Source organism: Stenotrophomonas acidaminiphila (assembly GCA_002951995.1).
In the GTDB taxonomy this organism is placed as follows: domain Bacteria; phylum Pseudomonadota; class Gammaproteobacteria; order Xanthomonadales; family Xanthomonadaceae; genus Stenotrophomonas; species Stenotrophomonas acidaminiphila_A.
In genome coordinates, this window is the sequence record CP019797.1 from 886,558 (window position 1) to 943,132 (window position 56,575).

At 69.2% G+C, this 56,575-nt stretch carries 49 protein-coding genes, 11 tRNA genes and 3 pseudogenes (2 of these 63 running past the window's edge); 45 read left to right on the top strand and 18 right to left on the bottom strand.

All coding sequences use genetic code 11. The features are described from left to right. Both B1L07_03875 and B1L07_03880 read right to left on the bottom strand, forming a co-directional pair. Positions 1-269, bottom strand: partial view of an NADPH-dependent 2,4-dienoyl-CoA reductase gene (locus B1L07_03875; GenBank protein ID AUZ54397.1) — the 5' end (the start) only. 1,762 nt of this gene lie to the left of the window's left edge; 269 of the gene's 2,031 nt are visible here — the first part of the coding sequence; the start codon lies at positions 267-269; its stop codon lies off the left edge, out of view. A 401-nt stretch (positions 270-670) separates the two neighbouring features. Beyond that, positions 671-1,695 (bottom strand): annotated as a pseudogene (locus tag B1L07_03880) (NADPH:quinone reductase). A gap of 384 nt (positions 1,696-2,079) precedes the next feature. Here B1L07_03880 and B1L07_03885 point away from each other — a divergent pair. The 5 genes from B1L07_03885 to B1L07_03905 all read left to right on the top strand — a co-directional run bounded on the left by B1L07_03885 (position 2,080) and on the right by B1L07_03905 (position 5,993). Then, the gene (locus B1L07_03885; protein AUZ54398.1) at positions 2,080-3,189 is read left to right on the top strand and encodes a hypothetical protein; all 1,110 of its coding nucleotides are present in this window, start codon (positions 2,080-2,082) and stop codon (positions 3,187-3,189) included. 188 nt (positions 3,190-3,377) lie between these two features. Next, positions 3,378-3,866, top strand: coding sequence for a hypothetical protein (locus tag B1L07_03890; GenBank protein ID AUZ56443.1), 489 nt, complete (start codon positions 3,378-3,380; stop codon positions 3,864-3,866). A 13-nt stretch (positions 3,867-3,879) separates the two neighbouring features. Next, positions 3,880-4,719: a pseudouridine synthase gene (locus B1L07_03895; GenBank protein ID AUZ54399.1), complete on the top strand. Its 840-nt coding sequence runs from the start codon at positions 3,880-3,882 to the stop codon at positions 4,717-4,719. Between the two features lie 88 nt (positions 4,720-4,807). Continuing rightward, on the top strand, positions 4,808-5,119 hold the full coding sequence (locus tag B1L07_03900; GenBank protein AUZ54400.1) for a hypothetical protein: 312 nt from the start codon (positions 4,808-4,810) through the stop codon (positions 5,117-5,119). A 226-nt stretch (positions 5,120-5,345) separates the two neighbouring features. Beyond that, positions 5,346-5,993, top strand: coding sequence for a hypothetical protein (locus tag B1L07_03905; protein ID AUZ56444.1), 648 nt, complete (start codon positions 5,346-5,348; stop codon positions 5,991-5,993). 45 nt (positions 5,994-6,038) lie between these two features. Here the strand turns inward: B1L07_03905 and B1L07_03910 are convergent, their stop codons facing one another. Beyond that, a complete protein-coding gene (locus tag B1L07_03910) occupies positions 6,039-7,253 on the bottom strand; it encodes a glycine C-acetyltransferase (GenBank protein ID AUZ54401.1) in 1,215 nt (404 codons plus the stop codon). A 161-nt stretch (positions 7,254-7,414) separates the two neighbouring features. Between B1L07_03910 and B1L07_03915 the strand changes: the two genes are divergently transcribed. The 6 genes from B1L07_03915 to B1L07_03940 all read left to right on the top strand — a co-directional run bounded on the left by B1L07_03915 (position 7,415) and on the right by B1L07_03940 (position 13,543). Then, positions 7,415-8,842: a porin gene (locus tag B1L07_03915; GenBank protein AUZ54402.1), complete on the top strand. Its 1,428-nt coding sequence runs from the start codon at positions 7,415-7,417 to the stop codon at positions 8,840-8,842. Between the two features lie 12 nt (positions 8,843-8,854). Beyond that, on the top strand, positions 8,855-9,877 hold the full coding sequence (locus B1L07_03920; protein AUZ54403.1) for a sulfate transporter subunit: 1,023 nt from the start codon (positions 8,855-8,857) through the stop codon (positions 9,875-9,877). 54 nt (positions 9,878-9,931) lie between these two features. Beyond that, positions 9,932-10,735 (top strand): sulfate ABC transporter permease subunit CysT, encoded by an 804-nt coding sequence (locus B1L07_03925; GenBank protein ID AUZ56445.1) that lies wholly within the window; start codon positions 9,932-9,934, stop codon positions 10,733-10,735. 32 nt (positions 10,736-10,767) lie between these two features. Continuing rightward, positions 10,768-11,673 carry a sulfate ABC transporter permease subunit CysW gene (locus B1L07_03930; protein ID AUZ56446.1) on the top strand — a complete coding sequence of 302 codons (906 nt, stop codon included), beginning with the start codon at positions 10,768-10,770 and terminating at the stop codon, positions 11,671-11,673. 9 nt (positions 11,674-11,682) lie between these two features. Further along, positions 11,683-12,726 (top strand): sulfate ABC transporter ATP-binding protein, encoded by a 1,044-nt coding sequence (locus B1L07_03935; GenBank protein ID AUZ54404.1) that lies wholly within the window; start codon positions 11,683-11,685, stop codon positions 12,724-12,726. A gap of 121 nt (positions 12,727-12,847) precedes the next feature. Beyond that, positions 12,848-13,543 carry a hypothetical protein gene (locus B1L07_03940; GenBank protein AUZ54405.1) on the top strand — a complete coding sequence of 232 codons (696 nt, stop codon included), beginning with the start codon at positions 12,848-12,850 and terminating at the stop codon, positions 13,541-13,543. Between the two features lie 86 nt (positions 13,544-13,629). Here the strand turns inward: B1L07_03940 and B1L07_03945 are convergent, their stop codons facing one another. Then, complete coding sequence (locus B1L07_03945) at positions 13,630-14,667, bottom strand: L-threonine 3-dehydrogenase (protein AUZ54406.1); 1,038 nt, start codon at positions 14,665-14,667, stop codon at positions 13,630-13,632. Positions 14,668-14,798: 131 nt separating this feature from the next. Between B1L07_03945 and B1L07_03950 the strand changes: the two genes are divergently transcribed. Beyond that, on the top strand, positions 14,799-16,964 hold the full coding sequence (locus B1L07_03950) for a dipeptidyl-peptidase 7 (protein ID AUZ54407.1): 2,166 nt from the start codon (positions 14,799-14,801) through the stop codon (positions 16,962-16,964). Between the two features lie 462 nt (positions 16,965-17,426). Here the strand turns inward: B1L07_03950 and B1L07_03955 are convergent, their stop codons facing one another. Beyond that, positions 17,427-18,278: a hypothetical protein gene (locus tag B1L07_03955; GenBank protein AUZ54408.1), complete on the bottom strand. Its 852-nt coding sequence runs from the start codon at positions 18,276-18,278 to the stop codon at positions 17,427-17,429. Between the two features lie 230 nt (positions 18,279-18,508). Between B1L07_03955 and B1L07_03960 the strand changes: the two genes are divergently transcribed. From B1L07_03960 to B1L07_03995, 8 genes are all read left to right on the top strand, one after another. After that, positions 18,509-19,153 (top strand): histidine phosphatase family protein, encoded by a 645-nt coding sequence (locus B1L07_03960; GenBank protein ID AUZ54409.1) that lies wholly within the window; start codon positions 18,509-18,511, stop codon positions 19,151-19,153. Beyond that, positions 19,153-19,926 carry a hypothetical protein gene (locus B1L07_03965; protein AUZ54410.1) on the top strand — a complete coding sequence of 258 codons (774 nt, stop codon included), beginning with the start codon at positions 19,153-19,155 and terminating at the stop codon, positions 19,924-19,926. Before B1L07_03960 ends, B1L07_03965 begins: the two co-directional genes overlap by 1 nt. A 95-nt stretch (positions 19,927-20,021) precedes the next feature. Next, a complete protein-coding gene (locus tag B1L07_03970; protein ID AUZ54411.1) occupies positions 20,022-21,308 on the top strand; it encodes a bifunctional tetrahydrofolate synthase/dihydrofolate synthase in 1,287 nt (428 codons plus the stop codon). 128 nt (positions 21,309-21,436) lie between these two features. After that, positions 21,437-22,459: a sporulation protein gene (locus B1L07_03975; protein AUZ54412.1), complete on the top strand. Its 1,023-nt coding sequence runs from the start codon at positions 21,437-21,439 to the stop codon at positions 22,457-22,459. A gap of 36 nt (positions 22,460-22,495) precedes the next feature. Continuing rightward, complete coding sequence (locus B1L07_03980) at positions 22,496-23,227, top strand: hypothetical protein (GenBank protein AUZ54413.1); 732 nt, start codon at positions 22,496-22,498, stop codon at positions 23,225-23,227. Positions 23,228-23,258: 31 nt separating this feature from the next. Further along, a complete protein-coding gene (locus tag B1L07_03985) occupies positions 23,259-24,725 on the top strand; it encodes an amidophosphoribosyltransferase (GenBank protein ID AUZ54414.1) in 1,467 nt (488 codons plus the stop codon). A 33-nt stretch (positions 24,726-24,758) separates the two neighbouring features. Next, a complete protein-coding gene (locus B1L07_03990) occupies positions 24,759-25,571 on the top strand; it encodes a hypothetical protein (GenBank protein AUZ56447.1) in 813 nt (270 codons plus the stop codon). Between the two features lie 100 nt (positions 25,572-25,671). Next, positions 25,672-26,118, top strand: coding sequence for a hypothetical protein (locus B1L07_03995; GenBank protein ID AUZ56448.1), 447 nt, complete (start codon positions 25,672-25,674; stop codon positions 26,116-26,118). Between the two features lie 104 nt (positions 26,119-26,222). On the opposite strand, the gene B1L07_04000 is transcribed toward B1L07_03995, so the two are convergent. From B1L07_04000 to B1L07_04035, 8 genes are all read right to left on the bottom strand, one after another. Beyond that, complete coding sequence (locus B1L07_04000) at positions 26,223-26,966, bottom strand: UDP-2,3-diacylglucosamine diphosphatase (GenBank protein ID AUZ56449.1); 744 nt, start codon at positions 26,964-26,966, stop codon at positions 26,223-26,225. A gap of 98 nt (positions 26,967-27,064) precedes the next feature. Then, positions 27,065-27,604, bottom strand: a complete 540-nt coding sequence (locus B1L07_04005; GenBank protein AUZ54415.1) for a phosphatase PAP2 family protein — start codon at positions 27,602-27,604, stop codon at positions 27,065-27,067. After that, a complete protein-coding gene (locus tag B1L07_04010) occupies positions 27,585-28,721 on the bottom strand; it encodes a glycosyl transferase (protein ID AUZ54416.1) in 1,137 nt (378 codons plus the stop codon). The genes B1L07_04005 and B1L07_04010 overlap by 20 nt, the downstream gene beginning before the upstream one ends. A 172-nt stretch (positions 28,722-28,893) precedes the next feature. Continuing rightward, a complete protein-coding gene (locus tag B1L07_04015; protein ID AUZ54417.1) occupies positions 28,894-30,420 on the bottom strand; it encodes an exopolyphosphatase in 1,527 nt (508 codons plus the stop codon). Positions 30,421-30,577: 157 nt separating this feature from the next. Next, positions 30,578-32,665, bottom strand: a complete 2,088-nt coding sequence (locus tag B1L07_04020; protein AUZ54418.1) for a polyphosphate kinase 1 — start codon at positions 32,663-32,665, stop codon at positions 30,578-30,580. Beyond that, positions 32,662-34,002 carry a phosphate regulon sensor histidine kinase PhoR gene (locus B1L07_04025; GenBank protein AUZ54419.1) on the bottom strand — a complete coding sequence of 447 codons (1,341 nt, stop codon included), beginning with the start codon at positions 34,000-34,002 and terminating at the stop codon, positions 32,662-32,664. Before B1L07_04025 ends, B1L07_04020 begins: the two co-directional genes overlap by 4 nt. Positions 34,003-34,086: 84 nt before the next feature. Next, positions 34,087-34,776, bottom strand: a complete 690-nt coding sequence (locus tag B1L07_04030; protein AUZ54420.1) for a phosphate regulon transcriptional regulatory protein PhoB — start codon at positions 34,774-34,776, stop codon at positions 34,087-34,089. 87 nt (positions 34,777-34,863) lie between these two features. Further along, entirely contained in the window at positions 34,864-36,513 is a 1,650-nt protein-coding gene (locus B1L07_04035) for a peptidase (GenBank protein ID AUZ54421.1), read from the bottom strand. Positions 36,514-36,664: 151 nt separating this feature from the next. Here B1L07_04035 and B1L07_04040 point away from each other — a divergent pair, with 151 nt between their 5' ends. The 3 genes from B1L07_04040 (at position 36,665) to B1L07_04050 (ending at position 38,461) form a co-directional block, all read left to right on the top strand. Further along, positions 36,665-36,940: a glutaredoxin 3 gene (locus B1L07_04040; GenBank protein AUZ54422.1), complete on the top strand. Its 276-nt coding sequence runs from the start codon at positions 36,665-36,667 to the stop codon at positions 36,938-36,940. After that, positions 36,937-37,326, top strand: a complete 390-nt coding sequence (locus B1L07_04045; GenBank protein ID AUZ54423.1) for a carboxymuconolactone decarboxylase family protein — start codon at positions 36,937-36,939, stop codon at positions 37,324-37,326. The genes B1L07_04040 and B1L07_04045 overlap by 4 nt, the downstream gene beginning before the upstream one ends. A gap of 130 nt (positions 37,327-37,456) precedes the next feature. Next, complete coding sequence (locus B1L07_04050) at positions 37,457-38,461, top strand: isocitrate dehydrogenase (protein ID AUZ54424.1); 1,005 nt, start codon at positions 37,457-37,459, stop codon at positions 38,459-38,461. A 149-nt stretch (positions 38,462-38,610) separates the two neighbouring features. Here B1L07_04050 and B1L07_04055 read toward each other — a convergent pair whose 3' ends face one another. Further along, positions 38,611-39,372, bottom strand: coding sequence for a hypothetical protein (locus B1L07_04055; GenBank protein ID AUZ54425.1), 762 nt, complete (start codon positions 39,370-39,372; stop codon positions 38,611-38,613). A gap of 133 nt (positions 39,373-39,505) precedes the next feature. Here B1L07_04055 and B1L07_04060 point away from each other — a divergent pair. The 16 genes from B1L07_04060 to B1L07_04135 all read left to right on the top strand — a co-directional run bounded on the left by B1L07_04060 (position 39,506) and on the right by B1L07_04135 (position 49,732). Then, positions 39,506-39,582: transfer RNA gene (locus B1L07_04060), tRNA-Pro, on the top strand. Positions 39,583-39,626: 44 nt separating this feature from the next. Then, a tRNA-Arg gene (locus B1L07_04065) sits at positions 39,627-39,703 on the top strand. Positions 39,704-39,736: 33 nt separating this feature from the next. Next, positions 39,737-39,812 (top strand) — tRNA-His (locus B1L07_04070). A gap of 81 nt (positions 39,813-39,893) precedes the next feature. Continuing rightward, positions 39,894-39,969: transfer RNA gene (locus B1L07_04075), tRNA-Lys, on the top strand. 111 nt (positions 39,970-40,080) lie between these two features. Then, positions 40,081-40,156 (top strand) — tRNA-Lys (locus B1L07_04080). Positions 40,157-40,341: 185 nt separating this feature from the next. Continuing rightward, positions 40,342-40,426 (top strand) — tRNA-Leu (locus tag B1L07_04085). Positions 40,427-40,594: 168 nt separating this feature from the next. After that, on the top strand, positions 40,595-41,890 hold the full coding sequence (locus tag B1L07_04090; protein ID AUZ54426.1) for a trigger factor: 1,296 nt from the start codon (positions 40,595-40,597) through the stop codon (positions 41,888-41,890). 72 nt (positions 41,891-41,962) lie between these two features. Then, positions 41,963-42,589: an ATP-dependent Clp endopeptidase, proteolytic subunit ClpP gene (locus B1L07_04095; GenBank protein AUZ54427.1), complete on the top strand. Its 627-nt coding sequence runs from the start codon at positions 41,963-41,965 to the stop codon at positions 42,587-42,589. A gap of 126 nt (positions 42,590-42,715) precedes the next feature. Beyond that, a complete protein-coding gene (locus B1L07_04100; GenBank protein ID AUZ54428.1) occupies positions 42,716-43,996 on the top strand; it encodes an ATP-dependent protease ATP-binding subunit ClpX in 1,281 nt (426 codons plus the stop codon). A gap of 145 nt (positions 43,997-44,141) precedes the next feature. Beyond that, positions 44,142-46,598 carry an endopeptidase La gene (locus B1L07_04105; protein AUZ54429.1) on the top strand — a complete coding sequence of 819 codons (2,457 nt, stop codon included), beginning with the start codon at positions 44,142-44,144 and terminating at the stop codon, positions 46,596-46,598. Between the two features lie 204 nt (positions 46,599-46,802). After that, positions 46,803-47,075, top strand: coding sequence for a DNA-binding protein HU (locus B1L07_04110; protein ID AUZ54430.1), 273 nt, complete (start codon positions 46,803-46,805; stop codon positions 47,073-47,075). A 12-nt stretch (positions 47,076-47,087) separates the two neighbouring features. Next, positions 47,088-47,162 (top strand) — tRNA-Val (locus tag B1L07_04115). Between the two features lie 31 nt (positions 47,163-47,193). Beyond that, positions 47,194-47,270 (top strand) — tRNA-Asp (locus tag B1L07_04120). A gap of 82 nt (positions 47,271-47,352) precedes the next feature. Next, positions 47,353-47,429 (top strand) — tRNA-Asp (locus B1L07_04125). Positions 47,430-47,497: 68 nt separating this feature from the next. Continuing rightward, positions 47,498-47,574: transfer RNA gene (locus B1L07_04130), tRNA-Asp, on the top strand. A 187-nt stretch (positions 47,575-47,761) separates the two neighbouring features. Continuing rightward, on the top strand, positions 47,762-49,732 hold the full coding sequence (locus B1L07_04135; protein ID AUZ54431.1) for a peptidylprolyl isomerase: 1,971 nt from the start codon (positions 47,762-47,764) through the stop codon (positions 49,730-49,732). A 111-nt stretch (positions 49,733-49,843) separates the two neighbouring features. On the opposite strand, the gene B1L07_04140 is transcribed toward B1L07_04135, so the two are convergent. Both B1L07_04140 and B1L07_04145 read right to left on the bottom strand, forming a co-directional pair. Then, positions 49,844-51,055: a lytic transglycosylase gene (locus B1L07_04140; protein ID AUZ54432.1), complete on the bottom strand. Its 1,212-nt coding sequence runs from the start codon at positions 51,053-51,055 to the stop codon at positions 49,844-49,846. Then, positions 51,052-51,815 (bottom strand): annotated as a pseudogene (locus B1L07_04145) (hydroxyacylglutathione hydrolase). Before B1L07_04145 ends, B1L07_04140 begins: the two are co-directional and overlap by 4 nt. A gap of 11 nt (positions 51,816-51,826) precedes the next feature. Here B1L07_04145 and B1L07_04150 point away from each other — a divergent pair. From B1L07_04150 to B1L07_04160, 3 genes are read left to right on the top strand one after another with little or no spacing between them, the layout of a single operon-like run. Continuing rightward, a complete protein-coding gene (locus B1L07_04150) occupies positions 51,827-52,480 on the top strand; it encodes a hypothetical protein (GenBank protein ID AUZ54433.1) in 654 nt (217 codons plus the stop codon). A 21-nt stretch (positions 52,481-52,501) separates the two neighbouring features. After that, on the top strand, positions 52,502-52,954 hold the full coding sequence (locus tag B1L07_04155) for a ribonuclease HI (GenBank protein AUZ54434.1): 453 nt from the start codon (positions 52,502-52,504) through the stop codon (positions 52,952-52,954). Positions 52,955-52,962: 8 nt separating this feature from the next. Then, entirely contained in the window at positions 52,963-53,688 is a 726-nt protein-coding gene (locus B1L07_04160) for a DNA polymerase III subunit epsilon (GenBank protein AUZ54435.1), read from the top strand. 37 nt (positions 53,689-53,725) lie between these two features. On the opposite strand, the gene B1L07_04165 is transcribed toward B1L07_04160, so the two are convergent. Then, positions 53,726-54,430, bottom strand: coding sequence for a protein phosphatase (locus tag B1L07_04165; protein ID AUZ54436.1), 705 nt, complete (start codon positions 54,428-54,430; stop codon positions 53,726-53,728). Positions 54,431-54,642: 212 nt separating this feature from the next. On the opposite strand from B1L07_04165, the gene B1L07_04170 reads away from it, so the two are divergent. Both B1L07_04170 and B1L07_04175 read left to right on the top strand, forming a co-directional pair. Continuing rightward, positions 54,643-54,733: transfer RNA gene (locus B1L07_04170), tRNA-Ser, on the top strand. A gap of 99 nt (positions 54,734-54,832) precedes the next feature. After that, positions 54,833-55,231, top strand: coding sequence for a hypothetical protein (locus B1L07_04175; GenBank protein AUZ54437.1), 399 nt, complete (start codon positions 54,833-54,835; stop codon positions 55,229-55,231). A gap of 21 nt (positions 55,232-55,252) precedes the next feature. On the opposite strand, the pseudogene B1L07_04180 reads toward B1L07_04175, so the two are convergent. Then, positions 55,253-56,277: pseudogene (locus B1L07_04180) on the bottom strand (ADP-heptose--LPS heptosyltransferase). Positions 56,278-56,319: 42 nt separating this feature from the next. Between B1L07_04180 and B1L07_04185 the strand changes: the two are divergent. Then, positions 56,320-56,575: the 5' end (the start) of a 3-deoxy-D-manno-octulosonic acid kinase gene (locus tag B1L07_04185; GenBank protein AUZ54438.1), read on the top strand. Its footprint extends 494 nt past the window's final position; only the first 256 of its 750 coding nucleotides appear in the window; the start codon lies at positions 56,320-56,322; its stop codon lies off the right edge, out of view.

The following is a 56,575-nucleotide window of genomic DNA, read 5'->3' on the forward strand; positions in this document are numbered from 1 at the left end:
TGCCGGCCCACTTCCCAGGGCCAGGACAGCTTGCTGCCGAACGGTGCCAGCCAGCCGGCGATGTTCGGCGAGAAGCCGCCGGTGACCAGCAGTGCCGCACCGCCGGCGGCGCGTTCGCCGAAATAGGCCGCCAGCTTGGGGAAGTCGCGGACATGGTCCTCGAGGCCGGTATGCATCGAGCCCATCAGGATGCGGTTGCGCAGCCGGGCGAAGCCCAGGTCCAGTGGCGCGAACAGATGGGGATAAGCGGTGTCGGTGGCTGGCGTCATGATGGATACGCTTGCGTACGGATCACGTCAGCCTGCCCGAAACCCGGTCTGCGGCAAGGGGTGGGCGGGCGTGGCCGGCACGCATGCGATGGCCCCGCAGCTCGGACAGCCCCGCGCAGCCTGGCATCCCCGGGCGGCGGCGGGCGCGCCGCATGACGTGGCACGGGCCCGGGTACGGGCCCTCGGCGCGGGTTGTCGGCGCTCCGTCCACCGGCCGGCGCTATCCGCATGCGTATGCGGACATCAGCCCCACGGTCATCGTGCCTGGCCGCGTATAGCCGTTGTCAGCGGCCACCGACGGGACAGCGGACCGCCGCGACCCCAGCAGAAGCACAGGTGCGGCAGGCACCGCCGCCGGCCACCCGTTGCGCCCACGGCGCGCGCATGCCGCGCGCGGCTGCTCAGTCCCAGCCTTCGAGCACCAGCTTGCCCAGGGTGCTGCCCGACTCCAGCAACCGGTGCGCCTGGCGCAGGTTGGCCGCGTTGACCGCGCCCAGGCGCGCGCTGACGGTGGTGCGCAGTTCGCCGGCGTCGATCAGGCTGGCGGCGCGGGTGAGGATGCGGTGCTGTTCGATCATGTCGGCGGTGCGGAAGCGCGCCCGCGCGAACATGAACTCCCAATGGATGCCGATGCACTTGGCCTTGTACGGGTCGCCGATGCGCAGCTCGCCGGCGGGCTCCACGATCAGCCCGACATGGCCCTGGGGCGCCAGCAGTTCACCGAGCACCTGCCAGTAGCGGTCGGTGTCGGCCAGGTTCAGCGCGGCGTCCACCTGGCTGATGCCCAGCGCCTGCAGCTGCGGCGCCAGTGGCTGGCGATGATCGATGACGTGCTCGGCACCCAGCGCCCGGCACCAGGCGCGGCTTTCCTCGCGCGAGGCGGTCGCCACCACCGTGAATCCGGCATGGCGGCCAAGCTGGATTGCCATCGACCCGACGCCGCCGGCGCCACCGATGATCAACAGGATCCGGCCGACGTTGCGCCGCCCGTCGAGCTGGTAGGGCATGCGCTGGAACAGCAGTTCCCAGGCCGTGAGCGTGGTCAATGGCAGCGCCGCGGCTTCGGCGAAATCCAGCGTGCGCGGCTTGCGCGCGACCAGCCGCTCGTCCACCAGTTGCCGCTGCGCGTTGCAGCCCTGGCGGGTGACATCGCCGGCGTAGTACACCTCGTCGCCCACCGCGAACGCGGTCACCGCGGGGCCGACGGCCAGCACGGTGCCGGCCGCGTCGAAGCCGAGGATGCGCGGCGGCGTTTCCTCGCCCGTGCCCGAACGTCGCAGCTTGGTGTCGACCGGGTTGACCGATACCGCCCGTACTTCCACCAGCAGGTCCTGCCCCTGCGGGGCGGCGGGCGCCGGCAGCTCGACGTCTTCCAGCGCGCGGGGTCCTCGATCGGCAGGTAGCGGCTCAGGCCAACAGCTTTCATGGCGGAAGTTCCGTTCGGTGGGGGGCTGCGGCCATGATACAAAGGGACCGTTCAGGTCAGGACGACGTCATCTGCCGTCGCGGCCGCTGTCCCGCTGCCGGCCCGGCGCGCCTGCGCGCGGTCGTCGGAAACCCCGCAATGCCTGTCCGGGCTTGGATCTTGTGCGTTTTTACCAAGCTGTATAGGGTGAGGCCCGGTGGCCATCCGAAGTCCGGGGGGCCCTGCCATTTGTTACGCAGCTGTTAACGTCATCTTCACAGCCCAGCGCATAATGTGCACCGCGTTGGCGTGCGGAAACGGCCATTTTTCGGACGCGACGAACGAAATCGCTGTGCTGGACATGCCATTACCGGTTTCATACCCCCGAAACAAGGAGTTGTATTCATGAACAAGAAGATCCTTACCGCCGCGCTGCTGGGCGGTCTGGCATTTGCCCAGGCTGCGTCGGCCCAGGAATTCGACGACCGCTGGTATCTGACCGGTTCGGCCGGCTTCAACTTCCAGAACAGCGACCGTGGGACCAACGATGCTCCGTTCGTGACCCTGGGCCTGGGCAAGTTCATCAGCCCGAACTGGTCGCTGGACGGCGAGCTGAACTACCAGAACCCGAACTTCGACAAGAACCAGGACCTGAACTGGTCGCAGTACGGCGCTTCGCTGGACCTGCGTCGCCACTTCATCCAAGACGGCCGCGGCTGGAACCCGTACCTGCTGTTCGGCCTGGGCTACCAGAAGGCTGAGGAAGAGTACGTCGTCAATTCGGTGAACTCGCCGGCGCAGCGCAAGGACGGCAATCTGGCCGCCAAGATCGGTGCCGGTCTGCAGACCACCTTCGACAAGCGCGTCGCCGTGCGTGCCGAAGTCGCCTACCGCGCTGATTTCGACGACCAGAGCGTGAACCCGCGCCTGGCCGGCAAGGACAACGACTGGTTCGGCGACGTGCTGGCTTCGGTCGGCGTCGTGATTCCGCTGGGCCCGGCCCCGGTTGCCGCCGTGGCTCCGCCGCCGCCGGCTCCGGTTGCGCCGAGCTGCGCCGACCTGGACGACGACGGTGACGGCGTCAACAACTGCGACGACAAGTGCCCGAACTCGCAGGCCGGCCAGATCGTGGGTCCGGACGGCTGCCCGGTGCCGGTGTCGATCGACCTGAAGGGCGTGAACTTCGACTTCGACAAGTCGACCCTGCGTCCGGATGCCGTCGCCATCCTGAGCGAGGCCAGCGAGATCCTGAAGCGTTACCCGGAACTGCGCGTTGAAGTCGCCGGTCACACCGACTCGAAGGGTACCGACGCCTACAACCAGAAGCTGTCCGAGCGTCGCGCCAAGGCCGTGTACGACTACCTGACCGGCCACGGCGTTGCCGCTTCGCGTCTGGTGGGCCCGATCGGCTACGGCGAGAGCCGCCCGATTGCGCCGAACACCAACCCGGATGGTTCGGACAACCCGGAAGGTCGCGCCAAGAACCGTCGCACCGAGCTGAACGTCCAGAACTGATCGGACGTATCGGTTGATTCGAAACAGGGCCCGGCGAAAGCCGGGCCTTGTTTTTACGCGTTCCAGGGAATCGGGGCGGATGCCCGCGTGACGCGCACGCACGCCTGCCGCGAACCCGGCAATGAAGGTTGAAAGCCCCGCGGGGCATGCCTACACTCGCGGCGTTCCCTGTACGGATGGAAATACCGATGCTGCGTATCGCACTGGCCGGCGCCCTGGCCCTGGTCCTCGTTCCCGCCGCCCACGCAGCCGTCGATTGCTCGGCCAGTGCCATCGTGCCGCCGCCGTTGCCGGCCACGGTGATCGAGCCGGTCGCCATGGAGCTGTATGCCCGTCCGGGCCAGCTGGGCATGCCCTCGGGCGTGCTGGCGCCCAACGCCAGCGGCGAGCAGTCGCTGGACCGCGTACTGATGCGCCTGCGCGTGGAAAGCTGCAACAACGTCGCCAGCGCGATGCCGGCACGCCCGGCGATCAACCCCAACGACCCGGCGGCCTACAAGCCGCAGACGCAGTACGACAACACGCCGTGGCGGTTCGACATGAGCCAGAACGGCAAGCGCATGACCGCGGACGAGTTCGATGCGTGGATGAAGGCCCGCGGCGTGCGCGTGGTCAAGGCGGCGACGCCGGCGGCCGAAGGCGCGGCCGAAGCCAAGGCGGCGGCCGAGGTCAAGTAAGCCGGGCGCCCGGATGCCGCGCAGGAATTCCCGTGATGCCCGCCCTGCCAGACAGGGCGGGCATTTTGTTGTGCCCTCCGGCACCGCCGCCAGGAACGGGGCGCCCCCGGGCGCGCCACGGCATGGCCTGGCGCGGGTGCTGTCGAAGGCGGGGGTGTGTTCGCGTGCCGAGGCCGCGCGGCGCGTGCTGGCCGGCCGGGTTGGCGTGGACGGCCGGGTCGTGCGCGACCCCGAGTTCCCCGTGGTCCCCGGGCGGCAGCGGGTGACCCTGGACGGCCAGCCCATCGTGGCGGCGCAACGCCTGTACCTGGCCTTGAACAAGCCGCGCGGCCTGGTCACCAGCGTCCGCGACGAGCAGGGCAGGGACACCGTGTACCGTTGTTTCGAGGGCGCGGGCCTGCCGTGGCTGGCACCGGTGGGGCGCCTGGACAAGGCCAGCGAAGGCCTGCTGTTCTTCAGCAACGACCCGGAATGGGCCGCCCGGCTGACCGACCCGGCGACCGGTCCGTTGAAAACCTATCGCGTGCAGGTCGATGGCGTGCCTGATGCGGCGCAGCTGGCGCGCATGCGTGCTGGCATCGACGATGCGGGTGAACACCTGGCCGCGCATTCGGTCGTGCTGCTGCGCCAGGGCGAGCGCAACGCGTGGCTGGAGATCGTGCTGGACGAGGGCCGCAACCGGCACATCCGGCGCCTGCTGCAGGCATTGGGGTTCGATGTGTTGCGCCTGGTGCGGGTGGCGATCGGGCCGGTCCGGCTGGGCGAACTGGCCAAGGGGCAGTGGCGCGTGCTGGAGGAGGCGGAACTGGAGCAGTTGCTGCCGCATTCAGTCCAGGCGCCCGCCAGTTCATGAAATTCTTCATGTATTTCATGCAAATAGCTTGATTTCCTAAAGTGCATGGTTAGGCTGTAGGCCTGTTCTCCAGCGAGGTCGCGCAACCATGTCAGCTTTCAACCGCATCGCGGTGTCGTCACTTGGAGCGGCCGCAGCCGTGGTTCTGGCCGGTTGTGCGTCGTCGGGCAAGCCGGTGGCGGCAGCGCCCGCGGAAAAGCCGGTCACGGTGACGGTGGAAGCGCCGATGGCGGAGAAGGACGCACTGGGCAACTACCGCTTCCTGATGCAGCAGGCGGGCAAGAACATGAGCGCCGACCAGTTCGATGCCTGGATGAAGGCCAACGGCATCCGCGTCGCCCGTGGGGGCGCGGCGGCCAAGCCCGAGGCGGCGCCAGCCGCGCCGGCAGCGAAGCGGTAGCGCGGCGGCCGCCACGGTCTGCCGCCAATGTCTTAAAAGAAGGTAATTCCCCTAGGTTCTGGACCAGCTTAGGCTGGTTCTCATGCGCAAATGCACTGTCTGTGGACGTGCCCGGTTCTGGGCCTTGGCCGACGGCCGGTACAAGTGCCGGTCCTGCGGTTGCCGTCAGCGAGACGCGCTGGCAGCGTGGGATAGCCTGTGGCTCAGCGATGCCCAGAAGCGCCAGTTGATCGAGCGCTTCATGCTTGGTGTGCCGGTCTATCGGCAGCGTTTCCGGCCAGTCTGCGGGGCCAACACGGCCGAGAAGATGTACCGGCTACTGCGGGCCTGTTGTGCACATGCCGAGCAGTGGCGAGAGCCATTCACCGGCGCCTTGGAATGCGACGAAACCACCTTCGGAGGTGCTCGCCACGGCCCGCGCGGCTGGGGCGCCCTGGCCAAGGTGATCGTGTTCGGGATCATCAAGCGCAACGGTCAGGTCAAGGCGATGCCGATCGCCACCCATGATCGTAAGGCGGTCATGCAGCAGATCGACGCTCACACCCGCGAGGGCTCGCTCTACTACACCGACCAGTGGCAGGCCTACGCCACCCTGAAACTGCGCGGAGACCATGTGGTCATCCGCAAGGAGAAGGGGCGACCGGTCGGGCGTGACCATATCAACGGCATTGAGGGCTTCTGGAGCTACGCCAAGAACTGGCTGTATCCGTACCGTGGCGTGCCCAGCAAATACTTCCACCTCTATCTGGGCGAGGTTTGCTACCGCTTCAATCACCGCAACGAAGACCTGCAAACCCTGCTATACAAGCTTCTACGCGAAATCCCAATCACAAAACTCTCCCCACTTTGGGTCCAAAAGTGGGGAATTACCTAAAAGAAAACAGGCGCCCTGGGGCGCCTGTTCTCATTGGGGGCCCGCTCAGCCCTTGATGACGCCCAGTTCCCGGCCGATGCGGGTGAAGGCGTCGATGGCGCGGTCCAGGTGCTCGCGGCTGTGCGCGGCGCTCATCTGCGTGCGGATGCGCGCCTGGCCCTTGGGCACCACCGGGAAGAAGAAGCCGATCGCATAGATGCCTTCTTCCAGCAGGCGCTCGGCGAACTTCTGCGCCAGCGGTGCGTCGTACAGCATCACCGGGCTGATCGGGTGCACGCCGGGCTTCACGTCGAAGCCGGCGGCGCTCATCTTCTCGCGGAAGTAGGCGGTGTTTTCGGCCAGCCTGCGGCGCAGGTCGTCGGCCTTGTCGAGCATGTCGAAGGCCTTGATGCCGGCGGCGACCACGTGCGGTGGCAGCGAGTTGGAGAACAGGTACGGGCGCGAGCGCTGGCGCAGCAGCTCGATCACTTCGGCGCTGGCGCAGGTGAAGCCGCCCAGCGCGCCGCCCATGGCCTTGCCCAGGGTGCCGGTGATGATGTCGATCTTGTCGAGCACGCCCTTGACCTCGGCCGAGCCGCGGCCAGTGGCGCCGAGGAAGCCGGTGGCATGGCATTCGTCGATGTGCACCAGTGCGTTGTACTTCTTGGCCAGCGCGGTGATCTCGTCCAGCGGGGCGATGAAGCCGTCCATCGAGAACACGCCGTCGGTGGTGATCAGCTTGGTCCTGCAGCCGGCGGCATCGGCGGCCTGCAGCTGCGCTTCCAGGTCGGCCATGTCGCAGTTGGCGTAGCGGAAGCGCCTGGCCTTGCACAGGCGCACGCCGTCGATGATCGAGGCGTGGTTGAGCGCATCGGAGATGATCGCGTCGTTCTCGCCCAGCAGCGGCTCGAACAGGCCGCCGTTGGCGTCGAAGCAGGCGGCATAGAGGATGGTGTCGTCCTTGCCGAAGAACTCGGCGATCTGCTTTTCCAGCTGCTTGTGCAGGTCCTGGGTGCCGCAGATGAAGCGCACCGAGGCCATGCCGAAGCCGTGGCTGTCCAGCGCGTCCTTGGCGGCCTGGATCAGCGCCGGGTGGTCGGCCAGGCCCAGGTAGTTGTTGGCGCAGAAGTTCAGCACGCTGCGGCCATCGTCCAGGGTGATCTCGGCCGACTGCGGGCTGGTGATGATGCGTTCGGACTTGAACAACCCCTGCGCGCGGATGGCGTCCAGTTCCTCGGCGTAGTGCCGGGTGAGCGGGGAAGTGTGCGCGTTGGCGGTCATGGCAGGGTTTTGCGGTGGAGGGAGTGACGATTCTAGCGGCCTGGCGTTGCCGCCGCCGGTTTCATGGGGAATGGCTATAAGCGCCACGGCCGAAGTCATTTCTCCGTGTGCGTGTGCGCCCGCAGCATCGACGCTCCACCCCTGCCTTCCAGGAGCCACCGATGACCGCCCCCTTGTTCCCGTCCACCGCGCCGACCAGGAAGCTGTTGTCCCTCAGCCTGGCCGTGGCGCTGTGCGGGGTGGCGGCATCGGCGCAGGCGCAGCAGCCCACCGTGGAACAACTGCAGCAGCGCCTGGAGCGGCTGGAACGCCTGGCCGGCGTGTCCGGCGTGGCAGCCGTCGAAGGTGTCGACCTGGCCGGGCTGGACCAGCGCCTGCGCATCCTCGAGCGCCGCCTGGAGCTGCAGGAGGAAGAGCGGGTGGCCGCCGCCCGGGCCGCGCCGCAGATCACCGTCGACCCGAAGGGCGCCGCGTTCCGGTCCGGCGACGGCAACTACGAGCTCAAGCTGCGCGGCCTGCTGCAGGGCGACGCGCGCGTGTTCGTCGGCGATGGCAACCAGAACGACAGCTTCCTGCTGCGCACCGCCCGGCCCACGCTGGAAGGCTCGCTGGGCAAGCGGGTCGCCTACCGCTTCACCCCGGAGTTCGCCGGCGACAGCGCGACCATCGTCGATGCCTATGTCGACCTGCGCTTCAATCCGGCCCATGTGCTGCGCGTGGGCAAGTTCACCTCGCCGGTGGGACTGGAGCGCCTGCAGTCCTCGGCGGCCCTGGTGGACGTCGAGCGCGCGCTGCCCAGCGAGCTTGCGCCGAACCGCGACTTGGGCGTGCAGCTGCAGGGCGAGCTGGCCGCGGGCAGGTTCAGCTACGCGCTGGGCGTGTTCAACGGCGCGGTCGATGGCCGCGACGCGACGAGCAGCAACCCCGACGATGATTTCGAGATCGCCGGCCGCGTGTTCTTCGAGCCGCTCAAGGGCAGCGACAGCGCATGGGCGGGGCTGGGCGTCGGCCTGGGCGCGAGTGCCGGGCAGAAACATGGCGTTGGCAGCAGCTTCCTGCCGCGCTACCGCACCCCGGGCCAGGCGACCTTCTTCAGCTACCGCAGCACGGTGGCCGCCGACGGCGACACGCTGCGCTGGTCGCCGCAGGGCTGGTTCTACCGCAACGGCTTCGGCCTGCAGGCCGAGTACATCGTTTCGCGCCAGGAAGTGGCCCGCGACGCACGTCGCACCGCCCTGGAACACCGCGCCTGGCAGGCGACGGCCAGCTACGTCCTGACCGGCGAGGACGCCGGCTACCGCGGGGTGACGCCGGCGCGCCCGTTCGGCGTCAACGGTGGGCGCGGGGCATTCGAGCTCACTGCGCGCTACGGCGAACTGCAAGCCGACGGGGCGGCGTTCCCGTTCTACGCCGATCCGGCCGCCTCGGCTGCGCGCATCCGGTCGTGGACGGTGGGCGCGAACTGGTACCTCACCGCGAACCTCAGGCTCGCCACCAACTACCTGCACAGCCGCTTCGGTGCCGTTGCCGGCGCCCAGAGGCTGGCCGACGAAAAAGCCGTTTTCTCGCGCCTGCAAGTTTCCTTCTGACGGAGAGCCCTCGTGAAGCAGTCCTTCCTTCCCCGTATCGGCGCGGCCGCGGTGGCTTTCGCGCTGGCCTTCGCGTCCGGCGCCGTGCTTGCCCGCGACGTGCAGCTGCTCAATGTCTCCTACGACCCCACCCGCGAGCTGTACCGCGACTTCAACGCCGCGTTCGCCAGGCACTGGAAGGAAACCAGGGGCGACAACGTCAGCATCGAAACCTCGCATGGTGGTTCGGGCAAGCAGGCGCGCGCGGTGATCGATGGCATCGAGGCCGACGTGGTGACGCTGGCGCTGGCCTACGACGTGGATGCGATCGCGCAGAAGTCGCGGCTGCTGCCGGCCAACTGGCAGTCGCGGCTGCCGGACAACAGCGCGCCGTACACCTCGACCATCGTGTTCCTGGTGCGCAAGGGCAACCCCAAGGCGATCCGCGACTGGCCGGACCTGCTGCGCGCCGGGGTTTCGGTGGTGACGCCCAATCCCAAGACGTCCGGCGGCGCGCGCTGGAACTACCTGGCCGCCTGGGCGTACGCCGAGCACATTTTCAACGGCGACCGCGCACGCATCCTCAACTACATGCGCGCGCTGTTCCGCAACGTGCCGGTGCTGGATACCGGCGCGCGTGGCGCCACCACCACCTTCGTGCAGCGCGGCATCGGCGATGTGCTGCTGGCCTGGGAGAACGAGGCATTCCTGGCGCAGGAAGAGCTGGGCCCGGACAAGTTCGAGATCGTGGTGCCGCGGCAGTCGATCCTGGCCGAGCCCCCGGTGGCGCTGGTGGACCGCAACGTCGACCGGCATGGCACCCGCGAGGTGGCGCAGGCCTACCTGAACTACCTGTACTCGCCCGAAGGGCAGCGCATCGCCGCCCGCCACTATTACCGCCCGCGCAATCCGCAGTACGCCGATCCGGCCGACATCGCGCGGTTCCCGCAGGTGCGGCTGGTCACCCTCCGCGAGGTGTTCGGTTCCTGGGAAAAGGCGCAGGCCGAGCACTTCGCCGACGGCGGCCTGTTCGACCAGATCCAGGCGGGCAAGTAAGCGGTGGCCGCGAACGCCGCCGCACTGGCGCCGCCACGGCGCCCCCCGCGGGTGCTGCCCGGGTTTGGCCTGGGCATGGGCATCACCCTGTTCTGGCTGGGGCTGATCGTGCTGGTCCCGCTGGCCGGGGTGTTCCTGCGCGCCGCCGGGCTGGGCGTGGACGGCATCTGGCGGATATGGAGCGAGCCGCGCGTGCTGTCGGCGCTGCGCCTGAGCTTCGGCACCGCCTTCGCCGCGGCCGCGTTCAACACGCTGATGGGCACCTGGGTGGCCTGGGTGTTCGTGCGCTACCGCTTCCCGGGCCGGCGCCTGTTCGATGCCTTGATCGACCTGCCGTTCGCGCTGCCCACCGCGGTGGCCGGCATCGCGCTCACCGCGCTGTACGGCGGACAGGGCTGGGTCGGGCGCTGGCTGGAGCCGCTCGGCCTGAAGATCGCCTACACGCCGCTGGGCATCGTGGTCGCCCTGGTGTTCGTCGGCCTGCCGTTCGTGGTGCGCATTGTGCAGCCGGTGCTGGCCGAAGCCGAGCCTGAACTCGAGGAAGCGGCGGCAACCCTGGGCGCCAGCCGCTGGCAGACCCTGGCGCGGGTGGTCGTGCCGGCGCTGTGGCCGGCGATGCTGACCGGCTTTGCGCTGGCGTTCGCGCGCGGGGTGGGCGAGTACGGCTCGGTGATCTTCATCGCCGGCAACCTGCCCAACGCCACCGAGATCGCACCGCTGCTGATCACCATCCGCCTGGAGGAATTCGACTACGCCGGCGCCACCGCCATCGCCGCGGCGATGCTGCTGCTGTCCTTCGCGCTGCTGCTGCTGGTCAACCTCGTGCAGGGCCGCCTGCAGCGCCGGGGCGCCCGGTGAACGAATGGGTGTCGCCGCTGCCGGTGCAGGCCATGCATGAAGCCACGGCGCCCGCGCCGCGCCGGGTCACCACCGAGCCGGGCTGGGTGCAGGCGTTGCTGGTGCTCGGCGCGCTCGGGTTCCTGCTGTCGTTCCTGCTGTTGCCGCTGCTGCTGGTGTTCGCCGAAGCACTGCGCGGCGGCATGCAGGCGGCGTGGAGCGCGGTGAGCGACGCCGACGCACTGTCGGCGGTGCGGCTGACGTTGCTGGTCACCGCGATCGTGATCCCGCTCAATCTCGTGTTCGGCGTGGCCGCGGCCTGGGTGGTGAGCAAGCACCGCTTCCCCGGCAAGCGCTGGCTGGTGACCCTGATCGACCTGCCGTTCTCGGTGTCGCCGGTGGTCGCCGGACTGGTGTTCGTCCTGCTGTTCGGCCGCAATGGCTGGCTGTGGCCGCTGATCGAGGACGGGCTGCGCCTGCACCTGCCGGTGGTGGGCGAGGTGCTGCTGCAGCTGCCGCGCATCGTCTTCGCGATCCCCGGCATCGTGCTGGCGACCACCTTCGTCACCTTCCCGTTCATCGCCCGCGAACTGATGCCGCTCATGGAGCAGCAGGGCAGCGACGAGGAACTGGCCGCGCTCACCCTGGGGGCCAATGCCTGGCAGATGTTCTGGAAGGTGACCCTGCCCAACATCCGCTGGGGCCTGCTGTACGGGGTATTGCTGTGCAGTGCGCGGGCGATGGGCGAGTTCGGCGCGGTGTCGGTGGTGTCCGGGCACATCCGCGGGCGCACCAACACGCTGCCGCTGCACGTGGAGATCCTCTACAACGAATACGCCTACAGCGCCGCGTTCGCCTGCGCCTCGCTGCTGGCCGCCAGCGCACTGCTGACGCTGGCGCTGAAGACTTTCCTGGAATGGCGCCACGGCCAGTCGCTGGCCGCCGCGCATCGCCACTGAGGTGAATCGATGAACATCCGCATACAGCAACTGGGCAAGCGTTTTGGTGCCTTCGCCGCGCTCGACGGCGTCAACCTCGATATCCGCAGCGGCGAACTGCTGGCGCTGCTCGGGCCCTCCGGTTCGGGCAAGACCACCCTGCTGCGCGCGCTCGCCGGGCTGGAACATCCGGACCAGGGGCGGATCCTGTTCGAGGGCGAGGACGCCACCGCGCTGAGCGTGCAGGCGCGCCGTGCCGGCTTCGTGTTCCAGCACTACGCGCTGTTCCGGCACATGGACGTGCGCGCCAACATCGCTTTCGGCCTGGAAGTACGACGCGGCGCGCGGCGCTGGCCGAAGGCGCGCATCGACGCCCGCGTCGACGAACTTCTGGCGCTGGTGCAGCTCGAGGGCCTGGGCGGGCGCTATCCGACCCAGCTGTCCGGCGGCCAGCGCCAGCGCGTGGCGCTGGCGCGTGCGCTGGCGATCGAGCCGCGTGTGCTGCTGCTGGACGAGCCGTTCGGGGCGCTGGACGCGCAGGTGCGCCGTGACCTGCGCCGCTGGCTGCGCGAGCTGCACGACCGCACCGGACTGACCACGGTGTTCGTCACCCATGACCAGGAAGAAGCGCTGGAACTGGCCGACCGGGTGGCGATCCTCCACCATGGCCGCATCGAACAGGTCGGCAGCCCGGGCGAGGTCTACGACCGGCCGCAGTCGCCGTTCGTGTACGGCTTCGTCGGCGAAGCCAACCGCCTGCCGGCGCGCACCGACGGCGAGGCGCTGGAGGTGGCGGGCGCGCGCTGGCCGCGGCCGGCCAGCCTGCCCGAGGCCGCCGCGCTGGAGGTGTACGTGCGCCCGGAGGACATGCGTGTCGGCGATGCCGGCGACTGGACGGGGACCGTGCTGTCGGTGCAGCGCAGTGGCGCCCGGGCGCGGTTGCGCGCGCGGCTGCGCACGGCCGCGGTGGACGTGGAGGTCGAACTGCCGCCGGACGCGCCGGCGTACGCCGCCGGGCAGGTGGTCGCGCTGGCGGCGCGGCGCCACGGGGTGTTCGCGGCGGACGCGGGGTAGGGCGCCGCGCGTTGGCGGGCGCGGGGTGGTGGCGCGACGAAACGCTGGCGTCCGGGATCATTTTGGTTAAGAATTTGTAAATTGTGCGCCGCCGCGGCGCCCACCCCACCCGGAGACCCGCATGATCCCCTGCAAGCGTGTTGCAGCCGTTGCCTGTGCTGCCCTGCTGTCCCTGCCGTTCACTGCCTCTGCCGAAGACGCCTCGCCCCTGAGCTGGGAAGTCGCCGCGGTGTCGGATTACCTGTTCCGCGGCGTCTCGCAGACCGACGAGAAGCCGACCGTGCAGGGCAGCGTCACCTGGACCACGTCCAGCGGCCTGTATGTCGGCAGCTTTGCCTCGGGCGTGGATTTCGGCGAGGGCAGCCCCGACGTCGAGGTGGACTACTTCGTCGGCTACGGCTTCGACGTCAGCGACGCGGTCAACGTCGACCTGATGCTCAACCGCTACACCTACCCGGGTGCCAGCGAGATGGCCTACAACGAGCTGGTCACCACCACCACCATCGCCGAGCACTGGAAGGTCAACGTCAGCTACACCAACGACGTGTGGGGCAGCAGCACCACCGGCTGGTATTACGGCCTCGGCGGCGAGTGGGCGCTGCCCAACGATTTCAGCCTCAACGCCAACGTCGGCCGCAGCGTGTTCAACGACAGCGACGTGGCCCAGGACTACACCGACTGGGGCGTGGGCGTGGGCCGCAGCTTCGGCATCGCCAATGTCTCGCTGGGCTACTACGGCACCGACGGCAAGGGCCGCGACAACTTCGGCAAGCTGGCCGACAACCGCGTGGTGCTGGCGGTCAAGATCGCGCGCTGAGCACAGCGGCGCGAGCAAAGAGAAAGGCGCCGCAAGGCGCCTTTCTCGTTCCTGCGCGGCTGCCGGGCGGGCCCGGCAGCCGCGTCTCAGTTCCAGCTAAGCACGACCTTGCCGGCCTTGCCCTGTTCCATCAGCTCGAAGCCTTCCTGGAAGCGGTCCACCGGCAGTTGGTGGGTGAGCACCTTGCCCAGCGGGAAGCCGGACAGCACCAGCTGGGTCATCTTGTACCAGGTCTCGTACATCTTGCGGCCGTAGATGCCTTGCACGGTCAGGCCCTTGAAGATGATCTTGTCCCAGTCGCAGCCGGCGCCCTTGGGCATGATGCCGAGCATGGCGATCTTGCCGCCGTGGTACATGCAGTCGAGCATGTCGTTGAACGCGCGCGGGTTGCCGCTCATCTCCAGGCCCACGTCGAAGCCTTCCATGTGCAGGTCGGCCATCACGTCCTTCAGCGACTGGTTGGCGACGTTGACCACGCGGGTGGCGCCCATGTCGGCGGCCAGCTTCAGGCGGAAATCGTTGACGTCGGTGACCACCACGTTGCGCGCGCCGATGTGCTTGCAGATGCCGGCGGCGATGATGCCGATCGGGCCGGCGCCGGTGATCAGCACGTCCTCGCCGATCACGTCGAACTCCAGCGCGCAGTGCGCGGCGTTGCCGTAGGGGTCGAAGAACGCGGCCAGTTCGGACGGGATCTGATCCGGGATCGGCCACAGGTTGCTGGCCGGCATCACCATGTATTCGGCGAAGGCGCCGTTGACGTTGACGCCGATGCCCACGGTGTTGGGGCACAGGTGCGGGCGGCCGCCGCGGCAGTTGCGGCAGTGGCCGCAGACGATGTGGCCTTCGGCCGACACCCGCTGGCCGATCTCGTAGCCGGTGACGCCGGGACCGATCGCGGCGATGCGGCCGACGAACTCGTGGCCGATGGTCAGGCCCGGCTTGATGGTGCGCTGGCTCCACTCGTCCCACAGGTAGATGTGCAGGTCGGTGCCGCAGATGGCGGTCTTCTCCAGCTTGATCAGCACCTCGTTGGGGCCGGGCACCGGCACCGGCACCTCTTCCATCCAGATGCCCTTGGTGGCCTCGCGCTTGACCAGCGCGCGCATCGTGTTCTGTGTCATTGCCGGGAAACCGCAGTGGGAAAGAGTGCCGATTATATGCGTGCGGCCGCCGCCCTCCGTAGCGGGAGGCGGCGCTACGGCAACGGTTTCACCCGCTACAATCGGGCTTTCCATTCTTCGGGGTCCGCTTCATGCGTCTGAATCTTCTCGCTTTTTCCGTGGTGGTCGGGCTTGGCCTGGCGCAGGCGGCCAGTGCCGCCGAAGGCATGTGGGTGCCGCAGCAGCTGCCGCAGATCGCCGGGCCGCTGATGAAGGCCGGGCTGAAGCTGGACCCGCTGCAGCTGAGCAACCTGACCGGCGACCCGATGGGCGCGGTGGTGGCGCTGGGCGGCTGCACCGCCAGCTTCGTCTCGCCGCAGGGCCTGGTGGCGACCAACCACCACTGCGCCTACGGCTCCATCCAGCTCAACTCCACCGCCGAGAAGAACCTGATCAAGGACGGCTTCAGCGCGGCCGCGTTCAAGGATGAGCTGAGCGCCGGCCCCAACGCGCGCATCTACGTGCTGGACGACATCACCGACGTCACCGCCCAGGCCAGGGCCGCCATTGCCGGCGCCGGCAACGACCCGCTCAAGCGCACCGAAGCGCTGGAGGCGCTGGAGAAGAAGCTGGTGGCCGAGTGCGAGGCCGACGACAGCTACAGCTGCACGCTGTACAGCTTCTCCGGCGGCAACACCTACCGGCTGTTCAAGAACCTGGAGATCAAGGACGTGCGCCTGGCGTACGCGCCCCCGGGCAGCGTGGGCAAGTTCGGCGGCGACGTCGACAACTGGATGTGGCCGCGCCACACCGGCGATTTCGCGTTCTACCGCGCCTACGTGGGCAAGGACGGCAAGCCGGCCGCGTTCTCGGCCGACAACGTGCCGTACCAGCCCAAGCACTGGCTGAAGCTGGCCAACCAGCCGCTGGGCGAGCGCGATTTCGTGATGGTGGCCGGCTACCCGGGCCGCACCGACCGCTATGCGCTGGTCAGCGAGTTCGAGAACACCGCCAACTGGACCTACCCGACCATCGCCAAGGCGTACAAGGACCAGATCGCGCTGGTCGAAGCCGCCAGCAAGGACAACAAGGACATCGCGGTGAAGTACGCCGCCAGCATGGCCGGCTGGAACAACACCAGCAAGAACTACGACGGCCAGCTGGACGGCTTCAAGCGCAACAACGTGCTGGCGCACAAGCAGAAGGAAGAGGCCGCGGTGCTGGAATGGCTGCGCGCGCAGGGCGCCGCCGGCAAGCCGGCGCTCGATGCGTATGCGCAGCTGCAGGCGCTGGGCACCCAGGCGCGCAGCACCCAGCAGCGTGACGTCACCCTGGCCATGTTCAACCGCACCGGCACCCTGGGCACCGCGGTGCGCCTGTACCGGCTGGCGATCGAGAAGGCCAAGCCGGACGCACAGCGCGAAGAGGGCTACCAGGAACGCGATCTGCCGGCCATCGAGGGCGGCCTGAAGCAGATGGACCGCCGCTACGTGGCGGCGATGGACCGGCAGTTCCAGCAGTACTGGCTGCAGCGCTACGTGGCGCTGCCGGCCGACCAGCGCGTGCCGGCCTTCGACACCTGGCTGGGCGGCAGCGATGCCGCCGCCGTGGACGCCGCGCTGGCCCGCCTGGACGGCTCGCGCCTGGGCGACCTGGCCGAGCGCATCAAGTGGTTCAACGCCGACAAGGCCGCGTTCGAGGCCAGCACCGATCCGGCCATCCAGTACGCGGTGGCGGTGATGCCGGCGCTGCTGCAGATCGAGCACCAGAACAAGGTCAAGCGCGGTGAGGAGCTGGTGGCGCGTCCGCTGTTCCTGCAGGCCATCGCCGACTACAAGAAGAGCCAGGGCGGGTTCGTCTACCCCGATGCCAACCTGTCGCTGCGCATCACCTTCGGCAACGTGAAGGGCTACACCGGCCTGGACGGCAAGGTGCAGCAGCCGTTCACCACCATCGAAGGCGTCGCCGCCAAGGAAACCGGCGTCGATCCGTTCGACTCGCCGAAGGCGCTGCTCGATGCGGTCAAGGCCAAGCGCTACGGCGGCCTGGAAGACAAGCGCCTGGGCAGCGTGCCGGTGGACTTCCTGTCCGACCTGGACATCACCGGCGGCAACTCCGGTTCGCCGGTGCTGGACGCGCATGGCCGCCTGGTCGGGCTGGCGTTCGACGGCATCTGGGAATCGGTGGCCAGCAACTGGGTGTTCGACCCGGTGATGACCCGCATGATCTCGGTGGACCAGCGCTACATGCGCTGGATCATGCAGGAAGTGGCGCCGGCGCCGCAGCTGCTGAAGGAGCTGGAAGCGGCCTCGAAGTAAGCCGCGTTCCGCGTTTGATCGAAGACCCCGGGCGGGAAACCGCCCGGGGTTTTCTTTGCCGCCATCCGCGGCGACTCCCGGCCCCTCGACGGGCCCTTGGGATGGCGGTCATGCGGGGCAAGCCCCGCATCTACGGGCGATATTGCGAAGGCCGTCCAGTCCGGTCGGCACCGTCGCCGCAGCCGCGCAGGCAATCCTTCGGCGGCACGTGGGGGTGGGGCTTGCCCCACACCGGACTTCCACGGTGGTCGTGCGGGGCGAGTCCCGCCTCCCCGCGGGATGTTGCGAGGGCGGTTCCGGCAGCTCGGCACCGTCGCCGCAACCGCGCAGGCAATCCTTCGGCGGCGCATGGGGGTGGGGCTTGCCCCACACCGGACTTCCAACGCGGTCATGCGGGGCGAGCCCCGCATCCCCGGGTGTGTTGCGGGAGCGTACCGAGCCACAGCCGCAGCCACAGCCGCTTCAGCGGTACGGCCCCGGTCCGCGCCAGACCAGCTCGCCGCGCCGGTACACGTACATCACCGTGACCACCTGGCGCGCGTCGCCGATGGACTGCAGTTCCGGTGCGTCGGGCGGCAGCAGGCGGCATTTGCTGGAGCCGCGCCTGAGCGCGACTTCGGCCGGGCAGACCATCAGGTAGGTGGTGCCGGGCAGGGGGATGGAGAGCTCCTTCATGCCCTGTTCCATCCACGTGCGCAGCCGCGTTTCGCCCAGCAGGTCATAGATGATCTGGTAGCCGCCCACTTCCATGGCCGGCTCGCCGGCGGCCACGTCGTTGCGGTAGCCATTGCGGTTGACCGGCCCGGAAGCGCGGCCATCGTCGGGCGAGGTTTCCCGGGGCAGCCAGCCCGGCGGGCGCCCGGTCCAGGCCTGCGACCGGCGCTGCATGCCCTCGGGCGGGCTGGCGGCCGATGCCGGTGCCGGCTCCGGCGCCGGCGGTTCGTCGCTGCGGGTCTGCGCCGGGGCCGGTTCGGCCGGGGGTTCGATGTAGCGGGCTTCCGGTACCGGCTTGCGGGCGTCGGCCTGGCGGCGGGCGGTGGGCCTGGCCGGCTTCTTGCGCGCGTCGTCCTGCTTCGGCCCCGGCGGCTGGCGGGCAGGGGTCGGGGAGGGCGGTGCCTCGCCGACGAAATCCACCTTGACCCGGCCGCCGCCGGCGGTGCCCTGCGGCGTGGTCACCACCGGCGGCGTGGAATGCAGCAGGAGCAGCAGCACCAGCAGGTGCAGCAGTGCGCTGACGAAGGCGGCGGCCCACGGCTGCACGCGTTCGTTCCAGCGCACCGCGGGCGGTGGCGGGGTAAACGAAGCGCTGCTCATGCCACCGTGCGGGCGTGGGAGCTGCTGGCCCTCATGTGGACGTGACACCGTGCAGCGGATCGGGGGCCGTCATGGTAACGCCTGCGGGCCGCCCGCAGACACGCGGGGCGGCGCCTGTCCGGCCGGCGGCCAAGCGTTCGCCGGGGATTTCGTATCGCAGGCAACCGACGCCTGCGGCACCACGGCGACAGGCTATGATGCGGGCCCCCTCGCCATGGACTCCCAACTGCATGCGCATCCTGCTTGCCCGCCACGGCGAAACGCCGTGGAACGCCGAAGGCCGCTACCAGGGCCAGATCGACATCCCGCTTTCGCCGGTAGGCGAGGCGCAGGCCAGGGCACTGGGCGAGCGCCTGCAGTCGATCGAGATCACCCGCGCGGTGGCGTCGCCGCTGTCGCGCGCGCAGAGCACCGCGCGGGCCGCGCTGGGCAGCGCCCGTGCCTCGATGCTGCAGACCGATGCGGACCTGCAGGAAATCGCCCATGGCGAATGGGAGGGCCTGCTGGCCAGCGAGATCAACGACAAGGACCCGGCGCGCCTGCGCGCCTGGCGCGAGGAGCCCGATACCGTGCTGATGCCCGGTGGCGAATCGCTGCGCCAGGTGCTGGACCGCAGTTGGCGTGGCCTGGCGCGCGCCGCCGAGGGCCTGGGCGCGGATGACACCCTGCTGGTGGTCGCGCACGACGCGGTCAACCGCGTGATCCTGTGCAAGGTGCTGGGCCTGCCGATCGGCAAGCTGTGGACCTTCCGCCAGGCACCGACCACGCTGAATCTGCTGGAAGGGCCGGACGTGGAGCACCTGGAAGTGGTGCGCCTGAACGATTGCGCGCACCACACCCCGTTCTTCGGCGAGGCCAAGCACCGGGCGTTGTGATGGCGCGCCTGCGGGTACCGCCCTGCTGGCTGGCCGCGGCCCTGCTGGCGTTGTCGTCGTTGCCGGCACTGGCGCAACCGGCCGAGGGCTGCCCGCCGTATACAGCGGCGGCCAACCGCGCGCCGCACTACCCGCCGCCGGAACTGTGGCGACTGCTCGGCTACGTGATCAACGTGATCATCGATACCGATGCCTGCGGGCGGGTAGACGCCGCACGGGTCGAACAGGGTTCCGGCGTGGCGGTACTGGACGCGGCGGCGCTGGCGGCGGCCCGTGCCTGGACCGTGCCGCCGGAATACCGGGGCCAGCCGCGCTACCGTCTGCCGTTCGCGTTCGAACCGCTGCCCGAGGAAATCCCGGCGCAGGCTGGCAGGCGCCTGCGCGACCCGTTCTTCGACGAGCGCCGCAGCGGCCGCGTGCCGATGCCTGCACTGGATGCCGACGGCACGCTGCCGGGCTACATCGCCGATCCGTACCCGATCGGTTTCCTGGCGATTCCCGAGGCGGTCGCCACGATCGGCCCGCTGGCGCTGTTCCGCCGCTACGGCGGGCAGGCCAACTTCTGGCTGCACGACGAAGAAGGCCTGAGCCTGTTCCAGCTGGAAGGCGCGATGATGGTGCGCAACCGCCTGGTCAGCGATGGCCGCCACCGGTTCGTGGTCACCAGCGTGCTGTGTGGCAGCGACCTGGATGCCTGCCGCCAGTCGCTGGCCACGCTGCGCGCCAGCCGTGGCCGGCAGCGGCCACAGGCGGTCGCAGTGGCCACGCCCTAGGCGCGACGGCCGGGCGCGCCGTGGCGCGGCTGTATCATGTGCGCCCCATCCGCGCCGCCGCACCGTGCGCCGGCGCGTGCCACCGAGAATCCCGCATGTCCTCCGCACGTCCCGCCACGCTCGAACAGTGGCTCGCCCATATCGACCGACAGCACCCGCAGCCCATCGCGATGGGGCTGGAACGGGTGCGCGAGGTGGCCGCGCGCATGGGCCTGCAGCGGCCGGCGCAGCGCTGCATCGTGGTCGGCGGCACCAACGGCAAGGGCTCGACGGTGGCCTTCATCGAGGCCATCGCCCGCGCCGCCGGCTGGACGGTGGGTGCCTACACCTCGCCGCACCTGCTGGCCTACAACGAGCGCGTGCGCATCGACGGCGCCGACGTCGACGACGCCACCCTGGTGGCCGGCTTCAACGCCGTGGAGGATGCGCGGGGCGACACCGCGCTGACCTACTTCGAGTACGGCACGCTGTGCGCGTTGTGGGCGTTCGCGCGCGCCGGGCTGGACCTGGCGGTGCTGGAAGTGGGGCTGGGCGGGCGCCTGGACGCGGTCAACATCGTCGATGCCGACGTGGCGGTGATCACCACAGTGGACATCGACCATGCCGACTGGCTGGGCAACGACCGCGAGGCCATCGGCGCCGAGAAGGCCGGCATCATCCGCGGCTGGAAGCCGCTGATCCTGGGCGAGATCGACCCACCGTCCAGCGTGCTGCGCCGTGCCTACGTGCTGGGCGCCAACGCGATCCGGTTCGGCAGCGACTTCTTCGCCGAGGCGGTGGACGCCGACACCTGGCGCTGGCGCGATGTCTCCTTCCGCATCGAACTGCCGCAGCCGGCGTTGTGGGCGCCGGTGCAGCGGGCCAATGCGGCCGCCGCCATCGCCGCGCTGCGCGCGCTGGATCGCCCGGTGCCGCGCGCCGCCTGGGCGCGCGGCGTGGCCGCGGCGCAGGTCGCCGGGCGCCTGCAGCGCTTCGAGTGCGATGGCGTGGAAGTGCTGGTCGATGTCGGCCACAACCCGCAGGCCGCCGCCGCCCTCGGCACCGCGCTGCAGGCACGCCCGGCCAGCGGACGCACCCTGGCGGTATACGCGGCGCTGGCCGACAAGGACGCCGCGGGCGTGGTCGCCGCGCTGCAGGCGCGCATCGACCGCTGGTACCTGGCCGGACTGGAGGGCACCCGCGGCCAGGGTGCCGCGCAACTGCGCGAGCGCCTGGCCGGCACCGCCGCGGCCGGCGCCGCCACCTTCGCGGACGTCGGCCAGGCGCTGGCCGCGGCGCTGGAACAGGCCCGCCGTGGCGACCGGGTGCTGGTGTTCGGGTCGTTCCACACCGTGGCAGAAGCGTTGCCACGGCTGCAGGCAGGCGTCGCGCGCGCGCCGTGACATCCACCGCCCAGCCGCTGCCCGTGCGCTGACGCGCACTGCGCTCCGTTCAGCTGGCGCGGCCGTGGCCGTCGCCGGCCGCGCATATAATCGCCGGACATTCCGCCCTGCCGCCCATACGCCTTGCCGTGGATACTCCCCTGAAACAGCGATTGATTGGCGCCATCGTGCTGGTGGCCCTGGCCGTGATCTTCCTGCCCATGCTGGTCAAGGGCCCGGCACCGGACAGCGGCGTGCAGGACGTCCCGCTGCGCGCCCCCGATGCGCCGGCCGACGGCCAGTTCGAAACCCGCGAGCTGCCGCTGGTCGCGCCGAGCGCCGCTGGCGCCACCGGCATGCCCGCCGCGCAACCGGTCGCCGAGGCCGCGTCCCCGGCGGCGGACCCCGCCGGCGGCGCGCTGCCGCCGAGCGTGGCGGCCGGCAATTACGCGGTGAACTTCGGTGCCTACGCCACCGAAGCCGATGCCGATGCGGTGATCGCCCACCTGAAAAAATCCAACCTGCCGGGCTTCCGCCAGCAGGACACCATCAACGGGCGCCCGGCCTGGCGGGTGCGCATCGGCCCGTATGCCGACCGCGCGCAGGCCGAGCTGGTCCGGCTGGAGGCGGGCAAGGTCCGCGGCGACGTGAACGCGCAGGTGGTGGTGCTCGACGCCGACAAGGAGCCCGCGGCGCCAGCCGTCGCCCCGGCTACCCCGGCTGCGGCTCCGGCCGCGGTTGCGGCTGCCCCGGCGGTGCGGTCCGAGGCCCTGCCTGCCGAGCCCGCCAGGCCGGCGGCCGCCGCGCCGCGGCTCGATCCCCGCAACGAACCCAGGCCCGACGCCTCCAAGCCCGCTGCGCCCAAGCCTGAAGCGCCCAAGCCCGTCGCGCCGAAGCCGGCCGCCACTGCCACTCCCACCGCGCCGGCCGCGAGCAGCGTCGGCTTCGCCGTGCAGCTGGGTGCGTTCGGCAAGCCGGCCGACGCCAATGCGTTGCGCGACAAGGTGCGCGCCGCCGGCTTCAGCGCCTTCGTCGAACAGGTGCGCACCGACAACGGCGTGCTCAACCGCGTCCGCGTCGGCCCGGTGGCCAACCGGGCCGAGGCCGAACAGCTCAAGGCGCAGGTCGCGGCCAAGGTCGGCATCGCCGGCATGGTCCGCCCGCACCCCTGATGCGGCGAGCGGCCTGATGCCCGGTCGGGGCAACCGGTGATCGACCTGCTGCTGCTGGGGTTGATCGTGGTATCGGCCCTGTTCGGGCTGATGCGCGGCCTGCTGGCCACCGTGTTCGGCGTGCTCGGCTGGCTGCTGGCCGGCTGGGCCGCGTTCCGTTTCGGCCATGACGCCAGCGTGCTGCTCAGCGGCGGCGCGACGCCGACCCCGGGCCAATATGCCGCCGGCTACGCCATTGCCTTCTTCGGCGTACTGCTGGCCGTTTCGGCCATCGGCCTGCTGCTGCGCGGGGTGGTCGATTCCACCGTGCTGCTCAAGGCCCCGGACCGCCTGTTCGGTTTCGGCCTGGGGCTGGTGCGCGGGGTGCTGCTGGCGGTGCTGGCGGTGCTGGTGCTGGGCTTCACCCCCGTGGCCGACGGCGAGCCCTGGCGGCGTTCGCAGCTGGCGTCGTGGCTGCACCCGCCGGCCGACTGGCTGCGCGCGCGGCTGCCGGAACTGCCGGCCGTGCCGGAGCATCCGCTGCTGGACTTGGGCAAGGCGGTGCTGGCAGGCGATAATGCCGGACTCAGCGAACATGAAGCGGGCAGCGGACTGCCGCAAGCGATGCCGGAACGGGCGGATGACGCCCGGCCGGCCGCGACCGGAGGCAGCCGCCAGGACCCGGCGAAGGCGTGGCCTTCCAACATCGATCCGGCGCAGGTGCGCCCGGATCACCCCGGTCCGGCGCGGGCCGGGCCATCGGGCCAGGCACGGCCCCCTTCACGTTAACCGGGCCACGGCCCAGCGGAGATCGCGCAACATGTGTGGCATCGTCGGAATCGTCGGCAACCAGAACGTCGCCGGGCAGCTCTATGACGGCCTGACCGTCCTCCAGCACCGCGGCCAGGATGCGGCCGGCATCGCCACCGCGCACGGCACCCGGCTGCGGGTGGAAAAGGGCAACGGGCTGGTGCGCGACGTGTTCGACGAGCGGCGCATGGCGCTGCTGCGGGGCCGCATCGGCATCGCCCACGTGCGCTACCCGACCGCCGGCTCGGAAGGCACCGACGAGGCGCAGCCGTTCTACGTCAACTCGCCGTACGGCATCGCCCTGGCGCACAACGGCAACCTGATCAACACCGAGGCGCTGCGCCAGCAGGTGTTCGAGGCCGACCGCCGCAACATCAACACCGACTCGGACAGCGAAGTGCTGCTGAACGTGTTCGCCTACGAGCTGGACGCGCAGCGCATGCTCACCCCGGAGGCGGCGATCCGCGCCGTGGCCGGCGTGCACCGCCGCTGCAAGGGCGGCTATGCGGTGGTCAGCGTGGTGCTGGGCCTGGGCCTGGTGGCGTTCCGCGACCCGCACGGTATCCGCCCGCTGGTGCTGGGCAAGCGCAGCCATGCCGAGGGCGAGGAGTACATCGTTGCCTCCGAATCGGTGGCGCTGGACGTGCTCGGCTTCGAGCGCGTGCGCGACGTCGCCCCGGGCGAGGCGGTGGTGATCACCGAGCGCGGCGAACTGTTCGCCGAGGTCTGCGCCACCACCACCCAGCAGACGCCCTGCATCTTCGAGTACGTGTACTTCGCGCGCCCGGACTCGATGATCGACAACGTCTCGGTGCACAAGGCGCGCATGCGCATGGGCCAGAAGCTGGGCGAAAAGATCCTGCGCCTGCGCCCGGACCACGACATCGACACCATCATCCCGATCCCGGACACCTCGCGCGACGCGGCGCTGGAAATCTCCAACGTGCTTGGCGTGAAGTACCGCGAGGGCTTCGTCAAGAACCGCTACGTCGGCCGCACCTTCATCATGCCGGGGCAGGGCGAGCGGGTGAAGTCGGTGCGCCGCAAGCTCAACCCGATCCACCTGGAGTTCCGCAACCGCGTGGTGCTGCTGGTGGACGACTCGATCGTGCGCGGCACCACCAGCCAGCAGATCGTGCAGATGGCGCGCGACGCCGGCGCGCGCAAGGTGTACCTGGCCAGCGCCGCGCCGCCGGTGCGCCACCCCAACATCTACGGCATCGACATGCCGGCCGCCGAGGAACTGGTGGCGCACGAGCGCAGCGTCGAGGACATCGAGAAGCACCTGGGCTGCGACTGGCTGGTCTACCAGGACCTCGAGGACCTGGAAGCGGCGGTGCGCGAGGGCAATCCGGAGCTGAAGGCGTTCGATTCGTCCTGCTTCAACGGCCACTACGTCACCGGCATCGAGCCGGGTTACTTCGAGCGCATCCAGCAGCTGCGCTCGGACGAAGCCAAGAACAAGCGCCGCGCCTGAGCCATGCAGGCGGCGGCCGCGCAAGCCGGCGGCATGCCGGCGGTGGATGACCTGCTGCACGCCGCGCAGCTGTGCCTGGCCGAGGCCGATCCGCTGCGCAAGGTGGCGCTGACCCGGCACTGCGCCAGCTTGTTCCGCGCCGGTACGCTGAAGCTGCCGGCGGACGCGCCCGGGCCGGCGCCGATCCGCATGCCCGGCCGCCCCGCGCGCCTGGTGCTGGTGCACCCGCGCGATCTGCCGCGTCGCGGCTTCGGCAGCGTGGAGGGGCGTGCGGCCTTCATCCATGCCATCGCCCATATCGAACTCAATGCCATCGACCTGGCGTGGGATGCGGTGTACCGCTTCCGTGGCCTGCCGGGCAGTTTCCATGCCGATTGGGTGAGCTGCGCCGACGACGAAGCGCGCCACTTCCTGCTGCTGCGCGAGCGACTGCTGGCGCATGGCCACGACTACGCCGACTTCCCCGCGCACAACGGCCTGTGGGAAATGTGCGAGAAAACCGCGCATGACGGACTGGCGCGCATGGCGCTGGTGCCGCGCGTACTGGAAGCGCGCGGGCTGGACGTGACCCCGGCGATGATCACCCGGCTGCGCTCGCTCGGCGACGACGCCACCGCCGACGTGCTGGAAGTGATCCTGCGCGAGGAAGTAGCGCATGTCGCCGCCGGTTCGCGCTGGTACCGCTGGTACTGCGCGCGTTCCGGGGTGGAACCGCGCGCGCGGTTCAAGCAGCTGCTGCACGAATACGCCGGCGGTTACCTGCACGGCCCATTCAATCTCGAAGCCCGGCTGCTGGCCGGCTTCGATGCCGACGAGCTTGCGGACCTGGTCGAACAGGCCGGGTGACGCAATCGCGCGGCCGGTTTCCGCGGCCGCGTGGATCGCATTGCGTTTACCTGATGCATGCGACGATACCGCTCACTTGTCGCCCCCCATGGAGCCGCGCATGCCTGTATTCCGCCCCCTGTTGCTGGCGTTGCCGATGACCCTGTTGTCGGCCTGCAGCCCCGCCGTCCCCGACGCCGGTGCGCCCGCGCACGAAGCGGCCGCCACGCGGGGTGAGCCGGATGCGGCGGCGTTCCCGGCCAGCCTGCAGGCGGCCGGCGTCGAGCCGTTCTGGAGCGTGAAGGTGGAGGGCGAAGCGTTGACCTACACCACGCCGGAAACGATGGACGCGCCGCGCCGGCTGCAGGCCACGCGCCGCCTCGATGCCGATGGCCTGCACCTGGCGGGCGAGGACAGTGGCGTGCCGTTCCGGCTGGACGTGCGCCGCGCGCCCTGTTCGGACGGCATGTCCGACATGGCGTATCCGTTCAGCGTGTCGTGGCGGCTGGATGGCAAAACGCAGCAAGGCTGTGCGTTCGACCCCGCGTCGCCGCCCGCGCCCCGGTAAGCGTGCTGCCGTTTCGGGGCCAGCTCCGTTGCCACGACGCGCCTCTTCTGGTTCGCAGGGGCCGCCGACGGTAGTACTTTCCAGTGGCCGGACCCGGTATTGAGCTACGCGGTCAGTGCCTGCAGCCGGTAGCCGCTGGCATCCACCTGCAGCACCGAGCCCTGCTCGTACCAGTCGCCGAGCACGATGCGGGTACAGGTGGCATCGTCCACCTGCACGCTGTGCACGGCCGGACGATGGGTGTGGCCATGGATCATCGTGTCCACGCCGTAACGGCGGAACGTGGCGGCGACTTCGCCCGGTGCCACGTCGGTGACGGTCTCGAACTGCGCGCGGTCGCCTTGCTTCATTTCCGACTGGCGCGCCTGGCTGGCGGCGCGTGCCTTCTGCGCGAAGGCGACGCGTGCTTCCAGCGGTTGCGCCAGGAACTGGGCGATGAACGCCGGGTCGCGGGTCTGCGCGCGGAACGCCTGGTAGGCGGTGTCGTCGGTACACAGCAGGTCGCCGTGCTGCAGCAGCACCGGCCGGCCGTATAGCGTAACCACGCACGGGTCGGGCAGGATGCGCATGCCGGCGCGGCGGGCATAGTCCGCGCCGACCAGGAAGTCACGGTTGCCACGGATGAAGAACACCGGCACCCCGGCGTCGGCCAGTTCGCGCAGTGCGGTGGCGACCGCATCGGCGGCAGCGGAAGGGGTGTCGTCGCCGATCCAGGCCTCGAACAGGTCACCGAGGATGTACAGCGCCTCGGCCTGGCGCGCCTGGCCGTGCAGGAACTCCAGGAACAATGCGGTGATCGCCGGACGGCTCGGGTCCAGGTGCAGGTCGGAAATGAACAGCGTGGTCATGGCCGCCATTGTAGGGCAACGCGGGTGCGCTCCCGATGGCTCCGCGGCGGCCGGTGGGCGCCGCGGCGCGGGCACGGCGGCTGGCCGGCGGCCGCCGCTCAGAACGGCAGCGGCATCAGCTGCAGCGACGCGCCGCCCAGCAGCAGGGCGATGCCGGTGGCGGCCAGCACGTCGCTGGGGTAATGCAGGCCGAGCACGACCCGCGACAGCGCCACCCCGGCGGTGAACGGCAGCAGCAACGGCGCCAGCCACGGGTAGTAGGCCAGCGCGACCACGCTGAACGACACCGCGTGCAGGGTATGCCCGGAGGGAAAGCTGTACTCGTCCAGCGGCGCCACCCAGGCGCGGATGCGCAGGTCGGCCGCGAACGGGCGCGGGCGGCGGGTCCAGCGTTTGAGGACCTTGTAGAGGGTGAGCGCGACCACGCCGGTGGCGGCCATGTGCGCGGATGCGCGCAGGCCGTCCGTGCCGTCGGCCAGTACCAGTGCGCCCATCAGCACGTACCAGAACACGCCATCACCCAGGCGGCTGATGATCGCGAACAGGGTGCGGATGCGGCGATGGCGGCAGTAGTGGTTGGCGCGCCGGCACCAGCGGGTTTCGCGGGCGAGCAGGCCGTCAGGCGGCAGCAAGGGCATGGGCACGTCTCCGTTGCGACAGTTCGTGCAGCAATGCCTCGAATTCGGCGACCACGTGGTCCGGGTGCAGCCGCTGCATCGCCCGGCTGGCGTTGCCGCCGAGCGACGCGCGCAGGGCCGGGTCGCCGGCCAGGTTCAGCGCGGCGTTGATGAAGCTGTCGTCGTTGTCCACGGCCACGCCGCTGTACCCGCTCTGCAGATGTTCGCGCGCGGCGCCATAGTCGAAGGCGACCGTGGCCACGCCGCTGGCCATGGCCTCCAGGGTCACGTTGCCGAAGGTCTCGCTGCGGCTCGGGAACAGGAACAGGTCGCCGCTGGCGAAGTGGCGGGCAAGCGCCTGGCCACGCTGGATCCCGCAGAAGATGAAATCGGGGTTCTCCTGGGCGATGCGCTCGCGCAGCGGCCCGTCGCCCACCCAGACGAAGCGCGCATCCGGGCGCAGCCGCTGGATCCGGCGGAACGCCTGGATCGCCAGGCCGAGGTTCTTCTCCGCGGCGATGCGGCCGACGTGGATCACCGCCAGCCCGCGCGCATCCAGCCCCCACGCCTGGCGCAGCGCGGTGTCGCGCTGCTGCGGCGAGAACTGCGACGCGTCCACCGCACGCGCCAGCAGCCGTGGGTGATGGAAGCCGTGGCCCTGCAGGAAGTCCTGCAGTTCGCGGGTGGGGACCAGGGTGGCATCGGCCTGGTTGTGGAAGCGGCGCATCCAGCCCAGGGCAACGGGCTGCAGCCAGGCCGCGCCGTAGTCGGGCAGATACGTGTCGAAGCGGGTATGCAGGCCGGTGGCGACCGGGATGCCGAGCCGCCGCGCGGCGCGCAGCGCCGACCAGCCCAGCGGGCCCTCGGTGGCGATGTAGACCGCGTCCGGCCGTTGCCGGAGCCAGTGCCGGGCCAGCAGGCGCGGCACCGGCAGCCCGAAGCGCAGGCCGGGGTAGCGCGGCAGCGCCAGGCCGCGCACCAGCAGCTCATGCGCCTGCGCCAGGTCCTGCGCCTGGCGCGGACGCACGACGTCGACGTCGTTGCCGCGGGCGCGCAGGCCGCGCTCCAGGCCCTGTACGGTCAGGGCGACGCCGTTGACCTCCGGCGGATAGGTCTCGGTGACGATGGCGTAGCGCATGGCTCCTCCCGTTTGCCGCAGCATGGGCAAAAGGGGTGGCAGCGATATGACCGGCGTGCGTCGCTGGCATGACAGCGCCCGGGGCAGCGGCGCCGTGCCGCGCCCCTGCATGCCCCGTGCGCGATCGCCGGCAAAGCCCCATGCGGGGCGGGCCCGGCATGCACCAGGGGATTCAGGCGACGAACGGCCGGAACGAGATGCCCAGCCCGGCCATCCCTTCGGCCTCGCCGACCAGGTCGGCGCGCAGCAGCGGGCGGGCGTCGATGAAGGCCTTGTCCAGGACCAGCGACAGGGTGTTGCCGTCCACGCTCAGGTCGAGCGTCGGAATCGGATCGTCCTCGTGCGAGCGGTGCAGCAGCACCGCCAGCCGCAGCAGCGCGGCGGTGCGGCGGGCCGGCAGCAGCAGGCGGTCGGGCAGGGCGTCGAAAGCGGTCTTGGGCACGCCGCGGCGGTGGGTGCGGATCAGCGCCGCCAGCATCTGCTGCTCCTGGCGCGAGAAGCCGGCGATGTCCGAGTGCTCGATCACGTAGCTGCCGTGGGTGTGGTAGCCGCTGTGGGCGATCATCAGCCCCAGTTCGTGCAGGCGCGCGGCCCAGCCCAGCATGCGGGCGTCGTCCGAGTCCAGCTTCCAGCTTTCGGCGACCTGTTCGAACAGGCGCTGGGCGGTCGCTTCCACGCGCAGCGCCTGGGCGGCATCGATGTCGTAGCGGCGGGTCAGCGCCGCCACCGATTCGTCGCGCGGGTCGTTGTCGCTGGCGCGGCCCATGATGTCGTAGAGGATGCCCTCGCGCATCGCCGCCTTGCTGACCAGCAGCTTCTGCAGGCCCAGCGACTGAAAGGCGGCCTCGAGCACCAGCACGCCGCCGGCGATGATCGGCCGCCGCTCGCTGGACAGGGTGGGCAGGTTGATGTCGTCGATGTGCCGCGCGCGCAGCAGCTCGTCGCGCAGCTGCGGCAGGGCCTGGGCGGTGATCGCGCCCTTGCTCAGTTTCATCGCCGCGCAGATCTCGCTGATCGCCTTGTGGGTGCCGGACGAACCCAGCGCCTCGTCCCAGCCCAGCGCCCGGTACTTGGCGGCGAACGGCTGGAACTCGGCGCTGATCTCGGTCAGTGCGTCCTTCCAGCGCTTCTTGCTCAGCTTGCCGCCGGGGAAGAAGCGCCGGGTGCTGGCGATGCAGCCGGCCTGCAGGCTTTCGCGTTCCAGCGGCTGCATGCCGCTGCCGATGATGAATTCGGTGGAGCCGCCGCCGATGTCGATCACCAGCCGCCGCTGGCCCGGCTTGGGCGGCTGCGCATGGGCCACGCCCAGGTAGATCAGGCGCGCCTCTTCGCGGCCGTTGACCACTTCGATGGCGTGGCCCAGCGCGGTCTCGGCCGGCATCAGGAACGACAGCGGCGAGCGCAGCTGGCGCACGGTGTTGGTGGCCAGCGCGCGCACCCGGTACGGCGGGATGTTGCGGATGCGCTGGCCGAAACGGGCCAGGCATTCGAGCGCGCGTTGCCGCGCCTCGGCCGACAATCCCCCCTTGCCGTCGAGGCCGTCGGCCATGCGCACGGTCTCGCGCAGGCGGTCGACCACCCGCAGCTGGCCGAGCAGGTAGCGGGCGATGACCATGTGGAAACTGTTGGAGCCCAGGTCGATGGCGGCCAGCAGGTCGCCGTCCTGCAGCGGGGGAAAGGTCGGGGAGGACTGGGGCATGGCGGAATGGTAGTGGATGGCCGGGGGCGCGTGTCACCCCGTGCGCGAAACCGTGAACCGGCGCCACGGCCGCACCGGCAGGCCCGCCGCGCACGGCGGGCTGCCCGGCGCACGGCCGGGCCCACGCGGGCGGCCATGCGCGGTCGCGGCGGCAGCGTTACAGCGCTTCCAGCAATGCCTGCTGCGCCGAGTGCGGCGGCTGTCCGGGCTGCGGCACGCACTTGCGGTAGCGGCCGTCGGCCTGCAGTTCCCAGGCGTTGAGGTTGTCGTCCAGGTAGTTCTGCAGCACCTCGCGGTAGATCCGCCGGGCCAGGTCGCTGTCCAGGATCGGGAAGCAGGTCTCCACGCGCCGCAGCAGGTTGCGCTCCAGCCAGTCGGCGCTGGCGCAGTACAGCTCGGGCGCGCCGTTGTTGCCGAACCAGTAGACGCGGCTGTGCTCCAGGAAGCGGCCGACGATCGAGCGCACCCGGATGTTGTCGGAGACGCCCTCCACGCCGGGGCGCAGGGTGCAGGCACCGCGCACGATCAGGTCGATCTGCACGCCGGCCTGCGACGCCGCGTACAGGGCGCGGATCACCTGCGGCTCGTTGAGCGCGTTCATCTTGGCGATGATCCGCCCCGGCTTGCCGTCCAGCGCCAGCCGGGTCTCGCGCTCGATCCGCTGCAGCAGGCCAGCGTGCAGGGTGAACGGCGACTGCAGCAGGCATTCCAGCTTCATCTTCGAGGCCAGCCCGGACAGCTGCTGGAACAGCTGGTGCACGTCGTTGCCGATGTCCGGATCGGCGGTGATCAGGCTCAGGTCGGTGTAGGCGCGCGCGGTGCCGCTGTGGTAGTTGCCGGTGCCCAGGTGCACGTAGCGGCGCAGCTTGCGCCCTTCGCGGCGCACGATCAGCAGCATCTTGGCGTGGGTCTTGTAGCCGACCACGCCGTAGACCACCTGCACGCCGGCGTCCTGCAGGCGATCGGCCAGGCCGAGGTTGGCCTCTTCGTCGAAACGCGCGCGCAGCTCGACCACCACGGTCACGTCCTTGCCGTTGCGCGCGGCCTGGATCAGCGCCTCGACGATCCCCGAATCCTTGCCGGTGCGGTACAGGGTCTGCTTGATCGCCAGCACGTTGGGGTCCACCGCGGCTTCGCGGATCAACTCCAGCACGGTGCTGAACGAGTCGAACGGGTGGTGCAGCAGCACGTCCTCGCGCGCCACCGCCTCGAAGATGCCCTCGGACGTCTTGAGCACGCGCGGCGTCATCGGAGGGTACTTCAGCTCCGGCCGCTGCACCAGGTCGTAGACCTGGATGACGCGGTTGAGGTTGACCGAGCCGTCGATGCGGTAGGCGGCGTTCTCGGACAGGCCGAAGTTCTGCAGCAGGGTCTGCACGATCGGCCGCGGGCAGTCATGGGCGATCTCCAGCCGCACCGCCGGCCGGTAGCCGCGGTCGACCAGCTCGTCGCGCAGCGCCAGCGCCAGGTTCTCCACTTCCTCCTCGTCCACCACCAGCTCGGAGTTGCGGGTGACCCGGAACTGGTAGGCGCCGCGCACGTCCATGCCCGGGAACAGTTCGTTGACGAAGGTGGACAGCACCGCCGAGAGCAGCACGAAGTTCTGGTTGCCGCCCAGCGACTTGGGCAGCTGGATGATGCGTGGCAGCGAGCGCGGCGCGCGCACCAGCGCCAGGTGGCCGGCGCGGCCGAAGGCGTCGGTGCCCTTGAGCACGACGACGATGTTCAGCGATTTGTTGAGGATTTTCGGGAACGGATGCGACGGATCCAGCCCCAACGGCGAGAGCACCGGCATGATCTCGTTGCGGAAGTAGGCACGCAGCCAGCGGCGCTGGCGCGCGGTCCAGGTCGACGGCGAGAGGATGCCGATACCCGCGTCCTGCAGCGCCGGGCGCAGCACCTCGTTCCAGCAGCGGTACTGCTGTTCCACCAGTTCGGCGGCGCGGTCGTGGATGGCGCTCAGGATTTCCTGCGGGCTCATCCCGTCCGGCGCCGGCGGCAGGCCGAACTCCTGCGCGTGGCGCACCGCCGCGGCACGGATCTCGAAGAACTCGTCCAGGTTGGTGCAGGAAATGCACAGGAAGCGCAGCCGCTCCAGCAATGGCACCTGTTCGTCCATGGCCTGGGCCAGCACCCGGAAGTTGAAGTCCAGCTGCGACAGCTCGCGGTTGATGTACAGCGCCGGGTCGCGCAGCGGGTCATTGCCCGGGGCCGCGGCAACGGGGGACGGGACGGGAGCGTTCATGCCGGGGAGTCTTCCGTGGACGGTGGCGAGGGGAGGGTGGTGCGCGGGCGGACGTGTCCGGCGTCGAAATGGCAGGCGAAGGTACTGCCCTGGCCGACTTCGCTGCGGATCTCCAGGCGCGCCTGGTGCAGGCCGAGGATGTGCTTGACGATGGACAGGCCCAGGCCGGTGCCGCCGCTCTCGCGCGAACGGCTGCTGGACACGCGGTAGAAGCGTTCGGTCAGGCGCGGCAGGTGGTTGGCCGGGATGCCGTAGCCGGTGTCGGTCACCGCCAGCACCGCGCCGTCGCCCTCGCGGGCGAAGGTCAGGGTGATGCGGCCGCCGGCCGGGGTGTAGCGCACCGCGTTGGTGACGAGGTTGGAGAACGCGCTGTGCAGCTCCTTGTTGGAGCCGGCCAGGTCGACCCCGGCGCTGTCCTCGATGGTGATCGTGTGGCGGCCCTGGCTGTGGGCCTCGGCTTCGCGCCGCAGCGAGGCAAGCATCGAGGTCATCGCCACGGTTTCCAGCTCGGCCTGCTGCTGCGATTCCAGCCGCGACAGGGTGAGCAGGTCTTCCACCAGCTGCGCCATGCGCTGGGACTGCTTGCGCATCTCCGCCAGCATCGGCCCGGTGTCGGGGAAATCCTCCGGGTCCATCATGTCCAGGTAACCGTGCACCACCGTCAGCGGCGTGCGCAGCTCGTGCGAGACGTTGGCGACGAAGTCGCGGCGCACCTGTTCCAGGTGCAGCAGCTTGGTCACGTCGCGCGCCACCAGCAGCCAGTGGTGGTCCGAATACGGAATCAGCCGCAGGTGCAGGCGGATGCCCGGATCGACCGGCGAATTGGCGTCCAGGATGGGTTCGGCGTTGCGCCCGCCGGCCAGCCAGTGCGCCAGCGGCAGCGGCTGCAGGCGCTCCACCAGCGGCGCGTCCATGTCGGCCGGATGCTGCAGGCCCAGCAGCGCGGTGGCCGCCTCGTTGAACCACTGCACGCGCTGGGTGTTGCGGTCCACCACCACCACCGCGTCGGGCAGCGCCGCGGCGGCGGCGCGGTAGCTGCGCAGCATGTCGATCAGGCGCCGCTTGCGCACGCGCATTTCCTGCTGGTTGCGGTACAGCAGGCGGTCAAGCTCATTCCATACGCCGGTGCCGCGGGCGGTTTCCCAGCGCTGGCGCGCGGTCAGGCGCAGCAGCACCTGGCGCAACCGCCAGTAATGCCAGGCGAGGATCCCGAGCGCGGCCAGCGCCAGCACCCACGCGGGATGCCCGAGCAGGGCGCCGATCAGCAGGGCCGACAACAGCAGCGCGGCCAGGGTGGCCAGCGTCTTCAACCAGGCGGATCGGAATTGGCGGGGCATTGCGCTCTCGGGTGATGCGGGTGGAACCTTGGGCACTGCGACCGGTTATAGCAGGAAGCGCGGGCGCCGGCCGCGGCGCCGCGCTCAGACCGAGGCGGAGAAGCGGTAGCCGGCACCGCGCACGGTCTGCACCATGTTCTCGGCGCCGAACGGTTCCAGGGTCTTGCGCAGGCGGCGGATGTGCACGTCGATGGTGCGCTCTTCCACGTAGACGCTGCCGCCCCACACGTGGTCCAGCAACTGCGAGCGGGTGTAGACGCGCTCGGGATGGGTCATGAAGAAATGCAGCAGGCGGTACTCGGTGGGGCCGATCGAGACCGGCGCGTCGCCGGCGAACACCCGGTGCGCGGCGCCGTCGATGCGGATCGGGCCGATCGCCACGCTGCCGTCCTCGTCGTCGTCGCGGGTGCGGCGCATCACCGCGCGGATGCGCGCCAGCAGCTCGCGCGCCGAGAACGGCTTGACCACGTAATCGTCCACACCGGCCTCCAGCCCGCCGACACGGTCGTTTTCCTCGCCACGCGCGGTAAGCATGATGATCGGCACGTCGCGGGTCAGTGCCTCCTTGCGCCAGCGGCGGGCCAGCTCCAGGCCACTGGTGCCGGGCAGCATCCAGTCCAGCAGGATCATGTCGGGCACGCGGTCGGCGATGGCGGTCTGCGCCTCCAGCGCGTCCCCGGCATGCACCGGCTCGTATTCCCCCTTGCGCAGCGCGAACGCGACCATGTCGCGGATCGCCGGTTCGTCATCGACGATAAGGATGCGTTTCTGCACGTCTTGCCTACCATGAAGCCCATCGGACCGGATGTGCCCAGTAGACTACGGTTTGATGACCGGTTTGTGACAGCGCCGGCCGGGGCGTCAGCGGCGCTGCATGTCCGGGTCGCGCATGCCCAGCCGGCGCATTTCCAGCACGGTGGGCATGATCGCCTCGATCCGCGCGTCCACCCGGGCGCGGCTGACATAGTCCAGGCCGGGCTGCTTGAGCAGTGCCTGGAACTGCAGCAGGGCCTGTTCCGGGCGCCCGTTCAGGTAGGCGGCCTCGGCATAGGCTTCGCTGGCGCGGGCATTGTCGCCGGCCAGCTCGCAGGCGCGGGCGAACGTGCGTTGGAACACCGGGTCGTCGCCGGCGCGGGCCAACAGCGGGCGCAGCATGGCCTGGGCGCGCTTGCCGGCCTCCATGCCGCCCTGCTCGTTGAGCACCTGGGCGTAGGTCAGCGCCACCGGCCGGCTCTGCGGCAGCTTCTGCAGCAAGGCCTCGAAGCGGCGGTTGGCATCGGCGTGGCGGCCGTTGCGCGACTCGGCCTCGCCCAGCGCCAGGTTCACCCACAGGTTGTCGGGGTGCTCGGACTGCAGTTGCTGCAGCTCCTGCAGGGCCTGCTGCAGCGCGCCGGTGCCATCGCGCAGCTGGGCGATGGCCACGCCATAGCGCTGCGCGTCGCTCAGCCCGTCCTTCTGGCTGCGGCGCAGGTCCTGGTACTCGCGCACCAGCTCGGATGGGGTCGGGGCGCTGAGCACGCGCAGGCGTTCGCGGGCCCAGTCGAACTGGCCGCTGGCGCCGCGCGGCAGCCCGATCGACGGCAGCGACAGCTGTATCGACCCCGGCAGCAGCGGGTTGCCGCTGGCCTTGGCGGGGTCCGGGACCGGGTCGGCCGGGTTCACCCGTTCCTGGCGCACCCCGTCGGGGGTGGAGGTGGTCAGCAGCACCGTGTCCTTCTTCATCTGCTCGGCGCGGGCCTTGGCTTCGCTGATGCGGGTGATGGTCACCGGGTGGGTGCGCAGGAAGTCGGGCGTCGAGTAGCCGCCCTCGTTGCCGCGCATGGCCGCGGACATCCGCTCGAAGAAGCCGGCCATCGCATCGACGTCGTAGCCGCTGCGCGCCAGCGTGCGGATGCCGAGCCGGTCGGCCTCCGATTCGTTGGAGCGGGTGAAGTTGATCTGCAGCTGCTGCATCAGGCCCATGCCCGAGCTGATCGCGGCCATCGTCGCGTCGCCGGAGGAGTTGCCGCCGGCCTGCTGCGCCGCGATCACCGCCGCGAGCATGCCCAGCAGGATCGGGATCTGGTCGCGCTGCGCCTTTTCGACGCTGCGCAGCACGTGCTGCTGGGTGACGTGCGAGATCTCGTGCGACAGCACCGCGGCCACTTCGTCCTCGCGCTCGGCGGTCAGCACCAGGCCGGCATTCATGCCGATGTAGCCGCCGAGGGTGGCAAAGGCGTTGATCTGCCGGTCCTTGAGCATGAAGAAGGTGAACTTCTGCTGCGGCTGGGCGCTGTTGGAGCCGAGCCGGGTGCCCATGGCCTGCAGCCAGTCGTCGACCAGCGGGTCATCCACCAGGTAACCGTAATTGCGCAGTTCGCGCAGCATCATGCCGCCGTACTCGGCCTGCCGCGCCGGGGTGAGCAGTTCGCCGGCGGACGAGCCGATGTCCGGCAGCTTGCTGTCCTGGGCCCGGGACAGGGGCGTGGCCAGGGCCAGGGTGACGGCGGTGGCGAGCAGCAGGGTTCGCAAGCGTGGGGCTCCGGGGCGACTGGGCCGAGAATGACGGGGAAGCGGGGCACGGGTGTGAAGCACAGGTTAACCCGCAGTGTTCCAGCGTTGGACGGTGTGATCCGGCGCGCCGCTACCATATAGGGACAACATTTACCGCGCGGAGTTTCCCGTGAGCAGCCAGACCCCCGAGATCACCATCTACTCCACCGCCGTGTGCCCGTACTGCGTGGCCGCCAAGAATTTCCTCAAGAGCAAGGGCCGCACCTGGAACGAGGTGCGCATCGACCTGGACCCGGCCGAGCGCGAGAAGATGATGGCATTGACCCGCCGTACCAGCGTGCCGCAGATCTTCGTCGGCGAGGTCCATGTGGGTGGCTATGACGACATGATGGCGCTGCACCGTGCCGGCCGGCTCGAGCCGCTGCTGGCGGGGGAGGGCGCATGAGCGGCGCCGACAAGGACCGCGTGGCCGAATTCACCGCGTTCCGCCAGCGCATGAACCAGCGCATCCTGGCCGAGCCCAACCAGGTGGTGCGGCGCTTCTTCGCGCTGGACACGCAGACCTACCAGGCCGGCGCGCTGGACGTGAAGACCAAGGAACTGCTGGGTCTGGTGGCCTCGCTGGTGCTGCGCTGCGACGACTGCATCAGCTACCACGTGGCCCAGTGCAAGGACGCCGGGGTCAGCCGCGAGGAGTTCTTCGAGACCTTCTCGGTGGGCCTGGTGGTCGGCGGCTCCATCGTGATCCCGCACCTGCGGCGCGCGGTGGACTTCCTGGACCAGCTGGAGTCCGGGGCCGCGGAGGCGCCGGCCGGGCACGACCACGGCTGAACCTGCGACCTTGGTCCAGTTGGGGCGGGGCGGGCGGATCAGGCATAATTGACAGTTGAAACTTTTGGATGCGCCTGATCCCGGGCTGCCGGCCGGCGCACGCTCCCCCTCCCAGTTCGGAACCCAAATCATGACGCAGACAATCACCGTCATCCGCGGCGATGGCATCGGCCCGGAAATCATGGACGCCACCCTGTTCGTGCTCGACAAGCTCGGCGCGGGGCTGTCCTACGAGTTCGCCGATGCCGGCCTGGCCGCGCTGGAAAAGCACGGTGAGCTGATCCCGGCCAGCACGCTGGAATCGATCAAGAAGAACAAGGTCGCGCTGAAGAGCCCGCTGACCACCCCGGTCGGCGGTGGCTTCAGCTCGATCAACGTGGCCCTGCGCCGCCAGTTCGACCTGTACGCGAACGTGCGCCCGGCGATCTCGTTCCCGAACACCAAGTCGCGCTACGAGAACGTCGACCTGATCACCGTGCGCGAGAACACCGAAGGCGCCTACCTGTCCGAAGGCCAGGAAGTCTCGGCTGACGGCGAGACCGCGTTCTCCGGCACCCGCATCACCCGCAAGGGTTCCGAGCGCATCGTGCGCTACGCCTTCGAGCTGGCCCGCAGCACCGGCCGCAAGAAGGTCACCGCCGTGCACAAGGCCAACATCATCAAGTCGACCTCGGGCCTGTTCCTGAACGTCGCCCGCGAAGTGGCCGCGAAGTACCCGGAAATCGAGTTCCAGGAAATGATCGTGGACAACGCCTGCATGCAGCTGGTGATGCGTCCCGAGCAGTTCGACGTAATCGTCACCACCAACCTGTTCGGCGACATCATCTCCGACCTGTGCGCCGGCCTGGTCGGCGGCCTGGGCCTGGCCCCGGGCGCCAACATCGGCGAGACCGCGGCCATTTTCGAGGCCGTGCACGGCACCGCGCCGGACATCGCCGGCAAGGGCATCGCCAACCCGTGCGCGCTGCTGCTGGGCGCCGCGCAGATGCTGGACCACGTCGGCCAGCCGCAGAACGCCGAGCGCCTGCGCAAGGCCATCGTCGCCACCATGGAAGCCAGGGATTCGCTGACCGGCGACCTCGGCGGCACCGGCGGCACCATGGACTTCGCCCGGGCCATCGCCAGCCGGCTGTAAGGCGCGCGCGGTTGTGGATGGAAAGAAGGGCGCCGCTGGCGCCCTTCTTCGTTCATCGGCTGCCATGCCCGCCGCGAGCGCGCTGGCCTGGCGGGCGGTTGATCGGCCGGCGGCGGCGTTGCTGCCGGCCGCGTGCGGTGGCGGTGCGGTCAGTTGCGCGACTGCAGCTTGGACAGCAGGCGCAGGAACTCGATGTACAGCCACACCAGCGTCACCATCAGCCCGAACGCGCCGTACCACTCCATGTACTTCGGTGCGCCGGCTTCCACGCCGCTTTCGATGAAGTCGAAATCCAGCACCAGGTTCAGGGCGGCGATCACCACCACGAACAGGCTGAAGCCGATGCCGATCAGGCCGGACTGGTGGATGTAGGGGATCTGGATGTTGAACAGGCCCAGTACGATCGTGGCCAGGTACACCAGGGCGATGCCGCCGGTGGCCGCGACCACGCCGAGCTTGAAGTTCTCGGTGGCCTTGATCAGCCCGTTGCGGTAGGCGAACAGCAGCGCAAACAGGGTGCCGAAGGTCAGCAGGACCGCCTGGAACACGATGCCCTGGAAGCGTGCCTCGTAGAGTGCCGAAATGGTGCCCAGGAACAGGCCCTCCGCCAGCGCATAGAGCGGCGCGCTGACCGGTGCCCACTGCTTCTTGAAGATGGTGACCATGGCCAGCACGAAGCCGCCGATCAGGCCGCCCCACAGGTACAGGCGCGCGCCGCTGGCGAGCTCGCCGGTATCGGTCAGCGCCTGGTTCCAGGCGAAGGCCGCGGTGATCACCGCCAGCAGCAACAGCAGGCCGGTCTTGTTGACGGTGCCGTTGAGGGTCATCGCCCCGGCGCCGCGCGCGACCACCGCGCCGCTGCCGGGGTCGAGGAAGGTGGAATCGGAGAGGGCTGGGTTGCCGCTGCGCACGTGGGGCTCCTGGGGCGTGTATGGATGCCGGCAGCATAACCAACTGCCGCCGCGATGAAATCCGCCGTTGACAGGCCGCTCCGTACTCCCGACAATAGCCGACCTTTCGGGGGAACCTCGGGAGATTCACCGCCGGGGTATAGCGCAGTCTGGTAGCGCGCCTGCTTTGGGAGCAGGATGTCGGGGGTTCGAATCCCTCTACCCCGACCATCCGACGCGACCAGCGCGTGTTGGAGTGCGACGATCCGGTCAGAGCGCCCGTAGCTCAACTGGATAGAGCACCGGCCTTCTAAGCCGGCGGTTACAGGTTCGATTCCTGTCGGGCGCGCCAATCGGCGCAAGCGGTGGGTTGTAGTTTTCAGTGGTGGCTGTAGCTCAGTTGGTTAGAGTACTGGATTGTGATTCCAGTGGTCGGGGTTCGAATCCCCTCAGCCACCCCATTGAACAGAAAGATGCCGGAACATGCGTTCCGGGGTTGAAGGAACTGAAGGGTGCAGGTATCATTTGCCCCCTGATTTTCAGGGCCGTTAGCTCAGTTGGTAGAGCAGTTGACTCTTAATCAATTGGTCCAAGGTTCGAATCCTTGACGGCCCACCAACACAGACAGCCACCTGGCACAGCCCGGTGGCTGTTTTCCTCCAGAGTGGGGATCCTGCATTTTGCCGCAGGAACCAGGTGTCGCAGGCGACTGCGCACACCCATGTTTCAGGGCTGTTAGCTCAGTTGGTAGAGCAGTTGACTCTTAATCAATAGGTCCAAGGTTCGAATCCTTGACAGCCCACCAGACAAGGGCACCCGCTCCGGCGGGTGCCCTTTTCTCTGCCTGGTGGCAGGCATGGCCGGAGCGTGCCGGTGTCCCCGGCTGGCCGATGCCGCGGATGCCGGTGGCGGGTGGCGCGATCGCATGCCGCGGAAGGCGCGCCTCCGGCGTTCTTTTTGCCCGCAGGTCTGCAACAATGCCGGCCGGACGCGAAAGTGGCGGAATTGGTAGACGCCCTGGATTTAGGTTCCAGTGCCGCAAGGCGTGGGGGTTCGAGTCCCCCCTTTCGCACCATCCGTGTGTCGGCCGGATGTTCCCCGGGCGCGCCTGTCCGGGGGCAGGCTGGAAGCGCCAGCCGGAATCGGCGAAACTACAGGGCTGCGGCGGAATCATGTCCGTCGGAAACCGTTCATCTTCCACATCGTACCGGGGGCCAGGGCGCCACCGGTGGCAGGAGTCCACATGCAAGCTTCGATCGAATCCACCGGCAACCTGGAACGCCGCCTGACCTTCTCCCTGCCGGAGGAGCGCCTGCAGAGCCACATCAGTGGCCGGCTCGGCGAGATCGCGCGCACCGTGCGCATCAAGGGCTTCCGTCCGGGCAAGGTGCCGGCCAAGGTGGTCGAGCAGCGTTTTGGCCAGCAGGTGCGCGCCGAAGCGATGGACGGCCTGCTGCGCGAGACCTTCGACGCCGCGCTGCGCGAGCATGAGCTGCGCATTGCCGGCACCCCGCGCATCGACAAGGCCGGCGAGGGCGAGTTCGATTTCGTGGCCACCGTCGAGCTGGTGCCGGACTTCGGCGATGTCGACGTGACCAAGCTGACCGTGGTGCGCCACAGCGCCGAAGTCACCGACGCCGACATCGACCAGATGATCGAGAACCTGCGCCAGCAGCGCCGCACCTGGAAGGCGGTCGCGCGTGGCGCGCAGGAAGGCGACCTGGTCGCGCTGGAAACCTGGTCGCAGGCCGGTGACGAACGCCTGCCGGCCGAAGGCGCCGAGCAGGGCACCATCATCATCGGCCAGGGCATGATGTTCGAGCAGATCGAGCAGGGTCTGGTCGGCCTGGCCAAGGGCGAGGAAAAGACCCTGGACGTCGCGTTCCCGGCCGACTGGCGCGTTCCGGCGCTGGCCGGCAAGAACGTCAAGGTCACGGTCAAGGCCACCGAGGTGTCCGAGCCGGTGGTGCCGGAGGTCGATGCGGCCTTCATCAAGAGCTTCGGCGTGAAGAACGGTGAGCTGGCGCAGTTCCGCGCCGACATCCGCGCCAACCTGGAGCGCGAGCTCAAGGGCGCGCTGATGAACCGCCTGCGCCGCGAAGTGGGCGAGCAGCTGATCGCCGCCTACGCCTCGGTCGAGCTGCCGCCGCGCCTGGTCGAGAACGAAGCCCGCGCCATGCTGGCCCAGCAGATCGACGCCATCCGCCGCCAGGGCGGCAACCCGGGCCAGGTGCCGGCCGACGCCCACGAGGGCTTCAAGGACGCCGCCTCCAAGCGCGTGCTGGTCGGCCTGCTGGTCGGCGAAGTCGCACGCCGCAACGACCTGCGCCTGGACCCGAAGCGCCTGAATGAAACCATGCGCCTGATCGCCTCGACCTACGAAGAGCCCGAGCAGGTCATTGAGATGTACCGCAACGACCCCCAGCTGATGAGTGGCCTGCAGAACCGCGTGATGGAAGAGCAGGTCATCGACTGGATCGCCGAGCGTGCCCAGCACACCGAGCAGGTGCTGACGTTCCAGGAAGCGATCCGCCCGTAAGGCGGTCGCTCCACCCGCCCCGCGCCCCGGCGCGGGGTGATGTTTCCCCGTCAAGATTAGGTGCCCCACGTAATGGACAACCGAGCCAAAGCCCTGAACCTGGTTCCCATGGTGGTCGAACAGACCAGCCGCGGCGAGCGCGCCTATGACATCTATTCGCGCCTGCTGAAGGAGCGCCTGATCTTCCTGGTCGGCCCGATCGACGACCACATGGCGAACCTGGTGGTGGCGCAGCTGCTGTTCCTGGAAGCGGAGAACCCGGAAAAGGACATCAGCATCTACATCAACTCGCCCGGTGGCGTGGTCACCGCCGGCATGGCGATCTACGACACCATGCAGTACATCAAGCCGGACGTGAGCACCATCTGCGTCGGCCAGGCCGCCTCGATGGGCGCGCTGCTGCTGGCGGCGGGCGCGCCCGGCAAGCGCTTCGCGCTGCCCAATTCGCGGGTGATGATCCACCAGCCGCTGGGCGGCTTCCAGGGCCAGGCCACCGACATCGACATCCACGCCCGCGAGATCCTGACCCTGCGCGCGCGCCTGAACGAGGTGCTGGCCAAGCACACCGGGCAGTCGCTGGAGACCATCGCGCGCGACACCGAGCGCGACAACTTCAAGAGCGCCGCCGATGCCCAGGCCTATGGTCTGGTGGACCAGGTCCTGGAGCGGCGTCCCGACGAGTCGATCCAGCCGGCGTGACCGGCGCAAGTAGCCGAAAACACGGCGTTTTCTGCAGGGTCGGAAGTGGACTGGCGTCCATCCGGCCCTGTGCTATTCTCGAAATCGAACCCCCTGTTCACGGGGGAGCAACTGGGTAAGCGAAGCATGAGCGAAGACCGGCAAGGTCGTTCCGGAGACAGCGGCAAGATCCTTTACTGCTCGTTCTGCGGCAAGAGTCAGCATGAAGTACGCAAGCTGATCGCGGGTCCGAGCGTGTTCATCTGCGATGAATGCGTGGAGCTGTGCAACGACATCATCCGCGAGGAACTTGAGGAAAAGGCGCAGTCGGCGCGCAGTTCGCTGCCCAAGCCGCGCGAGATCCTCGAGGTCCTGGACCAGTACGTGATCGGCCAGAACCGCGCCAAGCGCACGCTGGCGGTGGCCGTGTACAACCATTACAAGCGCATCGAGAGCCGTCAGAAGAGCGACGACGTCGAGCTGTCCAAGTCCAACATCCTGCTGGTCGGCCCGACCGGCTCGGGCAAGACCCTGCTGGCCGAGACGCTGGCGCGGCTGCTCAACGTGCCGTTCACCATGGCCGATGCGACCACGCTCACCGAAGCCGGCTATGTCGGCGAGGACGTGGAGAACATCATCCAGAAGCTGCTGCAGAAGTGCGACTACGACGTCGAGAAGGCGCAGCAGGGCATCGTCTACATCGACGAGATCGACAAGATCTCGCGCAAGAGCGAGAACCCGTCGATCACCCGCGACGTGTCCGGCGAAGGCGTGCAGCAGGCCCTGCTGAAGCTGATCGAAGGCACCGTGGCCAGCGTGCCGCCGCAGGGCGGGCGCAAGCACCCGCAGCAGGAATTCCTGCAGGTGGACACCAAGAACATCCTGTTCATCTGCGGCGGCGCGTTCGCCGGGCTGGACAAGGTGATCCAGCAGCGCTCCAGCGAGGCCGGCGGCATCGGCTTCGGTGCCAAGGTCAAGAGCAGCGAGCGCAAGCAGGAAGTGGGCAAGGTGCTGGCCGAGGTCGAGCCCGAGGACCTGATCAAGTTCGGCCTGATCCCCGAGTTCGTCGGCCGCCTGCCGGTGGTGGCGACCCTGGAGGAGCTGGACGAAGCGGCGCTGGTCAGGATCCTGACCGAACCGAAGAACGCCATCACCAAGCAGTTCAAGAAGCTGTTCGAGATGGAGAACGTCGAGCTTGAGTTCCGTCCGGACGCGCTTTCGGCCATCGCCAAGAAGGCGCTCAAGCGCAAGACCGGCGCGCGCGGCCTGCGCACCATCGTCGAGTCGGTGCTGCTGGACACCATGTACGACCTGCCGTCGCAGGAGAACGTGAGCAAGGTGGTGGTGGACGAATCGGTCATCGAGCACAAGTCCGAGCCGTACGTGATCTACCAGACGCCGCCGGCCAAGGCCGCGTCCGGTGACTGAATAGGCTGTTCGAGCCTCCTGTCCGGGCGGGATGAAGCCCGGTTCAGGTGCTTCCCCGACGCCACTTGCATCACCCCGCCGATGGCCCCATAACGGGGCCATCGGCTTTTTTCATGGCCACCCCCGAATCCAAGTGGAGCCCCCCATGGCCCAGTCCCAAACCGAAGTCCTCGACCTGCCGGTCCTGCCGCTGCGCGACGTGGTGGTGTTCCCGCACATGGTCATCCCGCTGTTCGTCGGGCGCGACAAGTCCATGCAGGCGCTGGAGCGGGCGATGGAAGCGGACAAGCGCATCCTGCTGGTCGCGCAGAAGTCGGCCGAGACCGACGACCCCACCGCCGCCGACCTGTACACCGTCGGTACCCTGGCGCAGGTGCTGCAACTGCTGAAGCTGCCCGACGGCACCATCAAGGTGCTGGTCGAGGGCCTGGCGCGGGTCGCCGTGGACAGGATCCGCGAGCAGGATGGCGCGCTGCAGGGCGCCGGCACCGAGCTGGAATCGGACGAAGCGCGCGAGCCGCGTGAGATCGAGGCGATCGCGCGTTCGCTGATGTCGCTGTTCGAGCAGTACGTCAAGACCAACCGCAAGCTGCCGCCGGAGCTGCTGCAGACCCTGAACGGCATCGAGGAGCCGTCGCGCCTGGCCGACACCATCGCCGCCCACATCGGCGTGCGCCTGGCCGACAAGCAGAAGCTGCTGGAGACGCTGCAGGTCGGCGACCGGCTGGAAATGCTGGTCGGCCTGGTCGACGGCGAGATCGACGTGCAGCAGCTGGAGAAGCGCATCCGCGGGCGGGTCAAGTCGCAGATGGAGAAGAGCCAGCGCGAGTACTACCTCAACGAGCAGATGAAGGCCATCCAGAAGGAGCTGGGCGACTTGGACGACGCGCCGGGCGAACTGGACGAACTGGCGCGCAAGATCGCCGAGGCCGGCATGCCCAAGGCGGTCGAGACCAAGGCGAAGAACGAGCTCAACAAGCTCAAGCAGATGTCGCCGATGTCGGCCGAGGCCGCGGTCGTGCGCAACTACCTGGAGTGGCTGCTGGGCGTGCCGTGGAAGAAGCGCACCAAGGTGCGCAAGGACCTCAAGGTCGCCCAGGACACGCTCGACGCCGATCATTACGGCCTGGACAAGGTCAAGGACCGCATCCTCGAATACCTGGCGGTGCAGTCGCGGGTGAAGCAGATGAAGGGCCCGATCCTGTGCTTGGTCGGGCCGCCGGGCGTGGGCAAGACCTCGCTGGGCCAGTCCATCGCCAAGGCCACCAACCGCAAGTTCGTGCGCATGAGCCTGGGCGGCGTGCGCGACGAGGCCGAGATCCGCGGCCATCGCCGCACCTACGTCGGCTCGATGCCGGGCCGCATCGTGCAGAACCTCAACAAGGTCGGCAGCAAGAATCCGCTGTTCGTGCTCGACGAGATCGACAAGATGTCGATGGACTTCCGCGGCGACCCGTCCTCGGCGCTGCTGGAAGTGCTCGACCCGGAGCAGAACAACGCGTTCAACGACCACTACCTTGAAGTGGACCTGGACCTGTCCGAAGTGATGTTCGTGGCGACCTCCAACTCGCTCAACATCCCCGGCCCGCTGCTGGACCGCATGGAAGTGATCCGCATCCCGGGCTATACCGAGGACGAGAAGCTCAACATCGCCACCCGCTACCTGGTGCCCAAGCAGCTCAAGGCCAATGGCCTGCAGCCGGAGGAGCTGGCCATCGAGGAGGGCGCGATCCGCGACATCGTGCGCTACTACACGCGCGAGTCCGGCGTGCGCAACCTCGAGCGCGAAATCGCCAAGATCTGCCGCAAGGTGGTCAAGGAGATCGCGCTCGCCGGCCCGCAGCCGGCCAGGAAGGCGGCCAGGAAGGCCACGAAGAAGCCCAAGGCGCTGGTGGTGGTCGATGCCGCCAACCTGGACAGGTATCTGGGCGTGCGCCGCTTCGACTTCGGCCGTGCCGAGGAAGAGAACGAAGTGGGCCTGGTGACCGGCCTGGCCTGGACCGAGGTCGGCGGCGACCTGCTGCAGATCGAATCGACGCTGATCCCGGGCAAGGGCGCGGTGACGCTGACCGGCCAGCTGGGCAACGTGATGAAGGAATCGGCGACGGCGGCGCTGTCGGTGGTACGCGCCCGCGCGCAGGCGCTGGGCATCGACGTGGACTTCCTGCAGAAGCACGACGTGCACCTGCACGTGCCCGATGGCGCCACCCCCAAGGATGGCCCCAGTGCCGGCATCGCCATGGTCACCTCGCTGGTGTCGACCCTGACCCGGGTACCGGTCAAGGCCGATGTCGCCATGACCGGCGAGATCACCCTGCGTGGTCGCGTCACCGCCATCGGCGGTCTGAAGGAGAAGCTGCTGGCCGCGCTGCGCGGTGGCATCCGCACCGTGATCATCCCGGAGGAGAACCGCAAGGACCTGGCCGACATCCCGGCCAACGTCACCCGCGACCTGGACATCATCCCGGTGAAGTGGATCGATGAGGTGCTGGACATCGCGCTGGAGGCGCCGCTGGCACCAAAGAAGGCGCGCAAGAACGGCCAGCGGGTGGCGGTGCGGGGGCGGGCGAAGGCAGCTCCGACCGCGCGCGTCAAGCACTGATGATGAACGCAAAATCCCTTGAAACCCGCGTCGTTATTGGCTTTTCGGCTTGCGTGGGTAGGGGGCGCTGGTATAAAAGTGCGACTCACGCGCCCGCTCGATGAGCGGGCGACGTGTTTGCAGGATCTTACGGCCGCCGCCACTGCGATGGCGACGACCCATCCAATCTATTCCGCGGATTGCCGCATAGGGAGTTATTACATAATGAACAAGACCGAATTGATCGACGGCGTTGCCGCTGCTGCTGACCTCTCCAAGGCCGAAGCCGGCCGTGCGGTCGATGCCGTCGTCGCCGAGATCACCAAGGCGCTGAAGAAGGGCGATGCCGTGACGCTGGTGGGTTTCGGTACCTTCCAGGTCCGCGAGCGCGCCGAGCGCACCGGTCGCAACCCGAAGACCGGCGACACCATCAAGATCGCCGCTTCGAAAAATCCTGCCTTCAAGGCTGGTAAAGCCCTGAAGGACGCTGTAAACTAAGCGGCTCACCGGGGGTGCTTAGCTCAGTGGTAGAGCGTCTCCCTTACAAGGAGAGGGTCGGGGGTTCGAAACCCTCAGCACCCACCACGTAAAAGCACCGTCGAGCAGTATTGAAAGTGGAGCGGTAGTTCAGCTGGTTAGAATGCTGGCCTGTCACGCCGGAGGTCGCGGGTTCGAGTCCCGTCCGCTCCGCCAGTTTCAAGAAGGCCCCTGAGCGATCGGGGCCTTGCTTTCTCTCCACCTTCCGGGGTGGTGCTGGAGGCGAACAATCAAGTGCGGAGCGGTAGTTCAGCTGGTTAGAATGCTGGCCTGTCACGCCGGAGGTCGCGGGTTCGAGTCCCGTCCGCTCCGCCAGTTCCACCCGCCACTGCATGCAGTGGCACCCCGGTCGCGATGTCGGCCGGTAGCAGGTTGCAATATGCGGAGCGGTAGTTCAGCTGGTTAGAATGCTGGCCTGTCACGCCGGAGGTCGCGGGTTCGAGTCCCGTCCGCTCCGCCATTGATTCGAAGCCCCGGGCAGAAGCCCGGGGCTTTTTTTTGGCCCTGCTAGGCCGGGGCCGCGCTCACGGCGTCGACGCCGCGCAGTGCCGCGGGCTTGGGCCGCGGCAGCGCACGGCGCGCCGGTTGGGAGTCAGGCGGGAAGCGGGTTACACTGCCCGGCTCGCCAATCAGGCCTTGATTTTCCCATGCTGCAGAAACTCCGCGACAAGACCTCGGGCTGGATCGTGACCGTGATCCTGGGGCTGCTGATGATTCCGTTCCTGTTCGTGATCGACAACAGCTATCTGGGCGGTGTCGGTGCGCAGAACGTCGCCAAGGTATCGGCACCGCCGTCGTGGTGGCGCTCGGCACCGTCGTGGTGGCCGATGTCGTTCCTGTGGAACCACCATGAGATCAGCGTCGAGGATTTCCGCACGCGCTTCGAGCAGGCGCGCATGGAGGCCCGCCAGCAGCAGGGTGACAACTTCGATCCGCGCGAGTTCGAGACCACCGAGAACAAGCTGGCCGTGCTCGACCAGCTGATCGACGAGCAGGTGGTGCGGCTGGCCGCCGAAGACGCGCGGATCGTCATCGGCGACGAGGCGGTGCGCAATTACATCGCCGCGATCCCGCAGTTCCAGCGCGACGGCAAGTTCGACCCCGAGCAGTACCGCCTGGTGCTGGCGCAGAGCCAGCCGCCGCGCACCCCGGCGATGTTCGACCAGGTGGTGCGCACCAGCCTGCAGCAGTCGATCATCCCGACCGCGCTGGCGCAGTCGGGCTTCGCCACCAAGGGCGAGAGCGAGCGCCTGCTGAAGCTGCTGGGCGAGACGCGCGACGTGGAGTTCGCCATGCTGCCCGCGCCGGAGGCCGACACCGCGGCGGTGGACGACGCGCAGATCAAGCAGTGGTACGAAACCCACACCCGCGACTTCATGCAGCCCGAGAGCGTGTCCATCGAGTACGTCGAGCTGGACGCCGCGCGCATGCCGGCCGCCACGCCCGCGGACGAGGCGGCCCTGCGCCGCCGCTATGAGGAAGAGAAGGCCCGCTTCGTCAAGCCGGAGCAGCGCCTGGCCTCGCACATCCTGGTCAGCGCCGGCAGCGACGCCGCCGCGCAGAAGGCCGCCGAAGCCAAGGCCGCCAAGCTGGCCGCCGAGGCCAGGCAGCCGGGCGCCGACTTCGCCGCGCTGGCCAAGGCCAATTCCGACGATCCGGGTTCCAAGGCCGAAGGCGGCGACCTGGGCTGGGTCGAACACGGCGTGATGGTCAAGCCGTTCGAGGATGCGCTGTTCGCGATGCAGCCGGGTGAGATCAGTGGCCCGGTGAAGACCGAGTTCGGTTACCACGTGCTGAAGCTGCGCGAGGTCAAGGGCGGCGAAGGACGTCCGTTCGAGGAAGTGCGCGACCAGCTGGCGGCCGAACAGCTGCAGGCCGATACCGAGCGCGCGTTCAACGAACTCGGCGGCCGCCTGGTGGACCTGGTCTACAAGAACCCGACCGTGCTTGAGTCGGCAGCCAAGGAAGTGGGCTTGCCGGTGCAGACCCTGGGCCCGTTCACCCGCGCCACCGCCAGCGGCATCGCCGCCAACCCGGCGGTGCTGCGCGCGGCCTTCTCCGACGCGCTGAAGGAGGACGGCACGGTCAGCGACCCGATCGAACTGGGGCCGAACCACAACGTGATGATCCGCGTGACCGCGCATACGCCCGAGCAGGCCATCCCGCTGGCGCAGGCGCGCGAGAAGGTGATCGCCGCGGTGCGCGCGCACCGTACCGAGGAAGCGGCGAAGAAGGCGGCCGATGCGCTGCTGGCCAAGCTGCAGGCGGGGCAGACGCTGCAGGCGCTGGCCGAGGGCGAGAAGCTGCAGTTGCTGCCGATGCCGGGCCTGCCGCGCTCGGCGCCGATGCCGACGGCTGCCGCCAACCGGGCGGTGTTCAGCGTGGTGCCGCCGTCCGAGGGCAAGCCCAGCTACGGCAAGGTGGAGCTGGACGACGGGCGTTATGCGGTCTTCGCGGTGACCAAGGTCACCCCGGGCGACCTCAAGGAAGTGCCGGAGCCGCAGCTGGCGATGCTGAAGCAGCAGCTGAGCCAGATCGACGGCGCGGCGGCGGCCAAGGCGTTCGTCGATGGCCTGCGCAAGCGCTTCAAGGTCCAGGTGCAGGAATCCCAGCTCTGAACCCGGGACGCGCGGGGCGTTGCTGACAACGCCCCGCGGATCCGCTGATACAGAAAGCCCGGCGTAACGCCGGGCTTTCTCGTTCCTGTCATTGGCGAGGACGGCAGCGTGTCAGCGGGTTTCCTCGAAGCGCAGCACCATCCCGGGCTTGAGGATCGCATTGGCGTCCAGGTTGTTGCGCGAAAGCAGGGTCTTGACCGGGATGCCGTACCGCCGCGCGATCGTCCAGGCCGATTCACCACTGCGGACCGTGTGCCGGCGTCCCGCGGCGGCGGTGCCCGCGCTGGCCACGGCGGTGCTGGCGACATCGACGCTGGCCGGTGCCGGCAACGCCGTCGGTGGCAGGGGAGCTGCCGCGAGCTGGCTTTCGCTGCCCAGGACCATGTCCGGCAGCGCCGGCGCCAGCACCCGGGTGCCGGCACGCTTGCCGGTGACCGCCGGGTTGAGCCGGGCCACGCGCGCCGGGTCCAGCGCATTGCGGGCCGACCAGTCGGCCAGGGTGGTGCCGGCGGGCAGCGCGTGCCCGCGCAGCACCGGTACCGGACGGTCCAGGGCCGCCATCAGCTCCGGCTCCTTTTCCGCCTGCTCCAGCACGCAGGCCAGGGCATGCAGCTTCTCGACATAGGCATGGGTGATCGGCGACAGGCCCGGCAGTTCGGCCGGCCGCGCGTTCTGCGCGTTCATGCCGCCGCGGCGCAGCGCCTGCAGGATGCGGTACTCGCCTGCGTTGTATGCCATCACGGCCAACTGCCAGTCGCCGCCGAACATGCCATAGAGGGTTTTCAGGTAACGCACCGCGGCGCGGGTCGAATCCACCGCCGACAGCCGGCCGTCATACCCGCTTTCCATGGGTACCCGGTGGTTGCGCGCGGTGGTGGCGATGAACTGCCACAGGCCGGCGGGGCCGCTGGCGTTGCGCGCGCCGGGCCGGTAACCGCTTTCCACGAAGGGGATCAGCGCGAACTCGGTGGGCAGGCCGGCCGCGCGCAGCTCATCCACCACGTAGCCGAACAGGGGCAGGGCATCGTCCTCGACGTTGCCCAGGCGCGATGGCGCGTGTGCGAACTGCTTGCGCCAGCGCGGGCTGGTGGCGTCCGCGTCGCATTGCGACATCGCCAGGCCCTCGCGGAAGCTGGCGAATATCTGGTGGCCATTGCGGGTGAGCGGCGCCGGCAGTGCGGCCGGGTCGGCCGGCAAGGCCGCCAGCGAGGCGATGTTCTGGGTCAGGCCGGCGGTGGCCGGCAGCGACTGCGCGCCGGCGGTGACGCCGGCACCCGCGCCGAGCAGCAGCCCCAGCGCCAGGGACAGGCCGTGCCGCCTCACGCGCGGAAACCGTCTTTCCAGCGCCGTAATTCGGCGAACACTTCCACTTCGTCCAGCGGCGCGCGGCCCAGCCGCGCGGCGATGGCCTGGCGCACGGGTTCGGCATGCGTGCGCAGGAAGGGGTTGCATTCCAGTTCGCTGGCCAGCAGCGAGGGAACGGTGGGGCGGGAGCGGCTGCGCATGTCCATGGCTTCCTGTTGGCGGCGGTGCAATGCCGCGTTGGTGGGATCGACATGCCGCGCGAACACGGCATTGCCCAGCGTGTACTCATGCCCGCAGCAGACCCGCGTCTGCGCCGGCAGTGCCGCCAGCCGCCGTAGCGAGGCCAGCATCTGGGCGGGCGTACCTTCGAACATGCGTCCACAGCCGAGGCTGAACAACGTGTCGCCACAGAACAGGTGTCCGTGGCCATGGAAGGCGATATGGCTCCGGGTGTGGCCGGGTACGGACAGCACCGAGAGCGCGAAACCGGCCGATTCTACCCGGTCGCCATCGCCGACGCGTTCACATTCCAGGGGGATGCGTTCATCTCCGGGGCGAAGACCGGCAGGTCCGGCCAGTGTTGCCGCAGTTCCGCCACGCCGCCGATATGGTCGTCATGGTGGTGGGTGAGCAGCACGGCGGCTGGCCGCAGGCCCCGGTCGGCCGCCTCCAGAACCGGCCGTGCCTGGCCCGGATCGACGACCAGCGTGTTGCCGTCAGGCGCCTGCAGCGCCCAGATGTAGTTGTCCTGGAATGCAGGCAGGGCGGTCAGTCGCATAGAATTGGACCATGCCTGCCGCCCCGTTCCCCCGTCAAGCTGCAGTCTCGGCCTGGTTTGAGAAGGCTGGAGCGGCGGCGATGCGGGCCGCCGAACAGCGCCATCTGCTCGAGCAGGTCAGCGGGTTTCCCGCGCAGCCGTGGCTGTGGCTGGCGCCCTGCGCGACCTGGCTGCCGGCGGAGGCGCCGATCGGGCGCGGGGTGCGCCTGCACCGGACCGCCGATGGGCACGGCTGGCGCGGCGATGTGTCCTGCGCCCTGCCGTTGCCGCTGCCCTCCGAAGCGGTCAACGCGATCATCCTGCAGCATGTGGCCGCGGTGGACCTGGAGCCGCTGTTGGCCGAATGCGCGCGGGTGCTGATGCCCGGCGGCCGGCTGTGGATGACCCTGCTCAACCGCTACAGCCCCTACCGCGCCCGCTGGCAATGGCAGGGCGCCCGCCCGCCGTCGGCCACGCGTTGCCAGTCGCGGCTGCGGCGCGAGGGGCTGCGGATCCGCTCGGTGCGCCATTTCGGGCCGCTGTGGAACGAGGCCGGGCCGGCCGCCGGCAAGGCGTTGCCAGCGTTGCGGGCGGTCTGCGTGCTGGAATTCGAGAAGCGTGCGGCGGCCTTCATCGGCCCCGAAGCCGCCCGCCCGGTGGGCTGGGGCGGGCCGGTGGCGACCTGACGCTTCATACAACGGAAAGACATGAAATCAATCGAGATACATACCGACGGTGCCTGCCTCGGCAATCCGGGCCCGGGTGGCTGGGCGGCGCTGCTGCGTTACAAGGCGCATGAGCGCGAGCTGTCCGGTGGCGAGGCCCATACCACCAACAACCGGATGGAGCTGATGGCCGCCATCGCCGGGCTGGAGGCGCTCACCGAGCCGTGCGCCATCATGCTGCAGACCGATTCGCAGTACGTGCGCCAGGGCATCACCGAATGGATGCCGGGCTGGGTGCGGCGGCACTGGAAGACCGCCGGCGGCGACCCGGTGAAGAACCGCGACCTGTGGGAACGCCTGCACGCGGCCACCCAGCGCCACCAGATCGAATGGCGCTGGGTGAAGGGCCACAATGGCGATCCGGACAACGAACGCGTGGACCAGCTGGCCCGCGATGCCGCAATCCGCGTGCGCGATGGCGCCGCAAGCAACTGAGGTGGGCCATGCGCCAGATCGTCCTTGATACCGAAACCACCGGACTGGAGTGGAAGAAGGGCAACCGCGTGGTCGAGATCGGCTGCGTCGAACTGCTCGAGCGCCGGCCCAGCGGCAACAATTTCCATCGTTACCTCAAGCCCGACTGCGAGTTCGAGGCCGGCGCCCAGGAAGTCACCGGCCTGAGCCTGGAGTTCCTGGCCGACAAGCCGCGCTTCGAGGAGGTCGTGGACGAGTTCCTGGCCTATGTCGACGGCGCCGAGCTGATCATCCACAACGCCGCCTTCGACATGGGCTTCCTCGAGAACGAGATGGCGTTGCTGGGCAGGGGGCCGCTTGCCGAGCGGGTGACGGTCACCGATACGCTGGCGATGGCGCGCGAGCGCTTCCCCGGCCAGCGCAACTCGCTCGACGCGTTGTGCAAGCGCCTGGGCGTGGACAATTCGCACCGGCACCTGCATGGCGGCCTGCTCGATGCGCAGATCCTGGCCGACGTCTACATCGCATTGACCTCGGGGCAGGAGGAGATCGGCTTCGGCCTGCCCGAGTCCGAGGTCCGCGGCGCGACGGGCATGCTGCAGGCCTTCGATGCCACGGCGCTGCTGCCGCGTCCGGTGGTGGTGGCCACGGCCTCCGAGCTCCAGGCACACCAGGCGCGCCTGGAGCGCCTGCGCAAGAAGGCCGGGCATGCCTGGTGGGACGGCGCCAGGCCGGAGGAAGCGGCCGGCGCGTAACGCGGGGCGACGACGCCCGCGCGCTGGCGGGCGCTGCTCAGTGGCAGCGGACCAGCAGCGCGGTGATGTTGTCCGAACCGCCGCCATCCAGCGCCGCGGCCACCAGCGTGTCCACGCATTCCTGGGCGCTGCAGTCGGCCTGCGCCAGGGCCTGCGCCAGGCTGCGGTCGTCCACTTCCTCGGTCAGGCCGTCACTGCACAGCAGCAGCTGCATGCCCGGGCGCAGTTCGCCGGTCATGGTGGCGACATTGAGGTGGGCCGGATCGGTCACGCCCAGTGCCTGGGTGACCACGTTGCGGTGCGGGTGGGCGCGGGCCTGCTCGACGGTCAGCGAGCCCTGCGCGATCAGTTCCTGCACGTAGCTGTGGTCCTGGCTCAGCTGGGCCAGCTTGCCGTCCCGCCACAGGTAGGCGCGGCTGTCGCCCACCCAGGCGACCTCGAAGCGGTGGCCCTGCACCCGCGCGGCGACCACGGTGGTGCCCATGGGCAGGCTGTCGTTGCGCCGCCGCGAGGCGCGGATGATTTCCTCGTCGGCGATGCGGATCGCCTGCGGCAGCGGGGTGCCGCCGCGCACCTCGCGCACGATGGCCTCGCGCGCCAGCGCGCTGGCGACTTCGCCGCAGGCATGGCCGCCCATGCCGTCGGCGACCAGCCACAACCCCAGTTCGCCGTCACCGTAATAGGTGTCCTCGTTGAGCTGGCGGCGCAGGCCGACGTGGCTGAGGTGTCCGAATTCGATCATGGGCGCCCGCGGCGGGCCGTTTCCAGCGGAGAGGCTTTTCATCATCGCGTCCGCACCGGTACACGGCAAGAGCCGCCCGCGCGCCGGCCGGGCAGCGGATACCGCGGCGGCGGGGCCCCGGCGGGCAGCCTCACCCGCACATGATGAAAAAACAGCTTGTCCGCGCTGCCAAGGCCTCGTATCATTCGCAGCCCGGTACGCCGGGAACCACCGGGAAGGTGGCAGAGTGGTTGAATGTACCTGACTCGAAATCAGGCATACGTTAATAGCGTATCGGGGGTTCGAATCCCCCCCTTCCCGCCAGATCTGGAAACGGCCCCCAACGGGGCCGTTTTCGTTTCCGGCCGCCAGCGCGGCGGCGCCGGCCGCTACACTGCTTCCCCCGCTTCCCCGGTATCCGTCATGTCCGAAATCCTGGTGCCCGTCTCCTTCGGCGAACTGCTCGACAAGATCTCGATCCTGCAGATCAAGTCCGAGCGCATGAGCGATGCGGGCAAGCTGGCGAACGTGCGCAACGAACTGGCCGCGCTGGAGCGCACCTGGAGCGCGCACCCGGCGGCGAGCCGTGATATCCAGGGCCTGCGCGCCGAACTGAAGGCGGTCAACGAGCGGCTGTGGGACATCGAGGACGATATCCGGCTCAAGGACAAGGCGCAGGCGTTCGACGCGGGGTTCGTCGACCTGGCGCGCAGCGTGTACTTCCAGAACGACGAGCGCGCGCGGATCAAGAAGGCGATCAACCTGGCCCTGGGTTCGGGGTACGTGGAAGAGAAGTCCTACGCGGACTACCGCGCGCGCTGAACCTGCGCGCCGCCGCGGGCCTCAGCCCGCGTGGTCGGCGACGTAGCGCTCGAACGCGGCGATGGCATCGTCCACGGTGACCAGGTCCATGACCCCGTCGAACTCGATCTTCGTGCCCCATTTCAACTCGGCGGCGGGCCTGCGCAGGAAGCGCCGCGCCGCATCGTCGTAGCGGTCCACGCAGTAGCGCCGGTCCGAGTACGGGCCGCTGCGCGCCGGGTTGCTGGCCGCATGCAGGCCCAGCACCTTGGTGCCGACTGCGTTGGCGATGTGCATGGGGCCCGAATCTGGCGTCACCAGCAGCCTGGCGCGGGCCAGCAGCGCCGGCAGCTGCTTGAGGGTGTCGCGGCCGACCAGATCCAGCGCCGGCGCGCGCATCGCCGCCAGGATCGCGTCGGCGGTATGCCGTTCCAGCTCGCTGCGGCCGCCGCACAGCACCACCCGCCAGCCGCGCGCGGCGGCATGGTCGCCAAGCGCCGCGTAACGGTCGGCATGCCAGTTGCGGCGCACATGGCTGGAGCAGGGCGAGATCATCAGCACCGGGCGGCCGTCGTCATCCCACTGCGCGCGCGCCCAGTCGTGTGCGTCGGCGGGCGTGGCCAGGTCCCAGCTCACCGCGGTCTGCTTCAGCCCCAGCGGCTCGCAGAAGCTGCCGATCGCATCCAGCACGTGGATGCCGGGGCGGTCGGGAATGCGTTCGTTGATGAACAGCCCGTGCAGGTCCTTGGAGCGCGCGCGGTCGTAGCCGATGCGGCGCCGGGCGGGGATGAAGGCCGACAGCACGTTGGCGCGGAAGGCGACCTGCATCTGCAGCAGCGCGGCGAAACCGGTGGCGGGCAGCTCGCGCCGCAGCGCGCGCATGCCGGCCAGCCCGGATTTCTTGTCGTAGACATGGAACGCCACGCCGGGCAGGCCCTCCAGCAACCGGTGTCCGGCCTTGTCGATCACCCAGTGCAGTTCCACCCCCGGCCGGGCCTGCTGCAGCGTCCTTACCAGCGGGACCACGTGGGTCACGTCCCGAGCGCGGACAGCCGCAGGAGGCACAGGGGGAGGACGCTGGAGGCATGGTGTTGTTAGACTCGCGGTGAATGGTCGCTTTCGACGCCACTGAAGCGCTGACGCCTTGCCGCGAAGGCCGCGGCTATGGTGCCATTCTGTTCGACCGCCAACACCTGCGGCAAGCCGAAACCAGCTTGTTTTCGCCTGCGCACTGGGGTGGGCGGGCGCGGCCGGTAGGCGAGGGCGGGCGCGGTGGGGCATGGTTCGTGGATGCCGCGTTCGGCCACTGCGTGCTGCGCCACTACCTGCGCGGCGGCGTCGCCGCGCGGCTCAGCCGCGATCGTT

Bases quoted from the DNA above. Each gene is read 5' to 3' on its own strand.
- B1L07_03885 (AUZ54398.1), top strand. From the start codon at position 2,080: ATGAACAAGAAGATCCTTACCGCCGCGCTGCTGGGCGGTCTGGCATTT.
- B1L07_03890 (AUZ56443.1), top strand. From the start codon at position 3,378: ATGCTGCGTATCGCACTGGCCGGCGCCCTGGCCCTGGTCCTCGTTCCC.
- B1L07_03895 (AUZ54399.1), top strand. From the start codon at position 3,880: ATGCCGCGCAGGAATTCCCGTGATGCCCGCCCTGCCAGACAGGGCGGG.
- B1L07_03900 (AUZ54400.1), top strand. From the start codon at position 4,808: ATGTCAGCTTTCAACCGCATCGCGGTGTCGTCACTTGGAGCGGCCGCA.
- B1L07_03910 (AUZ54401.1), bottom strand. From the start codon at position 7,253: ATGACCGCCAACGCGCACACTTCCCCGCTCACCCGGCACTACGCCGAG.
- B1L07_03915 (AUZ54402.1), top strand. From the start codon at position 7,415: ATGACCGCCCCCTTGTTCCCGTCCACCGCGCCGACCAGGAAGCTGTTG.
- B1L07_03930 (AUZ56446.1), top strand. From the start codon at position 10,768: ATGCATGAAGCCACGGCGCCCGCGCCGCGCCGGGTCACCACCGAGCCG.
- B1L07_03935 (AUZ54404.1), top strand. From the start codon at position 11,683: ATGAACATCCGCATACAGCAACTGGGCAAGCGTTTTGGTGCCTTCGCC.
- B1L07_03940 (AUZ54405.1), top strand. From the start codon at position 12,848: ATGATCCCCTGCAAGCGTGTTGCAGCCGTTGCCTGTGCTGCCCTGCTG.
- B1L07_03945 (AUZ54406.1), bottom strand. From the start codon at position 14,667: ATGACACAGAACACGATGCGCGCGCTGGTCAAGCGCGAGGCCACCAAG.
- B1L07_03950 (AUZ54407.1), top strand. From the start codon at position 14,799: ATGCGTCTGAATCTTCTCGCTTTTTCCGTGGTGGTCGGGCTTGGCCTG.
- B1L07_03955 (AUZ54408.1), bottom strand. From the start codon at position 18,278: ATGAGCAGCGCTTCGTTTACCCCGCCACCGCCCGCGGTGCGCTGGAAC.
- B1L07_03960 (AUZ54409.1), top strand. From the start codon at position 18,509: ATGCGCATCCTGCTTGCCCGCCACGGCGAAACGCCGTGGAACGCCGAA.
- B1L07_03965 (AUZ54410.1), top strand. From the start codon at position 19,153: ATGGCGCGCCTGCGGGTACCGCCCTGCTGGCTGGCCGCGGCCCTGCTG.
- B1L07_03970 (AUZ54411.1), top strand. From the start codon at position 20,022: ATGTCCTCCGCACGTCCCGCCACGCTCGAACAGTGGCTCGCCCATATC.
- B1L07_03985 (AUZ54414.1), top strand. From the start codon at position 23,259: ATGTGTGGCATCGTCGGAATCGTCGGCAACCAGAACGTCGCCGGGCAG.
- B1L07_03990 (AUZ56447.1), top strand. From the start codon at position 24,759: ATGCCGGCGGTGGATGACCTGCTGCACGCCGCGCAGCTGTGCCTGGCC.
- B1L07_03995 (AUZ56448.1), top strand. From the start codon at position 25,672: ATGCCTGTATTCCGCCCCCTGTTGCTGGCGTTGCCGATGACCCTGTTG.
- B1L07_04000 (AUZ56449.1), bottom strand. From the start codon at position 26,966: ATGACCACGCTGTTCATTTCCGACCTGCACCTGGACCCGAGCCGTCCG.
- B1L07_04005 (AUZ54415.1), bottom strand. From the start codon at position 27,604: ATGCCCTTGCTGCCGCCTGACGGCCTGCTCGCCCGCGAAACCCGCTGG.
- B1L07_04010 (AUZ54416.1), bottom strand. From the start codon at position 28,721: ATGCGCTACGCCATCGTCACCGAGACCTATCCGCCGGAGGTCAACGGC.
- B1L07_04015 (AUZ54417.1), bottom strand. From the start codon at position 30,420: ATGCCCCAGTCCTCCCCGACCTTTCCCCCGCTGCAGGACGGCGACCTG.
- B1L07_04020 (AUZ54418.1), bottom strand. From the start codon at position 32,665: ATGAACGCTCCCGTCCCGTCCCCCGTTGCCGCGGCCCCGGGCAATGAC.
- B1L07_04025 (AUZ54419.1), bottom strand. From the start codon at position 34,002: ATGCCCCGCCAATTCCGATCCGCCTGGTTGAAGACGCTGGCCACCCTG.
- B1L07_04045 (AUZ54423.1), top strand. From the start codon at position 36,937: ATGAGCGGCGCCGACAAGGACCGCGTGGCCGAATTCACCGCGTTCCGC.
- B1L07_04050 (AUZ54424.1), top strand. From the start codon at position 37,457: ATGACGCAGACAATCACCGTCATCCGCGGCGATGGCATCGGCCCGGAA.
- B1L07_04090 (AUZ54426.1), top strand. From the start codon at position 40,595: ATGCAAGCTTCGATCGAATCCACCGGCAACCTGGAACGCCGCCTGACC.
- B1L07_04095 (AUZ54427.1), top strand. From the start codon at position 41,963: ATGGACAACCGAGCCAAAGCCCTGAACCTGGTTCCCATGGTGGTCGAA.
- B1L07_04100 (AUZ54428.1), top strand. From the start codon at position 42,716: ATGAGCGAAGACCGGCAAGGTCGTTCCGGAGACAGCGGCAAGATCCTT.
- B1L07_04105 (AUZ54429.1), top strand. From the start codon at position 44,142: ATGGCCCAGTCCCAAACCGAAGTCCTCGACCTGCCGGTCCTGCCGCTG.
- B1L07_04110 (AUZ54430.1), top strand. From the start codon at position 46,803: ATGAACAAGACCGAATTGATCGACGGCGTTGCCGCTGCTGCTGACCTC.
- B1L07_04135 (AUZ54431.1), top strand. From the start codon at position 47,762: ATGCTGCAGAAACTCCGCGACAAGACCTCGGGCTGGATCGTGACCGTG.
- B1L07_04150 (AUZ54433.1), top strand. From the start codon at position 51,827: ATGCCTGCCGCCCCGTTCCCCCGTCAAGCTGCAGTCTCGGCCTGGTTT.
- B1L07_04155 (AUZ54434.1), top strand. From the start codon at position 52,502: ATGAAATCAATCGAGATACATACCGACGGTGCCTGCCTCGGCAATCCG.
- B1L07_04160 (AUZ54435.1), top strand. From the start codon at position 52,963: ATGCGCCAGATCGTCCTTGATACCGAAACCACCGGACTGGAGTGGAAG.
- B1L07_04165 (AUZ54436.1), bottom strand. From the start codon at position 54,430: ATGATCGAATTCGGACACCTCAGCCACGTCGGCCTGCGCCGCCAGCTC.
- B1L07_04175 (AUZ54437.1), top strand. From the start codon at position 54,833: ATGTCCGAAATCCTGGTGCCCGTCTCCTTCGGCGAACTGCTCGACAAG.